This window comes from Marinobacter sp. M-5, from assembly GCF_032911545.1.
In the GTDB taxonomy this organism is placed as follows: domain Bacteria; phylum Pseudomonadota; class Gammaproteobacteria; order Pseudomonadales; family Oleiphilaceae; genus Marinobacter; species Marinobacter goseongensis.
This window is the reverse complement of record NZ_JAWJEK010000001.1, coordinates 1,611,424-1,668,581: the sequence shown is the minus strand read 5'-3', so window position 1 is coordinate 1,668,581 and position 57,158 is coordinate 1,611,424. Positions and strand designations below refer to the sequence as shown.

Annotated in this window: 51 protein-coding genes and 1 tRNA gene (2 of these 52 only partly in view); 28 read left to right on the top strand and 24 right to left on the bottom strand. The window is 57.8% G+C overall.

The genetic code is table 11. From position 1 onward, the window contains the following. The 3 genes in view from R0125_RS07630 to R0125_RS07620 are tightly spaced (each overlapping or abutting the next) and all read left to right on the top strand, a layout consistent with a single transcriptional unit that may run on beyond the window. On the top strand, positions 1-1,108 hold the 3' portion of the coding sequence (locus R0125_RS07630) for a hypothetical protein (RefSeq protein ID WP_317237721.1). Its footprint begins 2,429 nt before the window's first position; only the last 1,108 of its 3,537 coding nucleotides appear in the window; its start codon lies beyond the left edge, outside the window; its stop codon occupies positions 1,106-1,108. Then, the gene (locus R0125_RS07625) at positions 1,092-1,565 is read left to right on the top strand and encodes a response regulator (protein ID WP_317237972.1); all 474 of its coding nucleotides are present in this window, start codon (positions 1,092-1,094) and stop codon (positions 1,563-1,565) included. Before R0125_RS07630 ends, R0125_RS07625 begins: the two co-directional genes overlap by 17 nt. After that, positions 1,558-2,799 carry a hypothetical protein gene (locus tag R0125_RS07620; protein WP_317237719.1) on the top strand — a complete coding sequence of 414 codons (1,242 nt, stop codon included), beginning with the start codon at positions 1,558-1,560 and terminating at the stop codon, positions 2,797-2,799. Before R0125_RS07625 ends, R0125_RS07620 begins: the two co-directional genes overlap by 8 nt. 120 nt (positions 2,800-2,919) lie before the next feature. Here R0125_RS07620 and R0125_RS07615 read toward each other — a convergent pair whose 3' ends face one another. The 5 genes from R0125_RS07615 to R0125_RS07595 all read right to left on the bottom strand — a co-directional run bounded on the left by R0125_RS07615 (position 2,920) and on the right by R0125_RS07595 (position 7,098). Next, positions 2,920-3,717, bottom strand: a complete 798-nt coding sequence (locus tag R0125_RS07615) for a site-specific integrase (protein WP_317237718.1) — start codon at positions 3,715-3,717, stop codon at positions 2,920-2,922. 930 nt (positions 3,718-4,647) lie between these two features. Further along, positions 4,648-5,187 carry a hypothetical protein gene (locus R0125_RS07610; protein ID WP_317237717.1) on the bottom strand — a complete coding sequence of 180 codons (540 nt, stop codon included), beginning with the start codon at positions 5,185-5,187 and terminating at the stop codon, positions 4,648-4,650. 118 nt (positions 5,188-5,305) lie between these two features. Beyond that, positions 5,306-5,911, bottom strand: a complete 606-nt coding sequence (locus R0125_RS07605; protein ID WP_248181238.1) for an ATP-dependent zinc protease — start codon at positions 5,909-5,911, stop codon at positions 5,306-5,308. Beyond that, positions 5,911-6,483 (bottom strand): ACP phosphodiesterase, encoded by a 573-nt coding sequence (locus tag R0125_RS07600; protein WP_317237716.1) that lies wholly within the window; start codon positions 6,481-6,483, stop codon positions 5,911-5,913. The genes R0125_RS07605 and R0125_RS07600 overlap by 1 nt, the downstream gene beginning before the upstream one ends. Before the next feature lie 66 nt (positions 6,484-6,549). Further along, positions 6,550-7,098 carry a porin family protein gene (locus tag R0125_RS07595; RefSeq protein WP_317237715.1) on the bottom strand — a complete coding sequence of 183 codons (549 nt, stop codon included), beginning with the start codon at positions 7,096-7,098 and terminating at the stop codon, positions 6,550-6,552. 254 nt (positions 7,099-7,352) lie between these two features. On the opposite strand from R0125_RS07595, the gene R0125_RS07590 reads away from it, so the two are divergent. After that, positions 7,353-8,768 carry a TrkH family potassium uptake protein gene (locus tag R0125_RS07590; RefSeq protein ID WP_248181302.1) on the top strand — a complete coding sequence of 472 codons (1,416 nt, stop codon included), beginning with the start codon at positions 7,353-7,355 and terminating at the stop codon, positions 8,766-8,768. 5 nt (positions 8,769-8,773) lie between these two features. Here R0125_RS07590 and glgP (R0125_RS07585) read toward each other — a convergent pair whose 3' ends face one another. From glgP (R0125_RS07585) to glgC, 6 genes are all read right to left on the bottom strand, one after another. Beyond that, positions 8,774-11,296, bottom strand: a complete 2,523-nt coding sequence (glgP, locus tag R0125_RS07585) for an alpha-glucan family phosphorylase (protein ID WP_317237714.1) — start codon at positions 11,294-11,296, stop codon at positions 8,774-8,776. A 22-nt stretch (positions 11,297-11,318) separates the two neighbouring features. Continuing rightward, a complete protein-coding gene (locus R0125_RS07580; protein ID WP_317237713.1) occupies positions 11,319-12,089 on the bottom strand; it encodes a glucose 1-dehydrogenase in 771 nt (256 codons plus the stop codon). A 32-nt stretch (positions 12,090-12,121) separates the two neighbouring features. Beyond that, positions 12,122-12,487 carry a PilZ domain-containing protein gene (locus R0125_RS07575; protein ID WP_248181231.1) on the bottom strand — a complete coding sequence of 122 codons (366 nt, stop codon included), beginning with the start codon at positions 12,485-12,487 and terminating at the stop codon, positions 12,122-12,124. A gap of 131 nt (positions 12,488-12,618) precedes the next feature. Further along, positions 12,619-14,112, bottom strand: coding sequence for a 4-alpha-glucanotransferase (gene malQ / locus R0125_RS07570; protein WP_317237712.1), 1,494 nt, complete (start codon positions 14,110-14,112; stop codon positions 12,619-12,621). After that, positions 14,109-15,836, bottom strand: coding sequence for a glycoside hydrolase family 57 protein (locus R0125_RS07565; protein ID WP_317237711.1), 1,728 nt, complete (start codon positions 15,834-15,836; stop codon positions 14,109-14,111). The genes malQ and R0125_RS07565 overlap by 4 nt, the downstream gene beginning before the upstream one ends. Continuing rightward, positions 15,826-17,091 carry a glucose-1-phosphate adenylyltransferase gene (glgC, locus tag R0125_RS07560; protein ID WP_248181228.1) on the bottom strand — a complete coding sequence of 422 codons (1,266 nt, stop codon included), beginning with the start codon at positions 17,089-17,091 and terminating at the stop codon, positions 15,826-15,828. The genes R0125_RS07565 and glgC overlap by 11 nt, the downstream gene beginning before the upstream one ends. A gap of 209 nt (positions 17,092-17,300) precedes the next feature. Between glgC and glgB the strand changes: the two genes are divergently transcribed. The 3 genes from glgB to glgP (R0125_RS07545) are packed head-to-tail and all read left to right on the top strand — an operon-like array spanning position 17,301 to position 23,250. After that, positions 17,301-19,187, top strand: a complete 1,887-nt coding sequence (gene glgB / locus R0125_RS07555) for a 1,4-alpha-glucan branching protein GlgB (RefSeq protein WP_317237710.1) — start codon at positions 17,301-17,303, stop codon at positions 19,185-19,187. Continuing rightward, positions 19,184-20,650 carry a glycogen synthase GlgA gene (glgA, locus tag R0125_RS07550; RefSeq protein WP_317237708.1) on the top strand — a complete coding sequence of 489 codons (1,467 nt, stop codon included), beginning with the start codon at positions 19,184-19,186 and terminating at the stop codon, positions 20,648-20,650. The genes glgB and glgA overlap by 4 nt, the downstream gene beginning before the upstream one ends. 29 nt (positions 20,651-20,679) lie before the next feature. Continuing rightward, a complete protein-coding gene (gene glgP, locus R0125_RS07545) occupies positions 20,680-23,250 on the top strand; it encodes an alpha-glucan family phosphorylase (protein WP_317237707.1) in 2,571 nt (856 codons plus the stop codon). A gap of 17 nt (positions 23,251-23,267) precedes the next feature. On the opposite strand, the gene R0125_RS07540 is transcribed toward glgP (R0125_RS07545), so the two are convergent. Together R0125_RS07540 and R0125_RS07535 are read right to left on the bottom strand one after the other, a co-directional pair. Beyond that, entirely contained in the window at positions 23,268-23,933 is a 666-nt protein-coding gene (locus R0125_RS07540) for an alpha/beta hydrolase (protein WP_282448233.1), read from the bottom strand. Between the two features lie 3 nt (positions 23,934-23,936). Beyond that, positions 23,937-25,139 (bottom strand): 1-acyl-sn-glycerol-3-phosphate acyltransferase, encoded by a 1,203-nt coding sequence (locus R0125_RS07535; protein WP_248181220.1) that lies wholly within the window; start codon positions 25,137-25,139, stop codon positions 23,937-23,939. Positions 25,140-25,320: 181 nt separating this feature from the next. Between R0125_RS07535 and recQ the strand changes: the two genes are divergently transcribed. After that, positions 25,321-27,177: a DNA helicase RecQ gene (gene recQ, locus R0125_RS07530; protein WP_317237971.1), complete on the top strand. Its 1,857-nt coding sequence runs from the start codon at positions 25,321-25,323 to the stop codon at positions 27,175-27,177. Here recQ and R0125_RS07525 read toward each other — a convergent pair. Continuing rightward, the gene (locus tag R0125_RS07525) at positions 27,164-27,715 is read right to left on the bottom strand and encodes a PaaI family thioesterase (RefSeq protein WP_248181217.1); all 552 of its coding nucleotides are present in this window, start codon (positions 27,713-27,715) and stop codon (positions 27,164-27,166) included. The two genes, recQ and R0125_RS07525, sit on opposite strands and share 14 nt — an antisense overlap. A 192-nt stretch (positions 27,716-27,907) precedes the next feature. Here R0125_RS07525 and R0125_RS07520 point away from each other — a divergent pair, with 192 nt between their 5' ends. From R0125_RS07520 to selD, 5 genes are all read left to right on the top strand, one after another. Beyond that, positions 27,908-28,861 carry a hypothetical protein gene (locus R0125_RS07520; protein WP_317237706.1) on the top strand — a complete coding sequence of 318 codons (954 nt, stop codon included), beginning with the start codon at positions 27,908-27,910 and terminating at the stop codon, positions 28,859-28,861. 173 nt (positions 28,862-29,034) lie between these two features. Then, the gene (locus R0125_RS07515; RefSeq protein ID WP_248181214.1) at positions 29,035-30,555 is read left to right on the top strand and encodes a bifunctional GNAT family N-acetyltransferase/carbon-nitrogen hydrolase family protein; all 1,521 of its coding nucleotides are present in this window, start codon (positions 29,035-29,037) and stop codon (positions 30,553-30,555) included. A 191-nt stretch (positions 30,556-30,746) separates the two neighbouring features. Beyond that, complete coding sequence (locus R0125_RS07510; protein ID WP_248181212.1) at positions 30,747-31,145, top strand: hypothetical protein; 399 nt, start codon at positions 30,747-30,749, stop codon at positions 31,143-31,145. A 45-nt stretch (positions 31,146-31,190) separates the two neighbouring features. Further along, entirely contained in the window at positions 31,191-31,850 is a 660-nt protein-coding gene (locus tag R0125_RS07505) for a helix-hairpin-helix domain-containing protein (RefSeq protein WP_317237705.1), read from the top strand. Beyond that, entirely contained in the window at positions 31,850-34,126 is a 2,277-nt protein-coding gene (gene selD, locus R0125_RS07500) for a selenide, water dikinase SelD (protein WP_248181209.1), read from the top strand. Before R0125_RS07505 ends, selD begins: the two co-directional genes overlap by 1 nt. Here selD and senB read toward each other — a convergent pair. Continuing rightward, positions 34,110-35,114, bottom strand: a complete 1,005-nt coding sequence (gene senB, locus R0125_RS07495) for a selenoneine biosynthesis selenosugar synthase SenB (protein WP_317237704.1) — start codon at positions 35,112-35,114, stop codon at positions 34,110-34,112. The two genes, selD and senB, sit on opposite strands and share 17 nt — an antisense overlap. 174 nt (positions 35,115-35,288) lie before the next feature. Here senB and R0125_RS07490 point away from each other — a divergent pair, with 174 nt between their 5' ends. The 4 genes from R0125_RS07490 to R0125_RS07475 all read left to right on the top strand — a co-directional run bounded on the left by R0125_RS07490 (position 35,289) and on the right by R0125_RS07475 (position 39,008). Continuing rightward, a complete protein-coding gene (locus R0125_RS07490) occupies positions 35,289-36,149 on the top strand; it encodes a putative selenate ABC transporter substrate-binding protein (protein ID WP_248181207.1) in 861 nt (286 codons plus the stop codon). Then, the gene (locus tag R0125_RS07485; protein ID WP_317237703.1) at positions 36,149-36,799 is read left to right on the top strand and encodes an ATP-binding cassette domain-containing protein; all 651 of its coding nucleotides are present in this window, start codon (positions 36,149-36,151) and stop codon (positions 36,797-36,799) included. Before R0125_RS07490 ends, R0125_RS07485 begins: the two co-directional genes overlap by 1 nt. 18 nt (positions 36,800-36,817) lie before the next feature. Next, positions 36,818-38,284, top strand: coding sequence for a PhnE/PtxC family ABC transporter permease (locus R0125_RS07480; protein ID WP_248181205.1), 1,467 nt, complete (start codon positions 36,818-36,820; stop codon positions 38,282-38,284). 148 nt (positions 38,285-38,432) lie between these two features. Next, on the top strand, positions 38,433-39,008 hold the full coding sequence (locus R0125_RS07475) for a hypothetical protein (protein WP_248181204.1): 576 nt from the start codon (positions 38,433-38,435) through the stop codon (positions 39,006-39,008). On the opposite strand, the gene R0125_RS07470 is transcribed toward R0125_RS07475, so the two are convergent. After that, the gene (locus R0125_RS07470; RefSeq protein WP_248181203.1) at positions 39,001-39,306 is read right to left on the bottom strand and encodes a hypothetical protein; all 306 of its coding nucleotides are present in this window, start codon (positions 39,304-39,306) and stop codon (positions 39,001-39,003) included. The genes R0125_RS07475 and R0125_RS07470 overlap by 8 nt on opposite strands. Before the next feature lie 61 nt (positions 39,307-39,367). Then, positions 39,368-39,844, bottom strand: a complete 477-nt coding sequence (locus R0125_RS07465) for a hypothetical protein (protein ID WP_317237702.1) — start codon at positions 39,842-39,844, stop codon at positions 39,368-39,370. Between the two features lie 122 nt (positions 39,845-39,966). Between R0125_RS07465 and R0125_RS07460 the strand changes: the two genes are divergently transcribed. Genes R0125_RS07460 through R0125_RS07450 form a run of 3 tightly spaced genes read left to right on the top strand, consistent with a single transcriptional unit; the run spans position 39,967 to position 42,156 of the window. Then, positions 39,967-40,887, top strand: coding sequence for an ABC transporter ATP-binding protein (locus tag R0125_RS07460; protein WP_248181201.1), 921 nt, complete (start codon positions 39,967-39,969; stop codon positions 40,885-40,887). A 25-nt stretch (positions 40,888-40,912) separates the two neighbouring features. Next, positions 40,913-41,674: an ABC transporter permease gene (locus R0125_RS07455; protein ID WP_248181200.1), complete on the top strand. Its 762-nt coding sequence runs from the start codon at positions 40,913-40,915 to the stop codon at positions 41,672-41,674. Positions 41,675-41,697: 23 nt separating this feature from the next. Next, positions 41,698-42,156, top strand: coding sequence for a DUF192 domain-containing protein (locus tag R0125_RS07450; RefSeq protein WP_248181199.1), 459 nt, complete (start codon positions 41,698-41,700; stop codon positions 42,154-42,156). Here R0125_RS07450 and R0125_RS07445 read toward each other — a convergent pair. Beyond that, a complete protein-coding gene (locus R0125_RS07445) occupies positions 42,153-42,938 on the bottom strand; it encodes an enoyl-CoA hydratase (protein ID WP_317237701.1) in 786 nt (261 codons plus the stop codon). The genes R0125_RS07450 and R0125_RS07445 overlap by 4 nt on opposite strands. A gap of 212 nt (positions 42,939-43,150) precedes the next feature. Here R0125_RS07445 and R0125_RS07440 point away from each other — a divergent pair, with 212 nt between their 5' ends. Further along, positions 43,151-45,763 carry a DUF6351 family protein gene (locus R0125_RS07440; RefSeq protein ID WP_317237700.1) on the top strand — a complete coding sequence of 871 codons (2,613 nt, stop codon included), beginning with the start codon at positions 43,151-43,153 and terminating at the stop codon, positions 45,761-45,763. Positions 45,764-45,898: 135 nt separating this feature from the next. Beyond that, complete coding sequence (locus R0125_RS07435) at positions 45,899-46,702, top strand: enoyl-CoA hydratase-related protein (protein WP_317237699.1); 804 nt, start codon at positions 45,899-45,901, stop codon at positions 46,700-46,702. A gap of 9 nt (positions 46,703-46,711) precedes the next feature. Here the strand turns inward: R0125_RS07435 and R0125_RS07430 are convergent. Together R0125_RS07430 and R0125_RS07425 are read right to left on the bottom strand one after the other, a co-directional pair. Continuing rightward, positions 46,712-46,798: transfer RNA gene (locus tag R0125_RS07430), tRNA-Leu, on the bottom strand. A 73-nt stretch (positions 46,799-46,871) separates the two neighbouring features. Further along, the gene (locus R0125_RS07425) at positions 46,872-47,495 is read right to left on the bottom strand and encodes a class I SAM-dependent methyltransferase (protein WP_248181195.1); all 624 of its coding nucleotides are present in this window, start codon (positions 47,493-47,495) and stop codon (positions 46,872-46,874) included. A gap of 186 nt (positions 47,496-47,681) precedes the next feature. On the opposite strand from R0125_RS07425, the gene R0125_RS07420 reads away from it, so the two are divergent. The 4 genes from R0125_RS07420 to cydC are packed head-to-tail and all read left to right on the top strand — an operon-like array spanning position 47,682 to position 53,420. Next, a complete protein-coding gene (locus R0125_RS07420) occupies positions 47,682-49,127 on the top strand; it encodes a cytochrome ubiquinol oxidase subunit I (RefSeq protein WP_317237698.1) in 1,446 nt (481 codons plus the stop codon). A gap of 2 nt (positions 49,128-49,129) precedes the next feature. Then, the gene (cydB, locus tag R0125_RS07415; protein WP_248181193.1) at positions 49,130-50,131 is read left to right on the top strand and encodes a cytochrome d ubiquinol oxidase subunit II; all 1,002 of its coding nucleotides are present in this window, start codon (positions 49,130-49,132) and stop codon (positions 50,129-50,131) included. Beyond that, entirely contained in the window at positions 50,132-51,811 is a 1,680-nt protein-coding gene (cydD, locus tag R0125_RS07410) for a thiol reductant ABC exporter subunit CydD (RefSeq protein ID WP_248181192.1), read from the top strand. Beyond that, positions 51,804-53,420 carry a thiol reductant ABC exporter subunit CydC gene (gene cydC / locus R0125_RS07405; protein WP_317237697.1) on the top strand — a complete coding sequence of 539 codons (1,617 nt, stop codon included), beginning with the start codon at positions 51,804-51,806 and terminating at the stop codon, positions 53,418-53,420. The genes cydD and cydC overlap by 8 nt, the downstream gene beginning before the upstream one ends. Here the strand turns inward: cydC and R0125_RS07400 are convergent. Both R0125_RS07400 and R0125_RS07395 read right to left on the bottom strand, forming a co-directional pair. Further along, on the bottom strand, positions 53,417-54,658 hold the full coding sequence (locus tag R0125_RS07400) for a saccharopine dehydrogenase family protein (protein ID WP_248181190.1): 1,242 nt from the start codon (positions 54,656-54,658) through the stop codon (positions 53,417-53,419). The genes cydC and R0125_RS07400 overlap by 4 nt on opposite strands. Before the next feature lie 3 nt (positions 54,659-54,661). After that, positions 54,662-55,066, bottom strand: coding sequence for a hypothetical protein (locus tag R0125_RS07395; RefSeq protein WP_248181189.1), 405 nt, complete (start codon positions 55,064-55,066; stop codon positions 54,662-54,664). Positions 55,067-55,278: 212 nt separating this feature from the next. Here R0125_RS07395 and R0125_RS07390 point away from each other — a divergent pair, with 212 nt between their 5' ends. Then, on the top strand, positions 55,279-55,608 hold the full coding sequence (locus R0125_RS07390) for a hypothetical protein (protein ID WP_248181188.1): 330 nt from the start codon (positions 55,279-55,281) through the stop codon (positions 55,606-55,608). 12 nt (positions 55,609-55,620) lie between these two features. After that, the gene (locus tag R0125_RS07385) at positions 55,621-56,082 is read left to right on the top strand and encodes a hypothetical protein (RefSeq protein ID WP_248181187.1); all 462 of its coding nucleotides are present in this window, start codon (positions 55,621-55,623) and stop codon (positions 56,080-56,082) included. 26 nt (positions 56,083-56,108) lie between these two features. Here the strand turns inward: R0125_RS07385 and R0125_RS07380 are convergent, their stop codons facing one another. Continuing rightward, positions 56,109-57,050 (bottom strand): electron transfer flavoprotein subunit alpha/FixB family protein, encoded by a 942-nt coding sequence (locus tag R0125_RS07380; RefSeq protein WP_317237695.1) that lies wholly within the window; start codon positions 57,048-57,050, stop codon positions 56,109-56,111. Continuing rightward, positions 57,051-57,158 carry the 3' portion of an electron transfer flavoprotein subunit beta/FixA family protein gene (locus tag R0125_RS07375; RefSeq protein WP_248181185.1) on the bottom strand. Its footprint extends 642 nt past the window's final position, so 108 of the gene's 750 nt are visible here — the last part of the coding sequence; its start codon lies off the right edge, out of view; the stop codon is at positions 57,051-57,053. It lies immediately after the preceding gene.

Genomic DNA, 57,158 nt, shown 5'->3' with positions numbered 1-57,158 from the left:
ACACCAGAGTTTCATTGGCTTTATCCGAGGCCCTCTAGAGTTTTCGAAGTTAATTTCGAACAAAGAAACAAAACACGGCCGATATACTCCAAATTTGGATTGGGTAGAAAGACTTGGAGTCACTGATCAAGAGTCACGTGGATCACTAACTGCGGCATTCTCAAGGTTTTCTGAGAAGTTCGACAACATTCTCCTGGACGCAAAAAACAATAAATTTCAGATTCGCTCTCAAGAAAAACCTGAGGGTCTAATCACCCTTAACTTTTCCGCTCAAACTGTAAGGCTTGCTCAGGTAATCTTTCGAATGGATCTTTCAGTTGAGGAATTTATCTCAACAGCTGTCGCGGTATGCTGGGGCCAACTTGAGGTCTCTCTAACTGAGGCAAGAAGTTACATATCGTCTACCTTAAAATCAGACATTTCAGAATGCTTCGACGAATTACGTCACTCTATCAAGAGAAAACTTGGAACTACTGAAAAAGCTCTTGAGGCCGACATGCAAATTGGCCAAAACTCCAATGAGGTTCAACGAAAACTGGATGAAACGAAAAAATGGTTTTCCCACAAGGACATAGAACAGTATAAGCGTTCATTCAAGCTCGAACACATTGTAAACATAGCGATTGACTCATCACTTAAATGCCATCGTTCGTTTGAGCCAAAGATATCTAAGACGGTACAAAATGGCGAGATGGAGATGACTGCAAGCGCCCTTGTCTTTATTAATGACGCAATTTCTGCAGGGGTAAGCAATTCAGAGAAGCATTCTGGATTAAGACGCCCGCAGATTGACATTGATGTGATTCCATTAGTCGAAGAGCGAAGACTATTGATAAAGGTAGTAACAGACTCGAAACCATCTAACAAAAGCCATAATTTAGAAAGAATCCGCGAGATAGAACAACTTATCGAAGAGGGAAAGTTCCATAGGCGTTCTCGGAAAGAGGGTGGCAGTGGCTTTATCAAACTTGCTGCCGTAGTCAGACAATCTGACAGAGGTGGTATTGATTTTGGTTTTGAAGGCGACGGTCGATTTCACCTGACTGTCTACTATTCTTTGCTCATCAATGAACCCGACCGAGTAAGTGAAAATGAAAGTATCGCCTAAGATACTCGTCGTAGAAGATGAAGACCCCAAAATTGAGCATCTCATGAGGTTCCTCAAAGTCGTTCATGAGGATTTCGAGATTGAAACAGCTCGCTCTGTAATGTCAGCACTCGAAAAGATTCCCCAAGTGAGGCCTAGTTTGCTGCTGCTCGATATGTCATTGCCGACCTTTGACGTTGGCGATCTCGAGTCAGGCGGACGGCCGCAAGGCTACGGTGGTCTAGAGGTCCTTCGTCAAATGGTAATGTTGGACTTGGATTGCCCAACCATCGTAATCACGGGATACGAAGCATTTCCTGGTGACACAGGGGAACCTGTCGATTTGGCAAAACTTAGCAAAAGCCTGAAAGAAGAGTTCCCAGAAATTTTGAAAGAAGTTTTGCATTACAACTCCACCAATGACGAGTGGAAAACAAAACTAAAATTCTATTTATTGGAACTTTTTGACCATGGGTGAGCAGGTAAAAATTCTCATAGTTGATGACGATATTCGCAGGTACGCGAAGCTGACGGATGCTTTTGAAAATGCTGGAATTGAGCGTAGTAGTGTGAAAATTGTGCCATGCGCGAATGACGCCAGGGACGCACTGAGTTTGGAGAATTATGACCTCTTAATTGTCGATCTTCTACTTTCACTGTGGCCAGAGCATGATCCGGACCTCCAGCATTCAATAGACTTATTGTTTGAAATAACTGAAGGTGACTCACTTAAAAAGCCGGCACATATAATTGGTATCACCGGCGACCTTGAATTCTCAAGTGACGCAATCAAGAGTTTTGAGTCTTACACATGGCAGGTAGTTGAGTATTCCGAATCTGAGGATTCTTGGGTAAATCAAATTTTGCTATGTGTTGAATATTTGGTTTCCAAGCAAAAAGAAAGCGGAAAGGGTGACGTGTCGCAGTCAGTAGTGGACATAGCAATAATCTGCGCACTACGTTCACCTGAATATGACCAGGTCATTGCTCTAAATTGGAACTGGGGGCCACCAAAACCGATTGATGAAGTTACCTTCATACAAGAGGGGCACTTTTTCTCTAACTCAAAAAAAATAAAGGTGTGTGCGTCTTACACAAGTCGAATGGGCATGGTTTCCACTGCATTGAAAGCCGCTTCAATAATTAATTTCATGCGCCCCAAAGTAGTGGCAATGTGCGGAATTTGCGCAGGTGTGCGTGGAAAGACAGATATGGGGGACGTTCTATTTGCGGATCCCGTCTGGGATTTCCAAAGCGGTAAGCGAGTCAAAGATTCAGATAATGCTTCCTTCTCGATAGCGCCCCACCAGCTCCAAGCAAACAACAGTATTAGAAGTCATGTGGAGCAACTTCGAGATGACCGAGGTGCATTCACGGAATTGGCGTCAAAATATCAACGTGCTCCCAGAATTCCCAACTTGATCATTGGACCAGTGGCGTCGGGCTCTGCTGTTCTGGCAGACGGCGAAGTAGTAGAGGATATAAAGAAACAACACCGCGAGTTAATTGGAGTTGAGATGGAGGTTTATGGACTGTTTGCAGCCGTAGATAACTCGTCTACTCCCAAGCCTAAAGTGTTTGCTCTGAAGTCAGTTTGTGATTTTGCTGATCCTGATAAATCAGACAATAACCAAATGTTCGCGGCTTACACAAGTGCGCAAACACTGGGGTTGCTGTTGGAGAGATTTGGCGACCGACTTACAAGAGACTAGCTCAACTCCTTTTTTTCCAGCCGTGCGCTCTGAACGCAAAGGACGGAATCGATACTTTATAGCCGGACACATAGTCGTGTTTAGGGGTGTTCTGGGTTAACACCAGCGTCATGTTTTGAGTTATGAAATATAGAGGTAGCCGGCATCTTGCAATGCCTCTTTCAGCGACTCTTCAGGGGGGTCCTCATAAATCAAGGTCGTTGATGCTGAAACATGGCCTGCAATTTTTTGGGCAATCTTTACAGATTTTTTCTGGTCGTGAATGATGTTTGTCATTAGAGTTCGTCGGCCACTGTGTGAACTCGCCCGTTCAATCCCTGCCCATTGCCTCTGCATAAGCGCAAAGTGCTCTTGGAGAGTGTTTGGAGAGTAGGGGCCGCCTTTTTGAGTCAGGAATAGGGCATCGCTTTTTTTTAGCGAAGGGTTGCTGGCGAGGCGGACTGAGAGGTAGTTTTCTAGGGCGGTTCTCAGGGCAGTGTCATTCATCGGAAGATCTCGCGATTTACCTCGATGTTTTTTTAACTCAGGATAGAAATCCTCAGGTTTAATCTCCGCACCGGCCTTTGCCATTGTCTCAATACGCCGCACCAATTGGTCGAAATCGTGCACACTGTAGCTTATCCGGCGACGTTGATACGTTGGTTTAGACCGCTTCAAGGCATCTGCACCCTTGGTGTAAGCGGCCGGCAATGCCAGAAGTTCCTTAAGCTTGAATGAACGCTGGCCAGAGCTTTCAGGGCCGAGCTCGGCCACGTCTTTGATCTGGAGAAGCGCGATCTCTTGAACTCGCAGTCCGAGCTTGAAGCTGATCTGTACGAGGGCTGTGTTCTTTTCCGGGTAGCGGTGTTCTTGAATAACCCTCAAAAGGTGAGCGAATTGATCGGGCGTGAGTACGCGTGCCTGGCCGGTTTTGCTCATCGAATAAGCTCCTAGTAAGCCGCTCGGATGCGAGGAGAGGGGAAAGATAAAATCCGTAATAATGTTATTTTAACGGATTTATTGCTCTCATAGGGGAAATAGGCCGTTTCATGATCATTTTATCTACGCTATCGATAACTAGGCATTTACAGACAGCAAGATGTGGCCTTGATCGAAAGCGCTATTTTCCTTGTCGACGTTCCTATATTTCCATTCAATAACATAAAGTTGCTGCTTTTACTGACTTACTCAAAAAGGCATTAGTAGCGTTTAGTAACTCGAAATACTAAATCGATTTTCCTGCTATTGAGTCGGAATCGATGCCAACCAGATAATCACTGCATACATCAGCGAACTGTATAGGTTAGCGCTAGAGCAATGCTCGTACGTGTGCTGCGTCTCTTTAACGTCATCCACGAACGGCGGCATGGGAGCTCCAGAACCCGTATTGAATCCTGCTTCCAGGCTGAGATCGAAGTCACCTACGAATTGGCGAAGCATTCCAAGCTATAGATTTCCACCATCATAACAGTGGCTAAGGGGAACCACTGCAAGGCAATTCAAAGTACTGCACGCTTTGTGCAAACCCCAGATCATTTATTCTTAACCTTCGGCGGCAACCAAATGACGCAAACCTACGAGAAACAGGGGGTACGCAGTTTTAAGCACTTTGCGTGGAATATAAGTACTTTGTGTTGAAGCTTTAAGTACTTTGTGTGGACGTCTAAAGTCCTCACGCATCGCCTCTAAGGCAGGTTGTGGTTTGCCGTCCAAAACCACATACAATACTGCGCATAATGTATATTATGTTAAATAGGATATTTGGAACTCAAGACATACGACTCGGCAGCTGCCGCAAATGCCACGTTACAGTGGCATCCCCGATAACCCCCACTCTAACTCTTCGATGAAAAAACCGACCCAAGTGGATTAGAGCTGGCTCGACCGCCCGGCAGTCCCGATGAACACATAGTTGGATCGTGCTGCGCGCCCGGTTCCGCTGACGGACACGTTATGAACTGAAATGACAAGATCACCCGCGTCAGGGTTACGGTAGCGTGTCACTACCCCTGCGTCTTCACCGTCACGGGTCCGGTTAGCGATTTCCGGTTGCCAGTTGTCACCCAGGCAGCCGCCAACGTACTCCACGGTTTGCTCGTATCGATGCTCCGCGATCTCGTTGTTCGGTGCGTTCAGTGAACAGACATACGCCGTATCGCCACCGGCCCACTCCCAGATCTCGCAATGCCCTTTCACGATGTCTTTCTTGGCGCGGTATAGTGTTACGGTATTGAAGTCGGAGCGGCTGCCACGAAGGTCGGCGTATCGATTCGGGTAGTCAGCGACGATTGACTGAAGATCGGCACAGGGGTCGTCTGACAGCGCCGGGGTTGATGAGAAACTTGCACAGCCCGTGGTGATCACGGCTGCAATGCTCAGTGGGAGTAAGCGGAAACCTGCGGCGGACATGTTGACCTCTTGAGTTTAGCCTTGGGCGGCTTGGCTACCGCAGTTTAGGAGAGTCCGGAACAAAACCGCAAGGTTTCCTGGCCAGTGCAGCAAGCGACATGAGTCGCCTGGCCTGAATTCACTTGACCGGCGTGGCGTTATTGGCGCTTTCGGCGATTTGGTCAAGGGTCTGATGCTCGCACTCCTTCTCAGCCAGGAAGGCGTCTGCAGACGTAACCAGGATGTTGTCATCGCTCATGAATCGGCGGCCCAGCAACGCCGGATACGAAAACCGGCCCCGGTCCGTCAAAGAAAACTCGGTTTCGTGGGTGCTCCCGGCAATGCAGAATTCCATGCGCACAACGTAGCGTCGCTGGGATTCGGCGCCTTTACGTTTGATAAGGACAGTGCGCTCCACCGGCCGCTCAAACTCAAGCGTTACGTCGTCAGGCTTCACGCCTTTCTCGCCACTCTCCTGGTCGCGGTGATCCGCAAGGGGCACCTGAAAGCTCACCCACTTTTCATCACCTTTTTCAAATGACTCCACATTGACCGCATGCAGTGAAGAGGTTTTGGCGCCGGTGTCCAGGCGTGCTTTCAATCTCAGCCCGGTGTCCTGCAACACAACCCATTCCACAAACCCCAGAGATTCCGGGGGACGTTCGGCTTTCCTGTTCTCTTCGGCCATGATCGGCATTGCTGAGCTCAAGACTGTTGCCAGGGTGAGTCCTGCAATTAACTTCATTAATTCTCTCCTGCGAAGGTGATCAGGTCTGGGAAAAATGACAGGAAGCGTTGTTCCAGCTCCCGGTCGTGCTGTTCGATTTCCTGGATGATGTCGAAAAACCGGTGCCTGAAACGGATACGTCCGGCCACGCGATTCAGCGCATAACCCAGATTATCGAGATCAGCGTAGGCGTTGAACCAGTCGTTTTCGGCCATTCTCCGGGTCACCCGGCGCATGTTGTCAGGCATCAGGTGCTCATGTTCGCGGAACTCGCGATACATGCCAGCGATAAAGATACCGGTGTCCAGATTACTGAACTGTTGCCAGTGTCTTAACAGGTAGTGATCATAGAGCATGTCGAGGGCAACGCCGGCAAAACGGCGACGTTGCGAGGAGAACAGGCGTTTGCTGGCAAGCACCTGAGGGTGGGTGTCGGTGAAGGCGTCTACCGCCCGGTGGTGTCGGATGCCCTGCCTGACTTGGGGCGGCAATCCGTCAACATCGATGCCACGGGCGAAATCCCCCATCAGGCTTCCGATTCGGATCAGCGGAGCGTCTGGTGACAGGAAGAGGTGGGCCAGATGGTTCAAGAGAGTCCCCGAGTGCAATCCGCCACGGCAGGGTCCCTGCCCCGCCGTGGCCGACGGTTTCTCCGGTCAGAAGTGGAAGGTTGCGCCGAGGCCGAGGCCGTCTATGGTGGTGCCGTCCTTGTCATAATAACGCATGTATTCGAGGTTGCCGGATAACTGAGGTGCCATCTCAATATTCACACCCAGGCCGTACGACAGATCGGAGTCATCATCGGTCACACTGCCGAAGGGACCTTCAGCCTCAAGTTCAATACGGGTAAACCCGAGAATAACGTACGGCGTTGCCGGAGACTCGTTGGCAAGGTTCAGGGTGGCGTAGCCCCCGAAAAAGTTATCAACCGAGAAGTCGATACCCCCAACGGTGTCATCGTCTACGCCAAACCCGGCACGGGCCTCAAGTCCGAAATATGGCGAGACCAGGCCACCAATCTTCCCTGACAGAGCGCCGAAGTCGGCGTCTGCGGAGCCTTCGTCGAGGTTGAAGAAGGTGTAGTTAAGACCGCCGTAAAGACCGGCGCCGCCTGACTTGTACATGTCCTGCGCCATTGTCGGAGTGGTTGCGACAGCGCCGGCGAGGGAAACAAGACCAAAGACCAGTGAACGTGAGGTTGTCATCGCTATCTTTACTCCTTTCTGATCATCAATGATGGGTTGCGTTGAAATTGCACCACCACAACGATTTAATCCAGCGCAGAGTTCCTCATTTACCCGATATTTACATCGATTTAATGTCCCGGCAACCCGCGGCAAGCTGTGGTTCGGCGTCTTGCGTAAGCTCCGGGCCGCATGTATTCTGACGCCGACTCTCTTATCAGCCGGTTCGAGCTCCCTTGAGAAATCTGAATCCTGTCATTTTTATCATCAGCGTGATGTTTGTGCTCCTGAGCATATTCATGACGTTACCGGTGTTTCTTCTCGCAGGTTCTGTGGCTCCCAACGCGGAGGCATTCACAGAATCGGCTGCTATTGTGTGTGCACTCGGAATCCTCGGTATTCTGGCGACTTACCGCCAACCGCGAGATCTGAAGCCGCGTTTCATGTTTGTGCTGACGGTTTCCAGCTGGTTCGTCATCGCCCTGCTCGGTGCTCTTCCCTTTTATCTGAGTGACACCGGCATATCGCTGGTTGACGCCGTGTTCGAGGGCACTTCTGGCATCACAACCACCGGTGCGACGGTGCTGACAGGGTTGGATTCCATGGATCGGGACTTGCTGCTGTGGCGCTCAATTCTGCAGTGGATTGGCGGTATCGGCATTATCGGCATGTTCGTAGCGGTGCTTCCGTTTCTGCGCGTCGGTGGCATGCGACTTTTCGCAACGGAGTCCTCAGAATGGACAGACAAGGCTCTGCCGCGTATGAAAACCCTGAGTCGCGGGCTGCTGGTGGTCTATATCGTTTTTTCCATCGTTGCTGTGGTGACTTATTGGCTTTCGGGAATGACGCTGTTTGATGCCTTCAACCACGGCCTTACGAGTATTGCGACTGGCGGCTTCTCCACATCGGACGCCTCAATGGGCAAGTTTGACTCTGATCTGATCCTGCTTCAGGGCAGTCTATTCATGATGATTGGCAGCCTGCCGTTTTTCCTTTTTGTGCGGGAAATGCATGGCCAGCATGGTGTGTTGTTCCGGGACCAGCAGGTCCGGTTGTTCCTGACCATTCTGCTGGTGATTCCGGCCATGCTGACACTGTATCGCTGGTACGTGTCCACCGGCGATTTCGACCCCTTTCACGGATACGTGTCCACCCTGTTCAACGTGACTTCGGTGGTCACCACCACAGGGTATGCCTCTGAAGATTATTCTGCCTGGGGACCCTTGGCCTTCGTGCTGTTTTTCTTCCTGATGTTCGTAGGCGGTTGTTCCGGCTCCACCGCCGGTGGCATGAAGATTTTCCGATTCCAGCTCTCGCTCATTGTGCTTCGGGAGCAATTAATGCGCCTGCTGCACCCACGTGCGGTGCTGACCCGTAATTACAACGGGCGTGCGGTCAGTGATGAGATCATTTCCTCGATGATCGCCTATACCTTCATTTTCCTGCTGTGTCTGCTGGTCATTACCGTAGCTCTGGCCGCACTTCAGCTGGACTTCATCACCAGCCTGTCGGGCGCACTGACGGCGCTGACCAATGTAGGCCCGGGTCTGGGAGCCATTATCGGGCCTGCGGGGACCTTCCAGTCGTTGCCGGATGCCGCCAAATGGATTCTTGCTGTGGGTATGCTGATGGGGCGTCTGGAGATACTCAGCGTGGTCATCGTGCTGTCCCCGGCGTTCTGGCGCAGCTGAACCGTTTACGAGCGCCACAGAATGTGGGGGTCTTCCAGCGGCAGGTTGAGCCGCCGCTCTGCCATCACCAGTCGCGGGGTGTAATGCTCAAGGGGGCGAGCGGGCGCTCGGCAGCGAAACACATAGCTTCGCGTTGAGCCACTCAAAGCGGCTTCCCGGCGCATCCCGATCACCGCACGGCCGCCCTTCTCCCAGGCTTCCGCCACCAGCTCCACCTTCACCAGGGCCGGATCAAGCCCATTCAGGTAAACGTTCAGGCTAACGTCCATGCCATCAGCCTGCTCGCTGACCTCCAGGGTCCCGAACCGTAGTAACGGCCAGTGTTCCTGTAGCAATCTCTGTTGTTGCACCAGTTCCTCGGCAATCTCAGGAAGGCGTTCGTGGCTTTTTGCTGCCATCGGGAGGTAGAAGCGCTCGGTGTACTCCCGCAACATGCGGTTTGCTGAGTACAGGGGCGTCAGTGTCTCCATGCTCGCACGAATCATCGCCAACCAATGTTTGGGCAGTCCACTGGGATCGCAATCGTAAAAACGGGGCACAACTTCCTGCTCCAGCAGGGTGAACAGCTCTGCGGCGTCTTCCCCGTCGTGTTCGGCAGAGCTGCTCAGTTGGCTGAAAGTGGCGTCCTCGCGAATGGCCCAGCCCACCTCCGGTCGCCAGGCTTCCGCCCACCAGCCGTCAAACTGCGACAGATTCAGCCCACCATTGACCAGCACTTTCATACCGCTGGTGCCGCAGGCTTCCCAGGGATGCCTCGGGGTGTTCAGCCACACGTCCACGCCCTGTATGAGCTCAGTGGCCACGCCAATGTCGTAGTCGTCGATGAACACCACGCGGCCCTGCACATCATGACGTTTAATGAACTGTTTCCAGCGTTTGATGATGGCTTTGCCACGGGTGTCGTTGGGGTGAGCCTTGCCGGCCAGCGCGATCTGCAGCGGCCGGTCGCGGTCGTGCAGCAGTTTCAGCAGGCGTGGCTCGTCAGTCAGCAACAGGTCTGGTCGTTTGTAGTCGGTGAAGCGGCGGGCAAAGCCCAGTGTCAGGGCGTCGGTATCCAGCAGGAGACCGCAGGCAGCTTCCACATTCGAGCCGTTCCCATGCTCACAATGCTGGCTGTGCAGCCGTGCCCTCAGGAACCGGATCAACCGGTGACGCTGGTGAGTGCGCATCGCCCAGAGACTGTCATCGGAAATAGTGCCAAACGGCACCCGGGTCTGCTCCAGATTCCCGCACCAGCGGTTTTTACCGCAGGCGGTCGTCCAGAGGGCATCGGCTTCCGGCGAATCCCAACTGGGGGTATGCACACCGTTGGTCACGTACTCCACCGGGATGTCTTTCAGCGGCCAGCGGGGAAACAGGTCGCTGAATATATGGCGGGACACCTCTCGGTGGATGCGGCTCACGCCGTTGATGCGGCCGCTCAGGCGAACGGCCAGGTAACTCATGTTGAACTCGTCATCGTGGCGCCCTTCCCTCTGGCCCAATAGCAGAAAGGTGGTGACGTCCAGCCCCATGTCTTGCAGATAATCGGTCAGATACTGACGAATCAATCTGACGGGAAACAGATCGAAGCCGGAGGCAACAGAGGTGTGGGTGGTAAACAGATTACTGGCGCGGCTTGCCGCGCGCGCGGCGTCGAAACTCAGGTTGGTCCTGCTGCTCAGGGCCCGGATTCGCTCCACCAACGCGAACGCACAGTGCCCCTCGTTGATGTGAACCACCGACGGTTGAATGCCCATGTGTTGCAACAGTCGCCAGCCGCCGATACCTAGCACCAGTTCCTGTTGCAATCGTTTTTCCGGATCACCGCTGTAGAGTTCGCTGGTAATGCCGCGGTCTTTCGGTTCGTTGCGGGGGTCGTTGCTGTCGAGGAGCAAAAGACGGCAGCGACCGATACGGCCAATCCACACCCTCAGGCGTACCGACCGGCCGGGTAAATCCACCGCAATGCGCACCCACTCTTCCTGATCGTCTCTCAGCGGCATCAATGGCAGCATGGTGGGATCGTTGTAGGGGTAGAACTCCAGTTGCTCGCCGTCGGCGCTCACTTCCTGGCGAAAGTACCCCTGCTGATACAGCAGGCCCACGGCAATCACCGGAATGCCCAGATCACTGGCTGCTTTCAGTGTATCTCCTGCCAGTATTCCAAGCCCACCGGAATACAGTGGCAAACACTCGGCCAGTCCGTATTCCATACAGAAATAGGCTACCTGCCCGGTCAGCGCATCCGGCCAGGTGTCTCCGAACCAGGTGGGGGACTGGCAGAACGCATCGTAGGCTGCAAGCTGGTGAGACAGCAGTTCGCTGAACGTGGGGTCTTCAGCCAGGTGGTCAAGCTGCCTGCCAGACACGCTGTTGAGAACCAGCCAGGCGTTATGGGTGGCGTCCCAGCATTCCTGATCGATGGAACGCCAGAGCACGTCGCTGCCGTGGTGCCAGGTCCAGCGCAGATCCAGCGCGAGCTCGGCAAGCCCGGTCAGTTCACCCGGCAGTTTGCGGTGAAGGTAAAGCCCGGCGGAGGCTGGCATGGGCGCGTTATCCGTCTGTCAATCAGTGCGCGGTGTAACCACCATCAACCACCAGCTCGGATCCGGTGACAAATTTCGACTCATCCGACGCGAGATACACAATGGCCCAGGCAATGTCGTCAGGCTCACCCATGTGACCAATGGGGTGCAATGCGGCTGTCGCTTTGCGGGCTTCCTCGGGATCGGCACCTGTGGTTTTCAGATGCTCCTCCACCAACGGCGTCCAGATGAAACCGGGATGAATTGAATTCACGCGGATCTGATCCGGGGCATAGATCAACGCATCGGTTTTGGTCATCAGGCGCACCGCGCCTTTGGAAGCGTGATAGGGGGGTATGTCCGGCGCGCTGACCAGGCCATAAATGGATGACAGGTTGATGATACTGCCCTTACCCGCGGTTTTCAGATAAGGAATCACGTGCTTGGTGCAGAAGAACACGCCTTTCACGTTCACCCGCTGCACCTCGTCCCATTCCTGTTCCGTCAACTCATGGGTTGGCTTGTTTGCGCCGGCAATTCCGGCGTTATTGACCAGCACGTCAATTCGACCGAAGTGCCCTTTTACGCTGCCGATAGCGCTTTGCACCGAGGCTTCGAATCCCACGTCACAGTGCCAGTAATGGGCTTTCAGGCCACGTTCGACCAGATCCACTGCCAACGCTTCGCCTTCCGTATCTTTGCAGTCAAAAATGGCCACAGCGGCGCCCTCCTCCGCCATTCTCGTCACCGCTGCTTTGCCAATGCCCAGTGCGCCACCGGTTACGATGGCCACCTTGTCCTTGAGTCGTTCCATGATGATCTTCCCTGTTGCAGAAATTGCAGTGCTCAGTGATAGGAGTTGTGCCGTATTGGTGGAAAGTGGCTGACGATGTGATTGTGCTTGTGGAGCCAGGACAACAAGGCGGTGATGGTGAACCCATCGTTATCCATTCCCTCGAAATCCACCCCGAGCCCGTTGTCGCATTTGCGGACCACGTGCGCCTTTATGCGACGGAAAGCATTTTCTTTCCGGTCCGGAAATCTGAATTCCAGCTCAACTGTCTGATTCAGTTGAACATCGGTGTAATCGGTGGCAATGAATAGCCCGCGTTTGCTGGCGTCGCGGATCTGTCCCGTCGCGACCGGCAAGCCGCGCTTGTAAACCAGAAGCCCGAGCTTTCCCAATATGCGCTTGCTGAGCCTGTGTTCCATGGGGCCTCCCCTATTCGCTGATCGAACACCCGAGTTGGGTCATTATTGATCAAATAATAGACCCTATACGGGAAAACCGCTGTTGATTCAGATCAACTATTAACCACCTGCAATTCGTCTCCCATGCAAGCCTAGGGAAGACGCCCGTAAAGTCTTGCCAATTCGTGAATACGGTCAGCTAACCCGTCTGCACAAAGACTCCAATCCAGTGTCCAGATCCAGTTTCCTGAGGTCGTGCCCGGCGTATTGAAGCGGCTGCTTCCGTCCAGACCCAGCAAGTCTTGCATCGGAAACATGGCCAGTTGGCAGACTGACTGGAAGCCCGCCCGGATTACCGGCCATGGCATCGGGTCCGCAGAGTTTCCGAGGTAATGATCAACATATCCGCGGGTGTGGTTGTCGAGGCTCAGGTACCAACCCAGGGTGGTGTCGTTGTCGTGGGTGCCGGAATACACCAGATCCCGTCGCCGCTGGTTGTGGGTCAGGTGGGGATTGCCGGCGCTGCCGTCAAATCCGAACTGAATCACGGTCATGCCTGGCAAGCGAAAGGAATGACGCAGTGCCTCCACCTCGTCGCTGATGATGCCCAGATTTTCGGCCACCAGGGGTAAATCGGGAAAACGCCCGAAGCAGGCCTCAAGGAATCGTGTGCCCGGGCCCTCCACCCAATAACCGTTCTTCGGTGCCGGCTGGTCGGCCGGGATTTCCCAATACGCGTGCAGTCCCCGGAAATGGTCGATGCGGATCAGATCGAAGAAACGCCTCTGGGTGTCCAGACGCGACAACCACCATGCATAGTCGTTCTTTGCCATCGCGTCCCAGTCATAGACCGGGTTGCCCCAGTGCTGGCCTTCCGGCGAGAAATAATCCGGTGGCACGCCGGCCACACATTGTGGCTGGCCATTCTTGTCCAGCTTGAACAGGTATGGTTCGGCCCACACATCGGCGCTATCGTGTGCCACGAAGATGGGGATGTCTCCGAACAGCAGAATGCACCGCTCGCTGGCATAATCCCGAAGCCGATGCCATTGAGTGTCGAACAGGAACTGCTCGAATCGCAGTCGTCGCAGTGATTCCCAGTGAGTTTCCGTAAAACGGGCCAATGCCCCGGGCTCCCGGTTTCTCAGCTCACTGGGCCAGCCCAGCCAGCTCTGGTCGGGATAGACCTCACGAATGGCGCAGAACAGACAGTAGTCATCCAGCCACTGCGCGTTAGCAGCGCAGAACGCGGTAAATTCATCCCTGCCCGATGCCTCGGGTCGCGCCTCTGAATCGTTGAAGAAGCGGTCACTTGCCAGCGCCAGAACAGATTTTCGCTGCGCGCTGTTGTTTTCCGAACCCAGCTCATCCTGGCGGACCAGGCCCGCCGCTACCAGTTCCTCAAGATCAATGAACTCCTGATTGCCGGCGTGGGCGGATAACGACTGATAGGGCGACAGATCCGCGTGAGTCGGTCCCAGAGGCAGGGTTTGCCAAACGGTCAGGCCGGCCTCTGCCATGAAGTCCAGAAATCGGCGCGCGCTCTGGCCGAGCAGTCCGTGCCGGGAGGGCAAACAGGTTGGATGAAGCAACACGCCTGCGCGCCGGTGGTTCAGAACCTCCGATAATTGGCGGCCGGAGGTCATGCGCCGGTGTCCGCATCATGGCCCGGGCGCATCGCGCCGCCGCGGGCGGGAGCGCCACTGCCCTGGCTCAGTTTCTGGAACACCGAAGGGGGTGCCGGGTAGCCAATCAGTTCGTACAGGTTCACGAGGTGCCGCCGGTACAGGTGTTCGAAATCACTGACCACCTGGGCCGGGTTGTAATCACCAAACCACCAGAACCAGTCTGAGCCTTCGCAAATTGCCAGCTGTTGCGTGGCGGCCGCTTTTTGTTCCGTCGTCAGCGCGCCGTTATCCACGGCGCGATCAAAATGCTGCTTGGCCTCACAAAGCAGATCCCAGGCGCGGTTCTTGTCCGGGTCTCCCATCCAGGTTGAGAAGGTGCCGTAAATCCAGCTGCCGGCGACGACCGTGGGTAGGCTGACCGGCGATAGATCGCCCTGCTCAAGCAGCTCCCGGTAGGTCGTCAGCTGCAAGCGGGGATGGCTCTCGAGAACCTCGTACAGTTCATCGAGAAAGTGAAAGGCATTCTCCGGATAGTATTCCCACGCATTTTCCCCATCCATAATTACCGAAATCACCTGAGGCCCGTGATCAGTGCCGTGGGACGCAATGGTTTCCATATGAGAGGTGAGATCCGCGACAGCATCCGAGGCGTGCCAGTCTGCGTAGGTAAACCCGATCAGGTCAGACAGGCCGTCATCCCGGAAAAAAACGGTGATGTCCGCATCGCCGAACCGGTAGGCCTGATGAATGGACGGGTTCTTGATTCCCTGCCCGGCCGCTCCCGCCGAACGCAGGCTGTTGTGGAGTACGGAATCACCGCTTGCCGTCCACCGGAAGCCAGCTTGCGCGAGTTGCTGGAGTGTCTGCTGGCTGAGGCCCCCTTCCGACGACCAGCATCCGGTCGGCTCCATTCCGAAAAAGCGTCGGAACACCTCCCGTGCTTGCTGAAATTGCCACCGGGCGCGGGCCATACCTTCCGGATAACCGCTGTGGGCGGGCAGCGGGATCTCCGGCATGGCTTCCCGGGCGCTACCAAGATCAATCAGTAACGGCACCATGGTGTGACTGTAGGGGCTGACGGACAGCTCCACCTGGCCGGTCTGGGCCAGGTGGCGGTAGCGAGGACCAATGCCGGCGAGGGTGTCGAAGATCACGTTCAGCAGAGCGATGCGGTCATCGGCACTGAAACCCTGAGCCTTCTCCTGCAGCGACTGCACGCAGGCATTGCGGCGGCGGATGATCTCGCCCATCCAGCCCAGGTGATACCATACCAGCAGATCGGACAGGAACGCCGGGGCGATGTATCGCTGCATTTCCGGCCGGGAACGGTAGAAGTCGGCGAGCTGTGACAGGCGGGCAAAGGCTGGAAAGCGTTGAATGATGCGCTCAGAGTTGGCCCGCAAACATTTTTCCATGATGTCGAGGAACCCCGGCGCGCCGGGTTCCGGCAGTTCGCCAGCTACCAGTGCCGCCAACAGCGGATCACCGATCTCGCCGGCACCGTGGCGCCAGCGTTCAATATCCACCAGGTAGATTTCAATCTGCTCCAGCAGGATCGGGGCAAAGTTCACCACAGCTCGGGCACCCGGGTGCCCCTCCAGGTGGGCGGCCATATCGCTGTAGTCTTTCAGGGCATGCAGGTACACCCAGGGAAACAGGAAGGTACCGGTTTTCTGATCCCGGTAGCCCGGCTGATGCATGTGCCAGCAAAAGACCACGGGCGTGCGGCGGTCAGAGGCCATGGGGGTAATCCTGCCCGAGCATCTCGGGGGTGACGAGCACCACGCCCTTGGGTGACACGTAGAACCGTTCCCGGTCCTTGTCGGGATCGACGCCGATGGTGGTGCCCTCCGTAATACGACATCCACGGTCAATAATGGCGCGGTGGATTTCGCAGTGGCGGCCGATATCCACATCGGGAAAAATCACCGCATCCGATACCGTGGTGAACGAATGTACCCGCACCTGCGAGAACAGCAGGGAATGCCGGACTAACGCGCCGGAGACGATGCAGCCTCCGGCCAACATGGAATCTACTGCCATGCCCCGGCGGTTGTCATCGTCAAAAATGAACTTTGCCGGCGGCAGCTGTTCCTGGTAGGTCCAGATGGGCCAGTCCGGATCATAGAGGTTCAGCTCCGGGCTGATACCGATCAGTTCCAGGTTGGCCTGCCACAGGGAATCGATGGTGCCCACGTCTCGCCAATAGGCCGGCTTGTCTTGTACCGGGTTGCGGAAAGGAAATGCCATCACCCGCAGGCGGGCAATGATGGAGGGAATGATGTCTTTGCCGAAATCATGTGAAGAGTCCGTGGCAAGCTGATGATCCCTGAGCAATTCATCAAACAGAACCCGTGTGCTGAACACATAGATACCCATGGATGCCAATGCCCTCTCCGGCTGGTTCGGCATCGGTTTGGGTTGCTCTGGCTTCTCGACAAACTCGGTGATCCGCAGCTCATCATTCACCGACATCACACCGAATGCCGACGCGTCCTCCAGCGGCACTTCGATACAGCCCACGGTGACGTCTGCGTCGTTCTCCACGTGATAGGCCAGCATGGTGCCGTAGTCCATCTTGTAGACGTGGTCCCCGGCGAGGATCAGTACATACTCGGGCGCGTGGCTGCGAATGATGTCCAGATTCTGCAACACGGCGTCCGCTGTGCCCTCGTACCAGGAGGTCTCGATGCGCTGCTGCGCCGGCAGCAGTTCCACAAACTCGCCAAGTTCTCCGCGCAGAAAGCCCCAGCCGCGTTGGATGTGGCGCATCAGGGAGTGGGATTTGTACTGGGTAATCACCCCGACCTGACCGATACCGGAGTTGATACAGTTAGATAATGGAAAATCGATGATCCGGAACTTGCCACCGAATGGGACGGCGGGTTTCGCGCGCCACTTGGTGAGGTCGTACAGACGTGATCCCCGACCTCCAGCCAGCACCAGTGCGAGGGTCTGGCGTGTGAGTCGGCTGACAAAACGTTTGGCGGTTTGCATGGCGGCTTCCCTGACTACCCTGTCGGTCTTCGGCTTCCCTCGTCTGCCCCTGAAGGAATAATAGACTATATTTTGACGTATCAATCATGGCTGAAAGGTTAGCATCGACAACATGACGAAAACTTGTCGCGGATCATTATTTGATCAGCCTGATTGGCGTCCAATGGATCGGAACCAGAAACAGAACACGTCGGGAAGCTCTTCGGACTATGGAAAGCCCAAGCCTCAGCGAATTCGACCTGCACCTTTTCGGACAGGGAAAGCATTGGCACATCTATAACGTGCTGGGCGCTCACCTTTGCCGCTACGGTGGTGACGAAGGCGTGCGGTTTGCAGTCTGGGCGCCCGCTGCGCAAGCCGTCAGTGTGATCGGTGATTTTAACGGCTGGCAGCCAGGCGCTGACCCGTTGCATAAGCGCCAGGACAGTGGTGTCTGGGAGTGTTTCCGGCCGCAGCTGGCTGCAGGTGCCCTCTACAAATACGCCATTACCATCGGCGACGGTGAACAACTGATCAAGACCGACCCCTACGGTCAAGCCTTCGAACCCCGGCCGGCGACGGCAGCGGTGGTGACTCAGCGTAGTCGTTTCAGCTGGGGCGATGGTGATTGGCTGGCCCATCGCAACTGCTGGAACTGGCGGGATCAGCCACTCTCGATCTACGAAGTACACGCCGGCTCCTGGCGGCTTCACGGCTCAGGGCGCTGGCTGAATTACCGCGAACTGGCCGACCAGCTGGTGCCCTACGTGCGGGACATGGGCTTCACCCACATCGAGTTGTTGCCGATTACCGAGCACCCCCTTGATGAATCCTGGGGCTATCAGACAACCGGGTACTATGCGCCCACAAGCCGGTTCGGCACACCGGACGATTTTCGCTATTTCGTGGACTGCTGCCACCGCAACCACCTCGGGGTGTTGCTCGATTGGGTGCCCGGCCATTTTCCCAAGGATACCCACGCCCTGGCGCGGTTTGACGGTTCCGCTCTGTACGAACATGAGGACCCCCGCCAGGGCGAGCACCAGGACTGGGGCACCCTGATCTACAACTACGCCCGCCATGAAGTGCGCAACTTTCTGATTGGCAGTGCGCTGTTCTGGCTGGACACCTTTCACATTGACGGTCTGCGGGTGGATGCGGTGGCGTCGATGTTATATCTGAACTACTCCCGCGACGAGGGCGACTGGCTGCCGAACATCCACGGTGGCCACGAAAATCTCGAGGCGATCGAATTCCTGCGGGAACTGAACCAGATCTGCCGCGAGCGCTACCCCGGCACCATGATCATGGCTGAGGAGTCCACCTCGTGGCCCCAGGTCACGCGACCGGAATCGGTGGGTGGGCTGGGATTTTGCCTGAAATGGAACATGGGATGGATGCACGACACCCTGGATTATCTCAGCCAGGATCCGGTATTCCGGCAATACCACCACGACAAGCTCACGTTCGGCGTGTTGTACGCGTTCAGTGAGAGCTTTCTGCTGCCCCTGTCGCACGATGAGGTCGTGCACGAGAAAGCCAGCCTGCTGAACAAGATGCCCGGAGATGACTGGCAGCAAAGGGCCAACCTGCGACTGTTGCTCACTTATCTGTTTACCTACCCTGGCGCGAAGTTGCTGTTCATGGGCGGTGAGTTCGGCCAGCGCCGGGAATGGAGCGAAAAACGGGAGCTGGACTGGTCACTGCTTGAGCAGGAAGAGCACCTGGGCCTGCAACAGCTGGTGCGGGATCTTAACTACCTGCTGAAAGAACAGCCGGCCCTGCACCGGGCCAATTACCGACCCGATGGCTTTGCCTGGATCGACTGTCACGATTCCACCCAGTCAGTGATCAGCTTTCTCAGGCAGGCAGAGGCACAACGGGTCATCGTCATCATTAATTTTACACCGTTGCCCCGATACCATTACCGGGTTGGCGTGCCCAGCTCCGGTGTCTGGACTGAGCGACTGAACTCTGATTCCGTATACTACGGCGGCAGCAATCTGGGGAATTCGTTGCCGCTCACCGCGGACTCACAGCCCTGGATGGGACAGGCCCAGTCCATCGCGCTCACCCTGCCCCCGCTGGGTGCGGTGGTGTTGGAGCAGCCATTGTGACCCGGGTGCTTTTTGTGACCAGTGAGGTGCACCCGGTGATCAAGACCGGCGGGCTCGCGGACGTGTCTGCTAGTTTGCCGGAAGCCCTGTGCACGATGGATCACGACGTGCAGATAGTTCTCCCCGGCTACCCCGAAGCAATGGCGGCGGCCGTTGCCAGCGGTGCTTGCCGGAGGGCGCAGCTGAATGTCGAGAGCTACGATGTGACACTCTGGCAGACACGGTTACCCGGCACCGCTGTCGTGTTGTGGCTGGTGGATTGCCAGCCTCTGTTTAACCGCCCGGGTAGCCCCTACCAGAACGCCGAAGGCCAGGATTGGGCGGATAACGCCCAGCGTTACTGTCTGTTCGCCCGGGTCTCAGCGCGGATGGCGCTTGGCCAGGCTGGCCTTGACTGGGTGCCGGACCTGGTGCACTGCAACGACTGGCAGAGCGGGCTGGTCCCCGTGTTTCTGAGTAACACTCGCCAGCGACCGGCAACGGTGTTCACCATCCACAACCTGGCGTACCAGGGGCTCTTCTCCCACGGCGTCTTCCGGGCCCTGGAGTTACCAGACGCGCTCTGGCGTTTCGATCGGCTGGAATTTCACGACCAACTGTCCTTTCTCAAGGGCGGGCTGGTGTTCAGCGACCTCCTGACCACGGTCAGCCCCGGATACGCCCGGGAAATCTGCCAACCGGAGCTGGGCTGCGGCCTGGATGGGCTGCTCCGCTTCCGGCATCCGGCCCTCACCGGCATTCTCAACGGGATCGATACCCGCCACTGGGATCCGCAAACCGACCCGCTCCTGGACCATCATTACAGTGCCCGGTCTCTGGGAAACAAGCGGCTATGCCGACGGGATCTGCAGCGGCAGGTCGGTCTCGACACCAACTTCGAGGGCCCGATACTGGGTTTTATCGGGCGGATGGTGGAGCAAAAAGGCATCGATCTGTTGCTGGCCGTTCTGCCGGAGTTACTGCACAGCGGTTGCCAGTGCGTGATTCTGGGCTCGGGTATGCGTGACTACGAACAGGCTGCGCTCGATCTGGCCGAACACCATCCCGGACAGCTGTCGGTGACACTCGGCTTTGACGAAACCCTGGCCCACCGCATCACTGCCGGCATCGACCTTTTCATCATGCCGTCACGGTTCGAGCCTTGCGGGCTCAACCAGATGTACAGCATGCGCTACGGCACCGTACCTGTGGTACACCGGGTGGGCGGATTGGCTGATACGGTGTTCGACCCGCAAACCGCGAGCGCCGATCAGGCGAACGGATTTACCTTCAGCAAACCGGAACCCCCGGCCCTGTGTGCGGCAATCGACCGGGCGCTGGACGCTTTCCGGGATCCGAAAACCTGGCGCAAGCTGCAACGCAACGGTATGGCCGGTGACTATTCCTGGCAGACCCGCGCCTGGGAATACACCAACATCTACCGCCAGGCTCTGGCCGCCCGCCAGAGCACGGATGATGACTAACGGGGCAGCCCCTGTGGGAGGCGACAATCATGCACAACGCCACTGAATTCAAACTGGAAGCCCGGCCTACCATCCCTGAGGCACTCACCCGCCTGGACGAGCTGGCCAACGATCTTTTCTACAGCTGGGATCACGGTGTTCGAAGCCTGTTTGCGCGGATTGACCTGCGGTTGTGGCAGAAAGTGGCGCACAACCCGAAGCTGTTTCTGCGGCGGGTTGCGCAGAACCGCCTGGAAGAAGCGGCCGAAGATCGCGCCTTTCTCTCCGAGTATCGCCGCATACTGAGCAGTTACGATGCTTATCTGGACGCCGAACCCGGGCCGGAGGTAACCACCCGCCTGGATCCTGACACCGCGCTGGTGGCGTATTTCTGCGCTGAATTCGGCTTTCACGAGAGCTTTCCGATCTACTCCGGAGGGTTGGGGATTCTCGCCGGTGACCATTGCAAGGCCGCCAGTGACCTGGGGCTGCCGTTCGTGGCGGTAGGCCTGTTGTATCAGCAAGGCTATTTTATCCAGACCATCGATGCCCAAGGGCAGCAGATTGCTCGCTACCAGTCCCATTACAGCCACGAACTGCCCATATCACTGGTCGAACAGGAAGGTGAGCCGCTGCGGGTATCCGTGCCCTTCCCCGGCCGCCTTGTTCACGCCAGGGTCTGGGAAGCCCGGGTCGGCCATATCCGGCTATATCTGCTGGACACCCACGTTGAGGAAAATACGGTTGGTGACCGGGAACTGACCCTGCAGCTGTACGGTGGTGATGAAACCACCCGCATCAGCCAGGAGATGGTGCTGGGTATTGGCGGAGCTCGGGTGCTGAGCGCTCTCGGCCTCTGCCCCACGGTCTGGCACATTAACGAGGGGCACGCCGCTTTTCTGATCCTCGAGCGTTGCCGCCAGGCCATGGCTGACGGCCTGTCCTTTGAAGCGGCGCTGGAGCTCAATGCCGGCGCCACACTGTTTACGACTCACACGCCGGTGCCGGCGGGCCACGATATTTTTCCCCGCGCACTGGTTCAGCATCATCTCGCTGCTTACCTCGCCGAGACGGGCCTGGAGTTCGAGTCGGTTTTCCAGTTGGGCTCCAAATCCTCCGGCGACTCCTTCAACATGACCAGTCTGGGCTTACGTGGGTCCCGGTTTCATAACGGGGTCAGCCGGATTCATGGCGGGGTTGCGTCTGGCATGGAGGGTGACATCTGGCCCCAGGTGCCGGCTAGAGAGAACCCCATGGGCTTCATCACCAACGGTGTGCATGTGCCGACGTTCCTGGCACCGGAATGGTCCAGCCTGTTCGATATCCAGGCCCCGACCTGGAAAAGCGAGTTGCGGAATACGGAGTTCTGGGAGTTCATCGACCGGATCCCCGATTACCATTACTGGAGTGTGCACAAGGCGCTCAAGCAGCAGATGGGTGATTACATTGTTCGCTGTCTCAAGCGCCAGCATCGGCGCAACGGCACTGGTCACTCGGTAACCGAACGCATGACGCGTCAATTGGTGTCGCCGGAAAAAGACACCATGGTGATCGGGTTCGCCCGCCGCTTTGCCACGTACAAGCGCGCCACGCTGATTTTTTCGGATCTCGACCGTCTGGAACGTCTGCTTACTGACCCTGAACGCCCGGTGGTGCTGGTGTTCGCCGGCAAGGCGCATCCCAAGGACAAACCCGGGCAACAGCTGATTCGTGTGATCCACGACCTGTCGATGCAACCGGCGCTGATGGGGCACGTCATCCTGCTGGAAGATTACGACCAGGCGATGGCCCGACGACTGCTCAGTGGCGTGGATGTGTGGCTGAATACGCCGGAATACCCCAAGGAAGCGAGCGGCACCTCCGGTGAGAAAGCCGCGCTGAACGGCGCCCTCAACCTGAGTGTGCTGGATGGCTGGTGGGGCGAGGGCTATAACGGCAAGAATGGTTGGGCAATCAACCCCCGCAGCACGGAACTTGACCTGGAATTTCGCAATCAGGAGGAAGCCCGTGACCTGCTGGATCTGATTGAGTTCGAGATTGTGCCGCTCTATTACAACCGCGCCTCCCAGGGCTATTCCAAAGGCTGGGTCCAGCGATCAAAAGCGTCTATGAAGACCATTACGCCAAGGTTCAACAGCCAGCGAATGGTGATGGACTACGTCGAGCGGTATTACCGGCCTGCCACAATGCAAGGCATAAAGCTGGCCGCAGACAGCAGCCGGTTGGCCATCGAACTGGCGGAATGGAAACAGCGGGTCCGACAGGACTGGGCCGGGGTGTCCCTGTCGGTCAACCAGTGTGTCGCCGCAACCTGTCTCCACGATGAAGAAATCTCGCTGTCGGTCAATGTTCAGCTCAATGGTCTGTGGCCGGAGGATGTGCGGGTAGAGTGTCTGGTGACGGCGGAATGCACCGGCACCCACGACTGCCCGGGCCCGGATCGGTTCCTGCTTCAGCACAACACAGCGACTAATACCGACGCGGACACCGGAGGGACAACGGTATTCTCAACGCGGATTCTGCCCCCCTATCCTGGACTGCAATCACTGCGCATCCGCGTGTACCCCTACCACCAGGGGTTGACCCACCCGCTGGAGATGGGGGCCATGGTCTGGTTGTGAGCCCGAGGTGCGTGTCGTCAGAGTGCGTGCTGCTCGATAAAGCGGCCGATGTCCTGGATCTCTTCAAGGCAGACACTGTGCTCCATCGGGAAGGTTTCGTAGCGTGGCTGGAATCCCATTGCTTCCAGTTGCTGCACACTTCGGCGCCCCAGGGATTCCGGAACAACCGGATCAAACGTACCATGGTAAACATTGATGGGCAGGCCGGCGTTCGCCTTTGATGGCTCCACCGTTTTTGCGGTTGCAAAATAGGTAGACAGAGCGAGGATTCCGGCCAGACGCTGGGGATAACTCAGGCCCAGTTCGTAGGCCACGGCGCCACCCTGGGAGAACCCGGCAATCACAATGTTCGCCGCCGGGATACCCCGTTCGATCTCACGGTCGATCATCCGGGCGACGGCGGCGGCAGACACTTTCAGCTGTGCTGTATCCACTACCCGGTCAATGTTCATGCCCTTGATGTCATACCAGCCGGGCATGATCATGCCGCCGTTGATGGTAATCGGCAGCTCCGGGGCATGGGGGAACAGGAACCGGACAGCCGCGTCGGCGGGCAGGCCCAGTTCGGGAACCACCGGCTCGAAATCATGACCGCTGGCGCCCAGCCCGTGCAGCCAGATCACGGCAGCGGTGGGGTTCGGATTGGTTTCCAGTTCGATGTACTTCAGTTCCGGCACAAACATACCTCAATCGTCAGTTTGGTGATCGGCTGCTGGCTCACTGGCCTGCAGCGCAGTGACCACCGGGTTGGCATACATGTCCAGCAGATACGGCCGGATGGTCGGTTCGCAGTGCTCGAGCCGGCGCTCCATCTCGGACTCCGCGGCCTCAAATTCCGCCGGTGACCAGGCTTCCGCGGTAACCACCGCATCGGTCACGGTATCCGGCGTGGTGTGGGCCTGGGGATGAATGCCCCGTTGCCGGTGAGCCACCAGATTGGACGCATGCAGGTGGTAGTTGGCGTGCATTTCCCGGTCTATGCGGGCAGCCAGATCCCTGGCGTTACCCGGCGAATCGGCGATCGGGGCACCGAAGTGCACGTGCACGTGGCCCTTGAATCCTGTCAGCCCCTTCATGATCTGTTTAGTGTCCTCTCCCGGCGCCTTGGTGTAGCTGCCGGTGCGGGCGCGGGTTTCCAGCTCCTTCGCCTTGTCGACGTCACAGGGGTCGTACTCGTAAGCGATGGAGACCGGCACAATGTGGAGGCGATTCATGGCTTCCGCGAAATCCAGGCCGCTTTTCTTCTTACTCATGTAGAACATCTTGATGATAGCCGGATCGGTAACGTCGAGGCCGTCTTTGGCGCGCCCCTCCCGCTGGGCTATCCAGATGCTGTGATTGGTATCAATGCTGTGATTGATGAATCCGGACAGCATGATGTAAGCGTCACGCATTTCCCGTGGGCTGGTCATGTTGCGGCGCACCACGAAACTCTTGTTCAGCCGCATCATCTCGGCAAACACCCGATTCGCCAACAGGTTGTCGCCAATCGCAATGCGGGTGGTGTTGAACCCATTGGCATAAAGCAGGTAGTTCACCACCATGGGATCGAACACGATGTCGCGGTGATTGGAGATGAACAGGTGGGCACTGTGCTTGTCGAGATTTTCCAGTCCGCTTTGAGTCACCCGGGTGGTGGTATGATCCACCAGTTCGCTGACGTGACCGGATACCTTGGACTGCAGATCATCCACCCGCTGCAGATGCCCGAAATTGCTGACCAGCCAACGCTTGATCCAGACCCTCACCAGCGCCGGCGCCCAACGGGCCAAAGCGGGGGATTTGAAACGGGCAATCATGTCGAGAAATTCCGGATCATTCACCAGGCGCTGGATGGCAGAGCCGGTTTCTTCGTCCGAATAGGGACGGATGGCGTCAAATTCCTGCATGGAGTTCCTGTTGTTTTCGGTGTCAGTCAAGGGCTGAACTTCGGGGGCGATGACCCTGAAAATCGCGATATTGTAGCGTTTATCCACGGCATTTGCCTCAACTGAGCTGGCGAATCTGGTATCATTTCGCACTTCGCATTGTATGGCAGCGACCCTTTCCGCATCCCGGCACTGGCAATCCATGGACTTCGATCAGCTCAGCACAGAACGCCCGACCCTCTCCCTCAAAGACCCCGAGCAGGTTCTGCACGAGGTGTTCGGCTATGAAACGTTCCGCCCGCTGCAGGGCGACATCATTCGTGAAGTGGTCAGTGGCGGCGATGCCCTGGTACTGATGCCCACTGGCGGTGGTAAATCCCTTTGCTATCAGGTGCCCGCGCTGGTCCGTCCGGGTACGGCGGTGGTGATATCCCCGTTGATCGCGCTGATGCAGGATCAGGTTGCCGCCCTGAACGAGCTCGGCGTTCGCGCCGCGTTTCTGAACTCCACCATGGATTACGCCCAGGCCCGCGACACCGAAAACGCGCTGATGACCGGCGAGCTCGACCTGCTGTACTGCGCGCCGGAACGTCTTATCCAGCCGCGCACCCGGGATCTGTTGCACGATGCGTCCATTTCCCTGTTTGCCATTGACGAAGCCCACTGTGTCTCTCAGTGGGGCCACGATTTCCGCTCAGATTATCTGGAGCTGAGCCTGTTGGCGCGGGAGTTCCCCACGGTGCCGCGGATTGCCTTGACCGCAACCGCCGATGAACGCACCCGACAGGAGATTGCCGAGCGTTTATCACTCACCGAGGCCCGCCACTTTGTCAGCGGGTTCGATCGCCCGAACATTCAATATCGGATATCCCCGAAAACAAATGCAAACAAGCAGTTGCTGGACTTTATTAAAGCAGAACATGATGATGACTGTGGCATTGTGTACTGTATGTCCCGGAACAAGGTAGACGCAACCGCGCGCATGTTGTCGGACAAAGGCTACACCGCTCTGCCCTACCACGCCGGCCTGAATGCGCCTGAGCGGGCGCGGAATCAGGAACGTTTTCTGCGGGAAGACGGAGTCATCGTAGTGGCCACCATTGCCTTCGGCATGGGTATCGACAAGCCCGACGTGCGGTTCGTGGCGCACCTGGACCTGCCGAAAAGCCTTGAGGCCTATTACCAGGAGACCGGCCGGGCCGGTCGGGACGGCAAGCCCTCCACAGCCTGGATGGTCTACGGGCTGCAGGATGTTATCAAGCTGCGCCAGATGCTCGAAGGGTCCATGGGGAACGATCAGTTCAAACGGGTTGAACGCCAGAAGCTGGATGCCATGCTCGGATTGTGTGAAGTGACCAGCTGTCGGCGGCAGGTGCTGCTCCGGTACTTTGGCGACACTCTGGATGAGCCCTGCGGCAACTGCGACACCTGTCTCGTGCCGCCGGATACCTGGGATGGCACTGTGGCGGTGCAGAAGGCCCTGTCTTGCGTATTCAGAACCGGGCAACGCTATGGCGTGACCTACCTGATCGATGTCCTGCGAGGCTCCGACAACGAGCGCGTACGCCAGTTCGGCCACGACAAGGTGTCCACCTTTGGTATCGGCACGGAACTGTCCGCCAATGACTGGAAATCGGTCTTTCGCCAACTGGTGGCCAACGGCTACTTGCGGGCGGACCCAGAGGGCTACGGCTCTTTGCAACTCACCGAGCAGTGCCGCCCCCTGCTCAAGGGTGAGCAACCCATCCAGCTTCGTAAGGACCCGGCACCGGTGAAGTCCTCAGGGCGCTCGGGCTCCGGCAGTGCGAAGGCGAAGATCAGTGACCAGATTACCGACCAGGCCGGATGGGAAGCCCTGCGAGCCTGTCGCAAGGCACTGGCGGACAAACAGGGCGTGCCGCCCTACGTGATTTTCCACGACACCACCCTGTTTGACATGCTCGAACGGCGGCCCACTTCGCTCTCAGAACTGGCTGAAGTGAACGGCGTGGGCACCGCAAAACTGGAAAAATACGGCGAGATTTTTCTGCAGACGCTGGGCGATCTCAGCGAGGCGTGAAGCCCTTCTTGCGAACCCGATACTGGGCAATGGACGTGGCCACGTGATTGCCTTCGTTGTCATACAGCATGCCCTCGAGGGCAAATGCGGCACGGCCGGTTTCATCGGCCTCGGCCTTGATCGCCCTCACGGTGTCTGAATCCAGCTCGAAGGTCACGGTGACATCCGAGTTTGCAGGATGCAGGAATTGCAGGGTCATCTCTTTCAGAATCGGCGTGTATGCCGGCCCAAGATCGAATAACGTCAGCACGCCTCCGGGAATTTCCGCCACCAGGAAATAGGCGCCCGCGTACAGGCTACCAAAGTGGTTTTTGTTTCCCTTTAGCCGAATTCGTGCCTTGACGAACCCGGGGCGAACCTCCTCAACACTGAACCCGTTTCGCGGCGCAAATGGGATGGCCAGACCAATAATCCGGTTTACCGCCGCGTAGCCGCTGGTTTTCTTCAGCCATGCAACGGGATTGGTGATCGGTGCCCTGGGATCACTGCTGGATACCCACTGTCCGGTAGCGCCTATAAGGCTGTCAATGAATGCCATGATGCTGTATTCCGTTAAGTGCGGGGATAGAGGCCATTGCGGCGAGTGATGGAATGATTGCAGGCCGGTTCCGGGTTTCGCAAGCGTCTTTTACAGTTTTTTAGAATTAGGCACAGTTACATCTGCGAATTATGTTCTAAACTGCGTGAAAACGACGATCCCGCAATCCGGAAGCAGGGAGAAAAGCCAAGCATGGCCAGCTATTCCGACAGTCCTCGGTGCTGGAGACAACCCGCCGTGCGCGTTGCACTGGTGCTGGCGTTGTCTTTTTTTCTGTTGGAGCCCGTCGCCGCGGCTGTGCCTGCTGCAGACAAGTACCAGCCCCCACCGGTGCGGGAATACAAACTCTGGTACCGAAACTTTGACAGCCCGGCCATTCTGGCACTGCTTCAGCTTGCGCTTGCCAAGACACCGGAATACGGCGACTTCCGCGTCGTACGTAGTGTTGAGATGGGTCAGGGGCGCGTGCTGCGCGAGATGGCAGAATCCCGCAGCAAGCTGATCGACATTGCCAACGTGGCCAGCAGTCGGGAGCGGGAGTCGGCGTTACTGGCAATCCCGATCCCCATTGATGGCGGCCTCCTGGGATTCCGGGTATGCGTTGTACGCCCTCATTCCCTACCCCTGTTCGATGGTGTGAAATCCGTGGAGGACATACGGGACCGGGGCATCCGCATTGGGCAGGGTCTGCACTGGCCGGACACCGACATTCTGGAAGTCAATGACATTCCGGTCGTTACACATACCCGCTATGAGATTCTGTTCCGGATGTTACGGAATGATCGCTTCGACTGCTTTGCCCGCGGCGTCAGTGAGGTCACGTTCGATCTCGCGATCGAGGACGACCCCGATCTGGTGATCGAGCCTACCCTCCTGCTCGCCTACCCTATGCCTTCCTATTTCTTTACCGCACCGGACGACTACCTGACAGCTCACCGGGTTCAGCTTGGCATGGAGCGGGCCATTGTGGACGGCAGCTTCGGCCACTTCCTGAAAACGTACTACGGTAAGCCACTTGAGGAACTCGCCCTGGACCAGCGCAACGTTGTGGTGCTGCGCAACCCCTTCCTGAGCGAGGAATCCCGCGCCATCGGCCGCCAGACCCTCAGCAACCTCCGCCGGCGGCTGCAAGTATTCAGCCGCTGATGCCGCGTGACAGGCTCTGGTGCATGAGCAGGATAATCAAGGAAGTTAGGTAAGTCTTTCCGTCCTTTATGCGAAGTCTTTAGTGCCATCTGTTAAAGTCGGACAGATCGCTGACCCTGATACCTCTGTATCGGGCGTGAACTTCTCATTCTTTTGCCGGGAGCCTCCCTGTTATGGCCCATGAAGAGCTGCACCTTAATCTCCGCAATCTTACCCTGGATGATTACGACCAGCTTCAACAGCTGATGGATCGCATTTACGACGATATCGGTGGTGCCTGGCCGAGAGACACCATCAAAGCGCTGGTGGAGCAGTTTCCCGACGGCCAGATCTGCATCGAGGATTCCGGTGAACTGATCGCTGTGGCGCTGACCGTTTGCGTCAAGTACGAGCGCTTCAGCAACCCCCACACCTACGACGATCTGATTCTGCGCAACGAGAAAATCTGGCACAACGCGAAGGGAGATTCTCTGTACGGTCTTGATGTATTCATTCACCCGGAGTACCGGGGCTACCGTCTGGGCCGGCGGCTTTACGAGGCCCGCAAGGAACTGTGCCGTTCCATGAACCTGCGCGCGATCCTTGCCGGCGGCCGCATTCCCAATTTCCACAAGTATTCCGAGCAGTACTCGCCGGCTGAGTACATCCAGCGTGTCGACCGCAAGGAAATCTACGACCCAATCCTGACGTTTCAGCTCTCCAACGACTTCCAGGTCACCCGCCTGATGCACAAGTATTTGCCGGAAGATGAGAAGTCGCTGGGCTACGCTACCCTGCTGGAATGGCGAAACATTCTCTACACTCCGCCTACGTCGGTGCTGAGTACCAAGAAAACCCAGGTGCGCCTGGGCGCGGTGCAGTGGCAGATGCGGGAATTCACCTCTGTGGACGAAGTGTTGAAGCAGGTGGAATACTTTGTCGACGCCCTCTCTGACTACAAGAGCGACTTTGCGCTGTTCCCGGAATTTTTCAATGCGCCGCTGATGGGCCTGACCGACCAGATGGACCAGACCCGGGCCATCCGGTTCCTGGCCGGCTTTACCGAGCAGTTCCGCAACGAGATGTCGGAGATGGCGGTGAGCTACAACATCAACATCATTACCGGCTCTATGCCGCTGCTGGAGAATGACCGGGTCTACAACGTGTCATACCTCTGCCATCGGGACGGCCGGGTGGATGAACAACGGAAAATCCACATCACCCCCCACGAGCGCAGAGACTGGGTCATAGAAGGGGGTGACAAGTTCCAGGTGTTTGATACCGACGCCGGTCGGGTGGCTATCATGATCTGTTACGACATCGAATTCCCGGAGCTTGGGCGCATTGCGGCAAGCCAGGAAGTTGACATCATCTGCGTGCCATTCTGGACCGACACCAAGAACGGGTATCTGCGGGTTCGCCATTGTGGTCAGGCCCGTGCCATCGAGAACGAGTGCTATGTGGTGATCACCGGCAGTGTCGGCAACCTGCCAAAGGTAGAAAATCTGGACGTCCAGTATGCCCAGTCTTCCGTATTTTCACCCTCGGACTTCGCCTTCCCCCACGATGCGGTGATGGCAGAGACCACCCCGAACACAGAAATGATCATGTTTTCCGACATGGATCTGGAGAAGTTGAAGCTGGTACGCAACGAGGGGTCCGTGACCAACCTGAAGGATCGGCGTACCGACATGTATGAGATCAAAACCCGGTAAGTTGGCCTGGCATGAGGCCTGTGGCAGTTGATGAGTTGCCTGAGCGTTTCATTGTATGGCGCTGACCTTGTTGTAAAATCGAGTCTGCGTCGTTGCCAAAGTCAGGAAGTGTGGCTATTGTTTAATCAATCATTCGCGGTTTCACTGCCACCCGGGTCTTCCGGGATCACAGAAGAGCTCGAGATTTTTTCATGAACGAAGCATTACCAGACCTGATCGCACGCTTTCGCATCAAACGGGGACTCTTTCGCAGGGAAACCGTGGAAGCCAGGCTGTTCGAGTTCGACAACTTCGGCTGTGTGATGAAAACCGACAAGGTGTTCAATCCCGGCGACACCGTCATCATTGATCTGATCATGGACATGCCCTTCGAGAACATTCAGGCAGAAGGTGTGTCCGGATTGGTCACAGAGCGCAGAAAACACTGCAGCAACTTCTTTTACTCCATTGATTTCTTTGAATTCACTGATGCGGGGAACTCTCCCCTGGCGGAGAAGCTGCGTCGCATTCGCGAGGTGGTCAATAAAAAGAAATCTCTGAAATCACGGCGTTCCCCCGGTTCGGCCTCCGGCTTACAGCAAACGGCCTGATCCAGCACTCCCTTACTCTGAACAAACCGCAAGGAGATACTCTTCATGGGCAAGAAAGCCAAGCCAAGCGTGGATAAAATTGTTAAAAAAGTGAACAAGGAATTCGAGAAGACGTCCTCACAGATTGAAAGCCTGATCAACGACGCTCTGAAGCAATTCGACAACCTGCAGAACCAGGTTCAGGAACCGGTTCGCAAGCTTCTCAAGGAAGTGGATGAGCTGCGCGACCGTGAAATGAAGCGGTTTAACGATGAGTTCGAGCGCCGCATGAGCGAGTTTCAGGAACTGCAGAACAACGTTCTGGAGCGTCTGGGCATTGCCGGTAAAGACGCGAAAAAAGAACTGAAAGCGGCCAGCGATGCCGCCTCTGCGAAACTGGCCGAGACGAAACCCAAGGCCAAAGCGGCGGCCAAGACTGCAGCGGCCAAGAGTCCGGCAAAAACCGGCACAAAGACGGCCAAAAAGGCGCCTGCGAGGAAAACTCCGGCCAAGCCGGCAGCCAAAGCGGCCAAGCCAGCAAACAAGAGTGACCTGACCCGGGTGAAAGGTATCGGGCCGGCCACTGCCACTAAAATGCAGGAAGCCGGAATCACGTCGATTGATCAGATTGCCAACCCATCCGCTGCCGACAAGGAAAAGCTGCAGGCCTTCGCAAAAATGAAGGGTTTTGCAACGCTGTCTGACGAAGCCAAGAAAGCACTTTAATGCGAACGCCTGAGCAGCCTGTACTACGGGACATCGTCCTGATTGGCGGCGGGCATAGCCACGTTGGGGTTCTGAAACGGTTCGCCATGAACCCTGTTCCGGGTGTGCGGCTGACGCTGATCTGCCGCGACACTCACACCCCCTACTCCGGCATGTTGCCGGGGTACGTGGCTGGCCACTACTCCTACGATGACGTGCACATTGATCTCAGTCGCCTGGCAGAATACGCCGGTGCACGTTTCTACCGTGATGAAGCGGTCGGAATTGATCGGAACCGCAAACGGGTTCTGTGCCGTAATCGGCCCGACGTGCCTTACGATCTGCTGTCGGTGAACATCGGCTCATCTCCGCGGGTTGCGGACGTCACCGGAGCCGCAGAGCACGCCGTACCCGTGAAACCCATTACCGGTTTCAACAACCGCTGGCTTGCACTGCTGACGCGGATCGAAAACCACCAGGGCCCGATGACGGTGGCCGTGGTAGGTGCCGGTGCTGGTGGTGTCGAGCTCACCCTCGCCATGCAGTTCCGTCTGCGGAATGAACTCAAGCAGCGGGGCATGGATCCCGATCACTTGCACTTCCACCTGTTTGACGCGGCGTCGCAGATTCTGCCGACGCACAATGACAAGGTTCGTGCGGTGTTCCAGGAAACACTCAGCAGCCGAGGCGTAAAACTTCATCTCGGTTCGGCGGTTGCCGAGGTGGAAGCCGGTCGGCTCCGAACTGAAGCCGGCGAACGCTTTGATGTGGATGAGGTGCTTTGGGTAACCCGTGCGGGCGGTCCGGCATGGCTGGCTGACACCGGGCTTGCGTTGGATGACGGCGGGTTTATCCGTGTGAGGGACACACTGCAGGCGGAAAACGACGATGCCATCTTCGCCGCCGGTGATATTGCCAACGTTATCAACCATCCCCGGGAGAAGGCTGGCGTATTTGCCGTGCGTCAGGGACCGCCGCTGGCGGACAACCTGAAACGGATGGCCACCGGCCGCTCCGCCAAGGCGTTCAATCCCCAGAAAAAATGGCTTGCCCTGATCAGTACCGGCGATCAGTTTGCGGTGGCCTCCCGTGGCGACTTCTCAGTTGCCGGCACCTGGGTGTGGCGCTGGAAAAACTGGATCGACCAACGGTTCATGGCAAAATTCAGCGATCTGCCCCCGATGGAGGAAAACACGGCGCTACCGGATACCGCCGCCGCACAAAGCCCTGAAGAGGCCTCTCAGGCGATTTCGGCGGTGGCCATGCGGTGTGGCGGATGCGGCGCTAAAGTAGGCAGTACGGTGTTGTCGCGAGCGCTGAGTGAACTGCGGCCGATCGAGCGGGATGACATACTCGTTGGCCTGCACGCACCGGACGACGCCGCTGTGTTGCGAGTGCCGCCGGGCAAGGCGGTGGTGCACACCGTGGACTTTTTCCGCGCCTTCATTGATGACCCCTATGTGTTTGGTCAGGTGGCTGCCAACCACAGCCTCGGTGACGTCTTTGCCATGGGTGCAGAAGCACAGAGCGCAACCGCCGTTGCCACGGTGCCTTATGGCATAGAATCCAAAGTTGAGGACGTGGTTTTCCAGATGATGTCTGGTGCCGTACAGGTACTCAACGAGGCCGGTTGCGCGTTGGTGGGCGGGCATACCGGTGAAGGCAAGGAACTGGCCCTCGGTTTTGCTGTGAATGGCCTGATCAATCCTGACGATGTCATGAGCAAAGGCGGGCTTAAGGCCGGTGACGTACTGATTCTCACCAAGCCTATCGGAACCGGAACGCTGTTTGCGGCTCACGCCCGACTGGCCGCCAAAGGCCGCTGGATCGATGCGGCACTGGCGTCCATGATTCAGTCCAACCTGCGCGCAGCGCAATGCCTGCACAGGCATGGATCAAAGGCATGCACCGACGTTACCGGGTTCGGGTTGCTGGGTCACCTGGTGGAGATGACCCGCCCGTCGGGTGTTGACGCAGAACTTGACCTTTCTGCCATTCCGGTTCTGCCGGGCGCGGAGGAGACCGCAACTGCGGGAATACTCAGCTCGCTGCAGCCGGCTAACATCCGTCTTCGTCGGGGTATTCGAGATCAGGAGCGCTGGGTTAAACACCCCCGTTATCCACTGATCTTTGATCCCCAGACCGCAGGTGGTCTGCTGGCCAGTGTTCCGGCGAACGCTGCGGAAGATTGCGTGCGCGAGCTCAAGGCATTGGGCTACCCGCACACAGCGATCATCGGTCGCGTTCTGCCTCAGGACGAAAGCGGGCCCATCGAGCCCATCACCCTTCGGGATTGAGCCTTGCTTTGCTGTTGGCGGTGGCCTGTTCTATCGCCAGCAGCAAGGCGCCCTGCTCCGCTTCTGGAACAAATTGGGACGCCTTGTCCGATACCAGCGCCTGCAAGCTTGCCAGGTAGCCCGCATCGGTGTCCGCTCGCATCAGGCGTTCGGCGAGGTGTCGCTCATCCCCGACCCGGAAATACCCCGGGTAGTCGTCACCCAGTATGCCCCGATTACCGGAAATGTCGGATGCCAGAATCGGCAGCCCGGCCCGGCAGGCTTCCGAAACCACATTGGCACCACCTTCCATAACAGAGCTGATGACCATCACGCGGGAGCGTGCCATCAACGCCTGGGTGTCTGCCTTATTGAGCTCACCGACCCATTGAAAGCGGGGGTTATGGGCCTGCTCCAGTTCCGCTTTAACGCGCCATTCCTGGTTGTGGGCTTTGCCCGCGTTGGTGACGCGTATGCGTGATTCGGCGGGCAGATGATGGCATGCCAGCGCCGCTCTGAGTGGGTCTTTCTCGTCCCGCAGATGTCCGATCACACACACCTCGAACGCGTCGGTACCTGTGGCGGCCCGGCTTTGCTCCGGTTCCGCGGCTGGAATCCGATCCGCTGACTGCAAGACGGTCACCAACTTGCTCCGGAACGCCTCCGGAATGTCCTCAGCCACACGGTGATGCAGTCCGACCAGAGCGTCTGCCAGCGCCATTGAGCGAAGAGTGTCATCGGGGTATTGATGTTGGTGGTAGTAGATGTCGGTCCCTGTCAGTACGGCAATCAACGGTACCTGAGGACGGGCCTGGTGGAAAACCTCGATGGCTTCATGGCTGCGCCAGGCGTGCAGCGCAATAAAGCAGTCGCACGGCTGGGATGACAACTCGGTGTGCACCCGAACCCGATGACCGGCCTGCTCGAGCAATCGTTGCCAACGCTCTGCCGTCGCACGGTTCCCCGCCCTCGACCCTGGCGGTGCTGGTGTCAGTATCTGGATGTCCATAACAAGCCTTTTGGTTCATGCCAATTGCATGATTAACGTTTTCCACTCTCACGGGCTGAGCTGATTCCAGCTGGAAATCGTATAGCTGTTCATGCCTGGGGTAAATCAAGGTATCCTCATTCACTCGAGTAATATCCTGAAAAATCCACCGTTCGTAAGGAAATAAAAATGGCCATGAGCTTTATACGGAAATTGATGCTTTCCAGCCTGATCGTGTTAATTCCCTTTGCAGCTTCCGCCCAAACGTTCGTATTCACCGCCATCCCTGATGAGGATGAAAGTAAACTGGTTGAGCGCTTCCGCGGTATTGCCGATTACCTGCAGCAGGAACTGGATGTCGAGGTCAAGTACATCCCGGTGAAGTCCTACGCCGCGGCGATATCCGCGTTTCGCAATAACCAGGTCCAACTGGCATGGTTCGGCGGCCTTTCCGGCGTCCAGGCACGGGAGCTGGTACCTGGATCTCAGGCTATCGCCCAGGGCGTGGAAGACCAGGCCTTCTTCAACTACTTCATTGCCCACAAGAGCACCGGTCTTGAACGATCCGAAACCCTGCCAGAAGAAGTTCGCGGCAAGACCTTCACCTTCGGCTCCAAGGGCTCCACGTCCGGCCGCCTGATTCCGGAATATCACATCCGCACCATCTTTAACGAAGCGCCGGAAGATGTGTTTTCCCGCGTGGGCTTCAGCGGCAACCACACCCGCACCTTGCGGCTGGTGGAAGCCGGTACCTATGAAGTGGGTGCGATCAACTACGCCGTTTGGGAGAAAGAACTGGAAGACGGCAACATCAATACCGACGATGTGAAAGTCATCTGGAAAACACCGGCCTACCCCAACTACCAATGGACCATCCGTGGCGATATCGACGAGCGCTACGGTGACGGCTTCATGGACAAAGTGCGCGAAGCGTTACTGGCCATGGACGACCCTGCATTGCTGGAAAGCTTCCCGCGCAGCGGCTTCATCCCGACCTCTAACGAGAACTACGAGCCCATCCGTACCGTTGCGGAGCAAATCGGAATCCTCGATTGATGTCAGGATTTGAGTTTGCGGGGCTCACGGCCTCCTTTGGTGGAGAGCGGGTCATTGGCCCGCTCTCTCTCCATGTGAAGGACGGCGAACGCGTTGCGCTGGTGGGCAGAAGCGGCGCCGGTAAGTCGACCTTGATCAAGCTGATCCACCAGCGAGTCGACGGACACGCGTCGCTGGTGCCCCAGGATCTCGGGCTGGTGAACGCATTGCCCGTGTTCCATAACGTGTTCATGGGCCAACTGGACTCACACTCCGCCTGGTACAACACGGTGACCCTGGTCAGACCGTTTCGCAAAGACAGAGACGGCGTGCGTCAGCTGCTGACGGAACTGGCCATGGCCGACAAGTTCTGGACCCCGACGGCGTCGTTGTCCGGCGGCCAGCGCCAGCGCGTGGCGATTGCCCGGGCGATCTACCGGCAGTCGAACTTGTTGTTGGCCGATGAGCCCATATCTGCCCTCGATGCTCCCATGGCGCACCTGGTCATGAAAGCACTGAGCCGACGGTTCACCACCAGCGTCATCGCGATGCACGATGTGGATATGGCGCTGACCTATTCCACCCGCGTTGTCGGCATTCAGGACGGCCAGATTGCCCTTGACGAAGCCAGCGACAGGCTGACCGTCGCCGACATTATGCCGCTCTACTGACAGGCGACGCGCGACCCTATGTATCTCTCACCCACTGCAAAAATCAGCCTGCTCTTTCTGGCCATCGCCGTTGCCGCGCTGTTTTTCGCTGACATTGCCATCACCACCGTCAACCCATGGCGGGATCTGGGGCAATTTTTTCTGGGCGTGGCCACCCCCGACTTTTTCAGTACCGAGGGCCTGGCCACTGCGCTGCTCAGAACCGTCGCGTTTGCATTTGTGGGTGTGGCACTGGGTGCCGCCTGTGGCTTTCTGTTGTCGCTGGTCTATCGGTTTTACCCGGTGCGCGTGTTCTGCGCCTTTATACGTGCCATTCATGAATTGTTCTGGGCGCTGATTTTCCTGCAGTTCTTTGGTTTTCATCCGCTGACCGGGGTGCTGGCCATTGCCATTCCCTACGCGGGCATTTTTGCCAAGGTTTACTCTGAAATACTGGAAGAGTCCGATCCCGTTCCCGGCCGGCTACTACCACCCGGAACCGGTGTAGTGTCTGCGTTCCTGTACGCCCGCATTCCCGACTGCTGGGTACAGATGCGTACCTACACCGCCTATCGCCTGGAGTGCGGATTGCGCTCAAGTGCCATCCTCGGATTCGTGGGTCTGCCCACGCTGGGCTTCTATCTGGAGACGTCCTTCTCACAGGGGCTCTACTCCGAAGCCGGGGCCATGCTCATTATGTTCTATGTGCTGATCGCCACCATTCCACTGTGGGTGAAACCGAAGCTGCTGCCGGTGTACGTGCTCAGCGCGCCGTTCTTTCTGGGTGAAGGGATGCCGATTGTCTGGGGTAACGTGGAACGATTCTTTACCGAGGACATCATTCCGGCACCGATACGCAACGGCGAAGGGCTGGCTGATCTCGGTGCCTGGTTCAACGACCTGATGCTGAACGAGGCCCTGCCCGGGATCTGGAATACTCTGTTGCTTACACAGATTGCGCTGGTGGCTACCGGCATTCTGGCGTTGCTTGCCTTCCCGCTGATATCGAATCACTTCGGCGGCCCTGTGAGGCGCACCTCCGGGCATGTGTTTCTGGTGATCGCACGCTCCACTCCCGAATACATTCTTGCGTACATACTGTTGCAACTCTGGGGGCCGTCGATGCTGCCAGCCGCCGTTGCCCTCGCCCTCCATAACGGGGGCATTATCGGCCATCTGATTGGCCGGCAGACCAACACCCTGCAGCTGCGACCGGATGCACCCAACGGCTTCAACCGGTACAGCTGGGAACTGGTGCCCCGGGTTTACCGGTCATTCCTCGCGTTCCTGTTCTATCGCTGGGAAATCATCATGCGGGAGACCGCGATTCTAGGGATTCTGGGGATATACACCCTGGGCTTTTACGTAGACAGCGCGATCCAGCAGATCCGATTTGATCGCGCCATGGTGCTGATCCTGATCACCGCCCTGCTCAATATCGGCATTGATATCCTCGGGCGATATATTCGCCGCAAACTCGCCCTGCAAACCATGCCCACCTGCTGAACGGCCACCTCAACGCCGCTGCTTGTTAAGTCACAGTTCCGGTGTTCGGTTCAGCGCTATTCGCCGTTTTGGGACGGAAGTAGCTTCACCGCTGGTTACAGTCCGTTACACTTGGATAACGAAATCAACATTCAGGGCATCGCATTTCATGATTGACGGGCTGGTATTGCTAACGGAACTGAGTCTGGGGGCGCTGGTGATCGTGCTTGCCTTTAGGGTGGCCACGTTGGCGCGTCACGAGCCGTTATCGTTGTCAGCAACCTGCGACGTGCCGACCGCCGCGACGGCCACCATGCCCTTCGCGGCCCCGAGGCCTACGCCCATGCGGGCAGCCATAGACCGCACCGACTTGCTCACGCAGCTGCATATTCTCATCGGCTTACAGGAGCGGGATTGTCGGGAGCAGGGACTGGACTGGCAGACGGCACCGCCGGAAGTCAGCCAGTTTGCCGTGGCCTGGCTGAATGGTGCGGCCTGTGCCTTGTGCGAAAGGTCATTGAGGCACACGGACACCCTGTACAGTCTGGTGGCACAGATTGCCAGCCGCAAGACCCCGGTTCTGCAGCCCGAGGCGTTGCAAACACTGGCCACCCTCACCCGTAACAACGCCTGGCTGGCATGTTTCCGCCACGGTATGGACGCAGCAGAGCACTGGCGATCCCATCGCTTCGTGCCACCACCCAGCAGCGTCTACAACGCCATCGTTCAAAACGCGTTTATTTGACCGCTGGGCTCTGGGCCAGCGTCCAGTCGGCGCCGAGATTAATCGGTTCCGAGGTGTTCTCGGCCTCTGCTGGCACACCCGCGACCGCAGGTTTACCAAAGCCGCCATCCTCCAACGTGACCATGCTGTCGACGTCGACGGAGCGCACCAGGTAGCGTTGACCATCAACCAGCACCGTGGCCCGGTGAGTCAACCCGAAGATGAATCGGCAATAATCCAGCTTCAACTGAAGCAGATCCTGCTCGGTTTTACGGATTTTTCTCAGAAGTACTTTCTGAACGCTGTCGCCATAGTCCATCGGTTCGTCCCTGGAAGTTTGTTGTTTCTTTTTCTCGGTGTCGGTCAGGCAGGCCGCCGACTCAGTTCGTGCGGCCTTCTGCCCGAAACACCATTTTTACCGGCAGATCCGACATTGGCTGATTGCCCTGTTGCAGATCGATGCGCCAGGTCATCTCAGGCTCGGTGGTGCAGAACGGCGCGGTGAACGTTGCTTCCCAAGCGTCAATGCCGCCGTCAACGCCGGTGTTGTCCAGCGGCACCGGATACTCACCCAGATACATGGATTCGCCCCTCAGCACTGCCAGCAAGCGGTCAGGGTTGGCGATGGTGTGCACCTGCAGGCGGTACTCCTGCCCCTGGTCGCCGACGCGGCCGCGCTCGAGCTCTGCTACCCACAAGCTGCCATTCATCTTCCACTGGCAGGGGCCGGTATCCAGATCGCACATCAGGGTGGACAAGGCATCTTCATGTTCTGTCGACATCAGCCAATTAGGGCCCAATACCGCAAGTGCGATCAATCCGCTGATCAGCACAACCACTGCGATTGCTCTCAACAAGTCCTTTCTCCGTATGTAAAGCTGGCATTATCGACATTCACGACAGGAAGGCAAAGGTTTCTAAACCACTGCGCATCGTGAGAAAATACCGCCCCTCGATTCACCACCCACAGGATACGCCAGTGCAGCCGGACATTTCCGTTAAGCACCTCAATAAAGTGTACGCCGATGGTTTTCAGGCCCTTAAAGATATCAACCTGGACATCACCCGGGGTGAAATTTTTGCGCTTCTGGGCCCCAATGGCGCGGGTAAAACCACGCTGATCAGCATCATTTGCGGCATCGTCAACAAATCCAGCGGTGAAGTGAAAGCCGCCGGCCACGATATCGTGAAGGAGTATCGCAAGGCCCGGGAAACCATCGGGCTGGTGCCGCAGGAGCTGAACACCGACTCGTTCGAGACCGTGTGGAATGCGGTGTCTTTCAGCCGCGGCCTGTTCGGCAAGCCGGCCAACCCCGCTCATATCGAAAAAGTGCTCAAAGATCTCTCGCTGTGGGATAAACGCAACAACCGCATCATGGCTCTTTCCGGTGGCATGAAACGCCGGGTGATGATCGCCAAGGCGCTGTCTCACGAGCCGCGCATCCTGTTTCTCGACGAACCGACCGCCGGCGTTGACGTTGAACTGCGCCGCGACATGTGGGAGATGGTACGAAAGCTGCGGGAAGACGGCGTGACGATCATTCTCACCACACACTACATTGAAGAGGCCGAGGAAATGGCCGATCGCATCGGAGTCATTCGCCAGGGTGAGATCATCCTGGTGGAAGACAAAGACCGGCTGATGAGCAAGCTTGGCAAGAAGGAGCTGCGGCTGCAGTTACAACAGCCACTGAGCAAGGTGCCCGGTGAACTGGTTCTGGAACCAGTAGAGCTGTCTGACGACGGCTATGAGCTCATCTACACGTTCGATTCCCAGCAGGAGCAGGCCGGTGTTGCGCGCCTGCTGCGAACCCTGGGCGACATTGGAATCGAATACCGCGATCTGAGAACACGGGAAAGTTCGCTCGAAGAGATCTTCGTCGGCCTGGTCCACGAATAAACCGCCGACTTACGGGAGCACATGCATGAACTACTACGGTATCCGCGCGATCTACCGTTTCGAAATGGCCCGCATGGGCCGCACGCTGATGCAGAGCGTGGCATCGCCGGTGATTTCTACCTGCCTCTACTTTGTGGTGTTCGGGTCGGCGATTGGCAGCCGCATGGGCGATATTGACAACATCAGTTACGGGGCATACATCATCCCGGGTCTGGTCATGCTGTCACTGCTGATGCAGAGCATCTCCAACGCCTCTTTCGGTATTTACATGCCAAAGTTTTCCGGCACCATCTACGAGGTGCTGTCTGCCCCGGTGTCTTACGTGGAGGTAGTGATTGGCTATGTCGGTGCGGCCGCCACGAAATCCGTCATCCTCGGGCTGATTATCCTGGCAACGGCGAGGTTGTTCGTGGACTACGACGTGCTCCACCCGTTCTGGATGTTTTCGTTCCTGGTGCTCACGTCCGTGACGTTCAGTCTGTTCGGTTTCATCATCGGGATCTGGGCCGACGGCTTCGAAAAACTCCAGATCGTTCCGATGATGATCGTCACGCCGCTGGTATTCCTCGGTGGCACTTTTTATTCCATCGACATGCTGCCCGAGGTCTGGCAGACCATCAGCCTGTTCAACCCGGTGGTGTATCTGATCAGTGGTTTCCGCTGGGCGTTCTACGGCGTGGCCGACGTGCATGTAGGCATCAGTGCCGGCATGACGTTGATGTTCCTCACCGCCTGTATGGTCACCATCTGGTGGATCTTCCGCACCGGGTACCGGTTGAGGTCATGATTCGATCGCTAACGGCTGTCGGAATGCTGGTTCTGATAGCCGGTTGCGCCACGGCGGAGCCGGAACGCCTGCCAATGGCCGACGCCTGCCTGATCACCGGCGATTGGCGAATTCCCGTGTCGGTGGAGCTGGCGAGAACCCCGAAGCAGCGCAGCAAAGGGCTGATGGGCCGGACGTCATTGCCGCCCGACAGCGGCATGCTGTTCATTTACCAACGCCCGCGTGATCCCGACTATGGCTTCTGGATGCACCAAACACTGATCCCGCTGGACATCGCCTACCTCAATGAGGAAGGTGTGATAGGCGCTATCCGGCGCATGACACCCTGCCCGTCCAAACGCGGCAGCGAGTGCCCGTCATACCCTGCCGGAGTGTCATTTTCACTGGCTCTGGAGATGAACGAAGGCTTCTTCGAACGCCATGACATCGGCGTCGGCGATCGCCTGGAGCTGAACGCTGCCCGGTGTCAGGCAGCGGGCTAACAGTCGCTCCATTCCGGGTTCCGTTTGTCCAGAAACGCACGGATCCCCTCCTGTGCGTCCGCTGCAGCGAGGTTATCGGTCATTACCTGAGCGGTATAGTCATAGGCGTCGGTCAGGTTCAGTTCCAGTTGTTGGTAAAACGCGGCTTTACCCACTTTCAGAGTGTGGCTCGACTTGCCTGCAATCACCCCGGCCATACGGTAAACCGTGTCATCCAGCGCCTGCTCATCCACCACCTTGTTGATCAGGCCGATCTGCTCAGCCCTTAAGGCGCCAATCATCTCTCCGGTCAGCAGCATTTCCATGGCGTGTTTGCGATTCACGTTGCGCGACAACGCCACCATCGGTGTTGAGCAGAACAGCCCGATGTTGACCCCCGGCGTGGCAAAGCGTGCGGTGTCTGCCGCCACCGCAAGATCGCAACTGGCCACCAGTTGACACCCTGCCGCCGTCGCCACCCCCGCCACCCTGGCAATGACGGGCTTGGGCAGGTTGACCAACTGCTGCATGACTCGACTGCACAGATCGAATAAACATTTCTGCCGGTTCTGGTCGCCAAACTGGTCGCGAACTTCGTTCAGATCGTGGCCGGCACAAAATACCTGTCCGCTCGCCGCCAGAACCACCACCCGGGTGTCGTTATCCCCGGCAAGCTTGGTCAGTACATCAGACAACGCCTGCAACATCGCCAATGACAAGCTGTTGCGCTTGTCTGGCTGGTCCAGTGTGACTGTGGTTATTCCATTCTCTGTTACGACTTTGACCAGCTTTTCTGCTGTCATCCTGACCTCGCCACCGGTGACTTTCCGACAGTATTCACAGGGCTCTGAGGCAAGTCGAGACGACTTTCGTCGGCCACACCGGTGTGACCCGGTTCACAAAATTGACGGGACCCGATGTCCGGCTGGCCAAAGCGCGCGCCGTCATACCTGTGGTGTTATGAACGCAATCAGTTACAAAGCGTCACATAAAAAATAACAATACCGAGGTAACGATGAGCTCATCACCCATTTTCATCAAATCAGCATTCTCCCTGGCACTGGCGGTCACTCTTGTTGGCTGCGGCTCGAGCGGCGGTTCATCCGACTCACCCGGCAACGGCAATAACGGCGCGGTGGAATCCGAGCAGGAGGAACGTGCAGGCGAAGGCGCCATTCGTGTGCTTTCGAACCGTGCGGACCTGATCAGCGGCGGCGATGCTCTGGTTGAGGTGGTGTCGCCGGATCTTGAGAATGCCAGAGTGCTGTTGAATGAGCGCGACGTCAGCGGTGCCATGGTGACCATGGAAAACGGCGCCCTTCGCGGACTGATCACCGGCCTCGAGCTCGGGGAGAACGAACTCAAGGTGATCCTCGGAGCCGGCGAGGTGCTGCGTGAAACCCTTATCAATCACCCTAAGGGTGGCCCGGTTTTCTCTGGCCCACAGGTTCAGCCCTGGACCTGTACCAATGCGCAAGCTGTAGACGATAAATGCAACCAGCCGGCGGAATTCGAGTTCAGGTATGTGCCGCAATCGCAGTTCGATCTGTTCGCGCAAAGCTTCGATCCGGAATCTCCGGGTTTGCCGGGCGCCTTCCTGCCCTTCGATCCGGAAAACCCGCCGCCGACTGAGGACATTGCTCAGGTCACCACCGACGACGGTGTGTCTGTTCCCTACATCGTGCGGGTAGAAACCGGGGTGATGAACCGCGATCGCTATCAAATCATGTCACTGTTCCAACCAGATCAGGAGTGGACCGCACTGGCGCCTCAGGCGCAGTGGAATGGCAAGATCCTGATCCACCACGGTGGCAACGTCGGTGTCAGTTACGGCATGGGCCAGCCACCCAATGGCGACATTGCCGGCACAGCGCCGGAAGGCGCAGAAACCCTGCTGGGTGACAGCATTTCCGTCGCGCTCGCCCGCGGATTCGTGACCCTGTCTACCGCTCAGGCCAACCTCGGCCATAACGTGAACCTGGTGACCGCCGCAGAATCTCTGGTGATGGCAAAAGAGCACATCGTCGAGCAGTACGGGCCGGTGCGTTACACCATCGGAACCGGCTGTTCCGGCGGTGCGATTGCGCAACAACACATCGCCAACGCCTACCCCGGCGTCTATCAGGGGCTGATTGTTCAGTGCTCCTACCCGGATGTGTGGACCACTGCGACCCAGTTTGCCGATTACAACCTGCTGAATGAGTACCTGGGTAACCAGGTTTCCGAAGACCCCGCCGACCTCCTCGGTCTCGTGCAGAGCCTGCTTACGTCGCCGGTTCTGGCGGTTCAGTGGCCAGCCCTTTACGGCCATTTGCCGGTGAACCCGATTGTCTCCGACCTGGCGTTTTTCCCCGCCGCCAATCCGGACCAGCAGAACTGCCCGGGACTCGCTGGCAAAGCCGATGTGTACGACCCGGACACCCGCCCGGACGGCCTGCGTTGTGGCCTGATTGACTACATGGTGAATCAGTTCGGTACGCGCCAGCCTGCTGTGTGGTCAACCAACGAGCAGATGCTGTCTCAGGGATTCGCCGGAATCCCGCTGGACAATGTCGGGGTCCAGTATGGTCTCCAGGCACTGCAGGCCGGGGTTATCACCGGCAACCAGTTCCTGGCGGTCAATCGCGACATTGGCGGTCTGAACGTGGACATCAACTACCAGACCGACCGCATCGCAGCTGATGCTGAGGCGCTGGAGAATTCTTACCGTACCGGCGCCGTGAACACGGCGGAGAACCTGGCCAACGTGCCGATCATCGACCTGCGCGGCCCGGATCCCGGCATCGCCCATGACGCCTTCCACTCCTGGCAGGTACGGGCACGATTGCAGGAAACCCAGGGTCACGCCGAGAATCATGTGATCTGGTACGGCGCCTTCCCGCTGGCCGGCGACACCATCTTCACCACGGAAGCCCTGCTGGTGATGGACCAGTGGCTGGCCGGTATGGAGGCCGATGGGGAACCAACGCCGGTGTCGGACAAGGTTCTTGCCAACAAACCGGTTACGGCGAGAGACCGCTGCCTGTCTCTGTCGGCGCCGTTCTCCGCCGAAGGCCCGAAGGCGCCCTATACCGGCAACCTGCTCTACCCGGAGCCCCAGATCGAAGGCCTGAGTTCCGAGCAGATTCCCACCTTCCCGGCAGAACTTGGGCAGATACTGGACGCCGCCACCGGTCAGGTCTGCGGCCTCGATCTTGGGGTGCTGGGACTGCCTGAGACCATCACCGATCCGCTGCAGCCGATTACCGATGCGGTGGTAGCCGCGCAGGAGCTGGTGGTTCAGACCCGTTTCGGAACACCGCGCACGGTCGCCGGTGACGCAATCACCACGCTGACCAACAAATGCCAGTTGAAGCCTGTGGACCCGGCTGACTACCCGATCAACTTTCTGGGCGGTGAATTTTCGTCCGAAGGGTTTGCCGAACAGGTCGCGGAAATCTTCCCGGAAGGCGTCTGTGATTACAGCAAACCCCCGGTGGGCGCGGTGCCGACACTGACCTGGCTGCAGTATGGAGATGAGAGCGCTGTAACGACGGGCGGTGAACCATTGCCCGCCCGCAGCGGCACTGTCGCAGGCTGGGCGTCGCCGGCCTTTGCGGTGGATCTGAATCCCCGAGCCGATCTTTGATCCAAAGGCAGGTGGCTGGCCTTAGGCTAGCCACCTGCCCCGGTATTTCACCAAGCCTTACCTCTAACCGGGTCTTGATCCATGGGCTTCCGGCACGCGAAGATAAGCGATGACCGAAACCAAGGAACCCCGCCCATGCTCTCCAAGCCAAAACTGACGGATGCATTGCTCACGCTCGAAGACCGCGTCGCCACCCTCACCTTTAACCGTCATGATCTGCGTAACGCGCTCACCGGCTCACAACTGATTAACGACATTGTCTCTACCGCGAACTGGGTAAACCACTGTGATGACGTCTCGGTGCTGGTGATGACCGGCGCGGGCTCCGCGTTCAGTGCCGGCGGCAATATCCGCGACATGGCCAATCGCGGTGGCGATTTCGCAGGCGGTGTCGCCGAATGCGCCGATCGTTATCGCAAAGGCATTCAGCGCATTCCCCTGGCGCTGCAAGAGGTTGAGGTTCCGATCATCGCCGCGGTCAACGGCCCGGCCATCGGCGCAGGCTTTGATCTGGCCAACATGGCCGATATCCGCATTGCCTCGGAACACGCGAAGTTCGGCGAAACGTTCCTCAACCTCGGCATTATCCCCGGCGACGGCGGTGCCTGGTTCATGCAACGTCTTATCGGGTATCAGCGCGCCTTCGAACTCACACTTACCGGGCGCATCATCGATGCCGCAGAAGCCAAGGAACTGGGCATCGTTCTTGAGGTGGTGCCGGCAGCGGAGCTGATGAGTACCGCCAATACCATGGCCGGCCGCATCGCCAGCCAGCCGCCAAAAGCCACGCGGCTGACCAAACGGCTGATGAAAATGGCACCCCGTATGGAGCTGAAAGATTTTCTGGATGTGTGCGCGAACTTTCAGGGCATGTGCCACAACGAGCCGGAGCATCTGGAGGCGGTGAACCGAATGTTGGAGGCAATGGCGAAGAAGTAGTGTCTGAAATGGTGCTCCGGGCCGGAATCGAACCGGCACGACCTAACGGTCGAGAGATTTTAAGTCTCTTGTGTCTACCAATTTCACCACCGGAGCATCGGGGGCAGGTTTTAAGGGGCAGAATTGTATAAGGCCGTGTTGGCTAACGCAATTCCAAATCCCGTTAAGATCAGGCGGGTTTCACCGCCCTGCCCTTGTAGATGTAGCCGGCGATCTTCGGCGTCTGGGGAACGTAGAGATTTTCCAGTTCCACGATGTCAAAACCGGCTTCCCGGATCAGGTCCGCAATGTGTCGGTTGAGATGACAGCCGCCGGCGAGCTTTTTCCAGCCGGGGGTAATGCGGTGCTGCCATTTTCTGACGCCGTGATCGTGGGATTCTCCGTGTTCCAGAAACAGCAGTACGCCGCCCGGCTTCAGTACCCGCTTCATCTGGTGCAGGGCTGCATGCCAGTCCGGGATAGTGCACAGGGTGAACGTCAGCAACACTGTATCGACGGTTTCATCGCCCAGAGGGATTTTCTCGCCGGGCAGGTCCAGCCACTCCACCTTGACCGGTGACCGCCGAAGATTCGCCTGGGCTTTGCGGCGCATGCCGTCTGAAGGTTCCAGCCCGTACACCAGATCGACCGCGCCCGGGTTGTAGAATTCCAGATTGATTGCCGAACCCATGCCCACTTCCAGCACGGTGCCCCGCGCCTCGGGAACCACCTGGCTGCGCAGCTTCATGACCTGGCCCATGGAGCAAGCACGATCTATTATGTGTGGCAGTATTCGATCTTCGTAAAAGCTCATTGGATTCGCCATAATTGTTATAAATCAATGGGTGCGACAATCTGTCCTGTCGGTTCAGGTCGTGTTTCCAGTAGCATGACCTGCATCTGCCGGTAAAAACAACTCTACAAGATGCGCCAAAGGCAGCGGCCAAGCGGGCTTAACTGGTCCGCTTACGTAACGTGTGAGTAGTTACCGGAGGTTCTTATGGAGCTCGACCCTCTTATCTTATCGCGAATCCAGTTCGCGTTCGTGGTGTCATTTCATGCCATCTTCCCGGTGTTTACCATCGGGCTGGCGTCCTACATTGCGGTGCTTGAGGGCCTGGCCTTCAAAACCGGGAATCCGGTCTGGGTAAAATTGTCTGCCTTCTGGACCAAGGTCTTCGCCGTTGTGTTCGGTATGGGGGTGGTGTCCGGCATCGTGATGTCGTTCCAGTTTGGCACCAACTGGAGCAACTTCGCCCAGGCCTCGGCGAACTTCCTCGGGCCCATGTTGAGCTACGAGGTGGTAACCGCCTTCTTCCTCGAAGCGGCCTTTCTCGGTGTGTTGTTGTTCGGGCGCGACAAGGTGCCCCCGGGCGTCCATTTGCTTGCCGCCATCATGGTGGCGGTCGGCACGTTTATTTCCTCGTTCTGGATTCTGTCGGCCAACAGCTGGTTGCATACACCCGCTGGCGTTGAGCTCCGTGATGGCGCCTTCTTCATTACCTCCTGGCGTGAGGCGATCTTCAACCCATCGTTCCCCTACCGGTTTATGCACATGGGCCTGGCATCGTTCCTGACGGGCGGCTTTGTAGTAGCCGGAGTAAGCGCCTGGTATCTGCTGCGCGGTCGCGAGGTGGAGGCCAACAAGAAAGCGCTGTCCATGTGCCTGTGGCTGCTGCTGATCATCGCTCCGACGCAGGCGGTGGTGGGGGATTTCCACGGTCTCAATACCCTGGAGCATCAACCGGCCAAAGTGGCTGCCATGGAAGGTAACTGGGAAACCTCCCGCAATGTGCCATTGTTGCTGTTCGCGATCCCGGATCAGGCCAACCAGACCAACCATTTCGAGATCGGGATCCCAGGGTTGGCCAGCCTGATCCTGACCCACGAGTGGGACGGTGAAGTACCCGGCCTGAATGAGGTAGCAGTGGAAGAACAGCCACCGGTCGCTCTGGTGTTCTGGTCGTTCCGCGTAATGGTGGGCCTGGGGCTGCTGATGATCGCGTTCAGTGCGGCCGGGCTGATCCTGCGCAAAGGCGGCCGTTACTGGCGCTCTCCCTGGTTCCTCCAGGGCCTGCGTTTCATGAGTATCACCCCGTTCATTGCGGTACTGGCCGGCTGGATTGTCACCGAGTCAGGTCGCTCGCCATGGCTGGTGTACGGCATGATGACTCATGCAGAAGGGCTCACGCCGTCCCTGACAGGCGGCATGGCGCTGTTCTCACTGATTGGCTATATCGTGGTGTACGGGCTGGTGTTTTCTGCCGGGGTGTATTACCTGATGCGGGTGCTCTATGTGGGGCTTGAAGACACCCACGATGACGACGAGCATGAAGTGGAACGGCCCAAGCGCCCTCTGTCGGCCACTCACGTGCCCTTCGAGATTCAACACGCCGATGACGACATGGTCGGCACTGCCAAGCCCGTGAACCAGGGAGGTCACTGATTATGGAACTGTTCGATCTGCCCCTGATCTGGGCCTTCATCATCGGTTTCGGCATCATCATGTATGTGCTGATGGACGGATTCGATCTGGGTGTGGGTATCCTGTTCCCGTTCGCTCCGTCTGAGGAAGACCGCGACACCATGATGAACACGGTCGCACCGGTGTGGGACGGCAACGAAACCTGGCTGGTGCTCAGTGGCGCCGGCCTGCTGGCCGCCTTCCCGCTGGTGTACTCCATCTTTCTCCCTGCGCTGTACATCGGGGTCTTCCTGCTGCTTGCTGGGCTGATCTTCCGCGGCGTGGCCTTCGAGTTCCGCTTCAAGGCCAACACCTCCCGATACCTGTGGAACTGGGCGTTTGCCGGGGGCTCAACCGTTGCCGCATTTGCCCAGGGCGCAGTGGTGGGCGCGTACATTCAGGGCATGGAAACCGCCAATCGCGTGTATGTGGGGGGGCCGCTGGACTGGCTGACGCCGTTCACGGTGTTGACCGGTTTCGGCATGCTCGCCGGCTATTCCCTGCTCGGCACCACCTGGCTGATCATGAAAACCGAAGGACGCCTGCAGGACTGGGCCTACAAACTGGCGCTGCCCTTGCTGGCAGCCGTGCTGGTGGTGTTCAGCATCATCAGCGTATGGACGCCGTTCGTGGATGACATGGTCAGGGAGCGCTGGTTCTCCAATCTGACGGTAATCTGGATACTGCCCGCGCTGACACTGCTGTGTGCCTTCCAGATTTACCGCTCTGTGCGCAACCGCTTCGAAGGCATGCCGTTCGTGGCGACCATGGGCCTGTTCATTTTCACCTACTTCGGTCTTGTGGTCAGCCGCTGGCCTTACGTGGTACCGCCGGATTACACCTTGTGGGATGCCGCTTCCGCCTATGAATCGCAGTTGTTCCTGCTGCTGGGGCTGTTGTTTGTCATTCCCATCGTGCTGGCATATACCGCATGGACCTACTGGGTATTCCGCGGCAAGGTGCGCGCCGGCGAGGGTTACCACTAAGTGGCGGAGCCGCAGGCGGTTCGGGCATGGCTCTCCGGGCTGGCCCGCGGCAACCGGCGCTGGATTCAAGGCACCGTTGCCGCGGGTACCGTTGCTGGTATCGCCACCATTGTGCAAATGGTGCTGCTGGCGAGGATTGTCCATCAGGGTGTGGTCGAAGGCGTCACCGTGGGCGACCTCACCGGGCTGTTTGTGGGGCTGGTGGGTGTCCTGGCCCTTCGGGCACTGGCACAGGGATTCCAGACCCGCCTCGCGGCTCGCTGCAGTGAACGAGTGCAGCAGGACGCCCGCCGCACCCTGAATCGGCATTGGCGGGCGACCGGACCGGTGGCGCTGGGGCAGTCATCGGCTGGGACCCTGGCCCGGGAATGGATCGATCACGTCGAAGCCCTCCACGGATATTTTGCCCGCTTTCTTCCGCAGATGGCGTTATCGGTGATCGTTCCGTTGCTGATTCTGGCAATCGTGTTCTGGCTGGACTGGCTGGCCGGCGCCTTCCTGCTGTTGTCCGCCCCCCTGATCCCTCTGTTCATGGCGCTGGTGGGTATGGGAGCGGAAAAGCTCAACCAACAGCACTTTGAAACCATCAGCCGGCTTTCGGGGCAGTTTCTCGACAAGGTGCGCGGCCTTACCACCCTGCAACTTTTCGGCCAGACTGCCGGGGCGGCAGAACTGATTCAGCAGCGCTCGGACCACTACCGCAGAATCACCCTGAAGACATTGCGGGTGGCTTTTCTTTCCTCGGCGGTACTGGAGTTTTTTGCCTCGGTGGCTATTGCTGTGATCGCCATCTACATCGGATTCGGCCTGCTGGGCTACATCTCATTCGGACCCGCTCCGGAGCTGACATTGTTTTCCGGGCTGCTGATCCTGCTGCTGGCACCGGAGTTCTTTCAGCCTTTACGCACCCTGTCCCAGCATTATCACGACCGGGCAGCGGCGCTGGGCGCCGGCGCCGAAATACTGCAGCGCCTGGAATCGCCAGTGGATAACCACTGCGTGCCGCGGGCGGTTGAGACCGGGGGCGATCAGGCAGATCCCGCCACTGTCTCACTAGCGTCTGTGTCCGTGGTTTTTGGTGATCAACCGTATGTGCTGCGAAATCTCTCGTTGCAGATTCGCAAAGGTGACGTGGTTGCCCTCACCGGCCCATCCGGCGGGGGCAAATCGACGCTGCTTCATCTACTGGCCGGCTTTATGGCGCCTGACCACGGCACAGTTCGGGTATTCGGCGAAATGCCCGGCAGTTTTCGTTTTGGCTGGCTTGGCCAGAAGGGTTTCCTGGTGCAAGGAACCTGGGCCGATAACCTGAGGCTGACGACACCGGAGGCCTCTGACGTGGCCATTGCCACTGCACTTCGCAACGTCGGGCTTGGGCCCTTGCTGGACAGCCGCCCCGAGGGCATTTATAGCCAGGTATCGGAAGACGGCCAGGGACTGTCCGGTGGGCAGGCACGGCGGCTGAGCCTGGCGCGGCTATTTCTGGCGGATTATGGCCTGTTGCTGCTGGATGAGCCCACCGCCGGTCTTGACAGCGACAGCGAGATCTTTGTTCTGGAAGCACTCCACAAACTGGCTATAGCCGGTAAAACCCTGATATTTGCCACTCACCATCAGGCCTTGCTCACCCTGGCGGATCGCGTCTTGGTAGTATCCGGCGGAGGGGTTCGCGATGCGTGAGCTGAGACCCTGGCTGAGGCTCATCCTCAAACGTCCGTGGCGCCTGTTGCTGGGTGGGATGCTGATTCTGGCCACTCTGCTTTCCGGTATCGCGTTACTGGCGGTTTCCGGCTGGTTCATCACCGAAACCGCATTAACCGGACTGCTGCTCGCGGCGGGCATGGCGGCGAGCATCAATCTGTACGTGCCAGGCGGTGCGATCCGCTTTTTTGCCGTGTCGCGTGCCGTGTCCCGTTACCTTGAGCGGGTGTACAACCACGATACCGTGCTGCGGTTGCTGACCGATATCCGCGTGGCCCTGTTCCGCAGGCTCGCTGCATCCAGCCGTCGGCTTCGCAATGAGCTGACCGGGGCTCAGTGGTTGTCCAGATTGACCAACGACGTTGACGCCCTGGACACACTCTACCTGCGCCTGATTGCCCCAACGGCACTTGCCGGCCTGGTCACGGTGCTGATGTTGGTATTAACAGCAATTCTTTTCGACCTCGCCACCGCCTTCATCGTGGCCGGGCTTCTGGTCGCCGCGTTTGTCGTTTCCTCCGGCGGCGTGTATCTCCGCACCAGAGAACTTGCATACCGCCAGAGCGATCGGCAGGAATCCCTGCGCACGGCTGTCATTGAGCATCTGGAGGGTTTTGCCGAACTGACTGCCGCAGGGCGAACCGGAAAGCATGGCGCCTGGCTGATGCGACAGGCGTACCAGGTGACCTCCGCGCAAACGCGAACAGACACCCGCACAGGCTGGCATCTGGCAGGCACCCATTTTCTGGTCAACCTGACCGCAGTGATCAGCCTCTGGCTGGGCCTCGGGCTGTACCACGCTGATGAGGTGTCCGGCCCTGTGTTGGTGTTATTGCCCATCGCGCTGCTGGGACTCTGTGAAGTCTATGCCATGTTACCCGACGCATTCGGCCGATTGGGGGCGACTGAAGCCTCTGCCAACCGGCTGAACCGGGATTGCGCTGGCAGCGCCGACGGCGATCCGCCCGCGCAGCCGCCCTCCCGCACCGGTGTCGCGCTTCACGCAAAGAATCTGGCGGTGAAACATCCCGGACACGCGATGCTACTGACGCATTTTGAGCTGGAGCTCAAAGCCGGTGAACGCCTCGGTATCCTTGGGCATTCCGGCAGCGGCAAATCCTCACTGGCAGACACCATCGCGGGCCTTCTGGCGCCCGCACAAGGATCGCTGTCTTGCCTGCCCGGAGTGTACCTGACCCAGAGAACTGTGCTGTTTGAGGACACCCTTAGGGCCAACCTGCTCTTGGGTGCGCCTGAGGCCAGCGACACGGAACTCTGGCGTATGCTGGAGATGGTGGAGTTGGCGGATCGATTTGCCGCGGAGCCGGATCAACTGGATACCTGGCTGGGTAGCGATGGCAACCGCCTGTCGGGCGGCGAAGCGAGGCGTGTAGCCCTGGCGCGCGTGTTGTTGAACCGGGCGGCGATGGTGATACTGGATGAGCCGTTCACCGGACTGGATTCGGAGACGCGCAGCAGGATTTCGAAGCGAATGGATGTCTATCTGGAAGGTCGAACGGTGATCAGTCTCGCTCACGGGCCGGATGCCCTGCCGGGCACCGACCGCGTGATTTACCTGACCGGTTAGCGTGTTTCCACGACCTCGAAGGTCAGGCCGGCTTTGCTGGTCAGCCGCTCCATCAACTTGCCATCGAGCAACGAGGCCGGGGTCCAGAAACCACCGGGCTGGTCTGCCGGGATATCGAACGCCAGGCACATACCCGCTTCGCCCAGCATTTTGCCGGTAGAGCCGTACCCCGGGTCCTGATCCCCCGTCACTTTGGTGATGATAGTTTTGCCGTCTTCAGTGCGGCCTACGAAACGCAGGTCATAGAAGCCGTTTTTCTGCGCTTCCGGACTTGGCCCCTCACCCGGCTTGGGCACGAATTTTTCCACCAGCCAGCGGGTGGGCTTCAGCGCCGACGCGGTAAAGAACGCCGCTAGCGCACCGGTGATGCCATAAGCGGTCAGGCGTCCTTTCGCGCCCTGCCCGGTCATCATTGCTTCGTCGTAGGTGAATTCGCTGCCGTAGCGGGCGTTCTGCAAGGCGTTGGAGCGGTGCACCACACGGGTGTTGATGGCACCCATCACAAACGGCGCCAGCCAGGCGTTGAAGGTCGTGTCGAACTCCGCACCTTTCAGGCTGGGCTGGCGGGTTTTGGAACGGTGCTCCGGTGGGCAGATGGAGAACGGGTTCGCCAGTTCCTTGCGCAGCTTCGGGTCAGCCGCGGCTTCCTTGGCGACGTTCATCATCGAGGCCACAGTACCACCGGAGAATTCGCCCTTGGCTACTTTCACCCGCATGCGAACGTCCCGGCAGGGTGCCCCGAAGGTTTCCTCCGCCTTGTTCTGCAGGAACCACACGCCCATGTCGGAGGGAATGGAGTCAAAACCGCAGCAGTGCACAATGCGAGCTCCGGAGGCCTTCGCTTCCTCCTCATAACGCTCAACCATTTTTCGGATCCACTGCACTTCGCCGGTCAGGTCGCAGTAATCAGTGCCCGCGCGCACGCATGCCTGGACCAATGGCTCGCCATACAGCGCGTAAGGGCCGACAGTGGAAATAATCACACGAGTCTGCTCACACATGGTCTGCAACGCAGAAAGATCCGACGCATCGGCCAGGATCACGGGCAGGTTTTTGCCGCCGTCACCCAGTTCGGATTTGAGTGTGCTCAGTTTGCTCTCGGAGCGGCCGGCAATGGCCCACTTGACCGATTTCCCGACCCCGTAGGTCTCAACCAGATAACGGGTGAGAATCTGGCCAACGAAGCTTGTGGCGCCGAACACCACGACATCGTAGGCGGTTTCCTTGGATTCAGTCATTGATCATCCCTTCTTTCGTTGGAGAAACAGCATGAAAAGCGCAACACCCAGGCCCCAGAACCCGTTAAGGATCAGCCCGCCAACCCAGGTCTGGGCGGAGACATCAAGATCCTTGGCTGGAAAAACCACCAGCATCGCAACCGCAGTCGGGCCGACCGCGCCAACAATCACGTGCCCCAGCCAGTAGCTCACACCCCTGAGCCGGCCAAGAATGGCCCACAGTAAGATTCCCCAGAGTCCGCCGAAAAACGCCAGTGACAGAACCGCCGGAACCCCAAGAGGCGGAACAGGGGCCATATTGAACGGCGCCGCGGGTACCACGCCAGCAAGATAGAATAGACCAAAGAGGCCCTGGTGAAAGATCAGTGTCGCTAGAAAACCGCTGACAAACGCTTTTAACCAAACCATGTATTATCCTCTGTTGTGTTTGTACTATCTTTTAACTTGTTGATAATGCTTGCACTCACTGGAAACCGCAACCGTGGCTCAGCGTTTTGAGGGCCCGATCTGATTTCCTGCATACCTGGACAATACCGTCGACACGGCCAATCGTTTGTCACACAGGTTCCGGCACACTGCTGCCAGAGTAGCAAAAGAAACATGCTTCCCGGAGGTTAACCTTGGCGACATTACTCTTTCTAGTGAGCCTGATACTGGCTGCATTCAGCGCCTTCCTTGCCTGGCAGGTTCTAGAGCAACGAAAACTCATCGCCCAGATGATGGAAACGGATGACATTACCGACCCCGACCGGGAACCGGAGCTCGTTCTTACGCTCAAGGTGACCGATCCGATTGCTCTTGCCAAGCGCGAGTCCCGCTCCGCCCGGGTTCTGGCCGATCACCTGCCGGTGATGGTCCGGAAAATGGTATACCAGGAGGTGATGAAAGAGCTTGAGCAGGAACTGGATGACCGGGACATTGACGTGCAAATGCACATTGAATACCGCTAAACGAGGCCGCCCATGATTCTTCTGATGACCTCTGCCACCCTGCTCGCCGCCTCGGCAGGCGGAATGGCCTTCACCTATTGGCAGCTGCTGGACAGCCGTCGCGGTGTACGAGTGGTGAATGCCCATCGTATGGCCGCAAACAGCGCCATCCAGAAAAGCCGCATGGACCTGCTGGAAGTCAGGAACCGGGCGAAACTGCTGGAAGAGACGGTCACCAGTGGCGCGTCCGCGGTGGAGCGGGTACACAAAGCGATTTCCGCCACGACATTCGGCCTGATCGATCACTTTTCCCGCGACGATGAATTCCGCAAAAGTGCCCTGAAGGCCCGAGAAACCCACGACCAGACCAGCCGGCAGATCTATCGCGGGGTACGCACAACCAACCGCGCGCTGCATATTCTTGCGGACACGCTGATCATCAGCAAAGCCGAGAAACGCATTGTGTCAAAGAGCCACAAAAAAAGGCACCCGTAGGTGCCTTTTTCAAGGGTTTCCGAAAGTTAGATAACCTTCTTCAACTCTTCCTCGAACTGCGGAACCGCCTCGAACAGGTCGGCTACCAGGCCGTAATCTGAAACCTGGAAGATCGGTGCTTCTTCGTCCTTGTTGATCGCAACAATCACTTTGGAGTCAGACATGCCCGCCAAGTGCTGGATGGCACCGGAGATACCAACCGCCACGTACAGCTGAGGCGCAACGATTTTACCCGTCTGTCCCACCTGCATGTCGTTCGGCACGAAGCCGGCGTCAACCGCTGCACGGGATGCACCAACAGCGGCACCCAGCAGATCAGCCACCTGCTCCAGCATCTTGAAGTTTTCACCGTTCTGCATACCACGGCCACCGGAGATAACGATACCGGCGCTGGCCAGGTCAGGACGATCAGACACGGCCTTCTGCTCACCAACAAAGCTGGACAGGCCGGCGTCTTTTACTACGTCAACCTGCTCTACAGAAGCAGAACCGCCTTCAGCAGCAACCGGATCAAAGCCTGTCGGGCGAACCGTAATAACCTTGATGGCGTCGTTCGCTTTCACAGTGGCGATCGCATTACCTGCGTAGATCGGACGCACGAAGGTGTCTTCGGATTCCACACGCATGATGTCAGAAACCTGGGCCACGTCCAGCAGGGCCGCAACGCGGGGCATGAAGTCCTTACCCGTGGTACCGGCGGCTGCCAGGATGTGGCTGTAGCCTTTGCCCAGCTCGGCGACCAGCTCACCCAGGTTTTCACCCAGGAAATGACCGTAAACGGCGTTGTCGGCAACCAGAACCTTGCTCACACCTTCAGCTTTCGCCGCAGCTTCAGCAACCGCACCACAGTTCTCGCCGGCAACCAGTACGTCGATGTCGCCGCCGATGGCCTTGGCAGCCGCTACAACGTTCAGGGTAGCCTGCTTCAGGCTGCTGTTGTCATGTTCAGCAATTACAAGGATGCTCATTTAGATCACCTTCGCTTCGTTCTTCAGTTTATCGACCAGCTCAGCTACGTCAGCTACCTTAACACCAGCCTGACGGGAAGCCGGGGCTTCTACTTTCAGGGTGGTCAG

What these genes read in the sequence shown, in the direction of transcription:
- glgP (WP_317237714.1), bottom strand. Translation starts at nt 11,296, where the DNA reads ATGCCAGCCTCCGCCGGGCTTTACCTTCACCGCAAACTGCCGGGTGAA.
- R0125_RS07435 (WP_317237699.1), top strand. Translation starts at nt 45,899, where the DNA reads ATGCTCTCCAAGCCAAAACTGACGGATGCATTGCTCACGCTCGAAGAC.
- R0125_RS07490 (WP_248181207.1), top strand. Translation starts at nt 35,289, where the DNA reads ATGAGCTTTATACGGAAATTGATGCTTTCCAGCCTGATCGTGTTAATT.
- R0125_RS07605 (WP_248181238.1), bottom strand. Translation starts at nt 5,911, where the DNA reads ATGAAGTTAATTGCAGGACTCACCCTGGCAACAGTCTTGAGCTCAGCA.
- R0125_RS07485 (WP_317237703.1), top strand. Translation starts at nt 36,149, where the DNA reads ATGTCAGGATTTGAGTTTGCGGGGCTCACGGCCTCCTTTGGTGGAGAG.
- R0125_RS07395 (WP_248181189.1), bottom strand. Translation starts at nt 55,066, where the DNA reads ATGGTTTGGTTAAAAGCGTTTGTCAGCGGTTTTCTAGCGACACTGATC.
- R0125_RS07525 (WP_248181217.1), bottom strand. Translation starts at nt 27,715, where the DNA reads ATGGCATTCATTGACAGCCTTATAGGCGCTACCGGACAGTGGGTATCC.
- R0125_RS07575 (WP_248181231.1), bottom strand. Translation starts at nt 12,487, where the DNA reads ATGGAACACAGGCTCAGCAAGCGCATATTGGGAAAGCTCGGGCTTCTG.
- R0125_RS07425 (WP_248181195.1), bottom strand. Translation starts at nt 47,495, where the DNA reads ATGAGCTTTTACGAAGATCGAATACTGCCACACATAATAGATCGTGCT.
- cydC (WP_317237697.1), top strand. Translation starts at nt 51,804, where the DNA reads ATGCGTGAGCTGAGACCCTGGCTGAGGCTCATCCTCAAACGTCCGTGG.
- R0125_RS07535 (WP_248181220.1), bottom strand. Translation starts at nt 25,139, where the DNA reads ATGCAGGAATTTGACGCCATCCGTCCCTATTCGGACGAAGAAACCGGC.
- R0125_RS07580 (WP_317237713.1), bottom strand. Translation starts at nt 12,089, where the DNA reads ATGGAACGACTCAAGGACAAGGTGGCCATCGTAACCGGTGGCGCACTG.
- R0125_RS07400 (WP_248181190.1), bottom strand. Translation starts at nt 54,658, where the DNA reads ATGACTGAATCCAAGGAAACCGCCTACGATGTCGTGGTGTTCGGCGCC.
- R0125_RS07620 (WP_317237719.1), top strand. Translation starts at nt 1,558, where the DNA reads ATGGGTGAGCAGGTAAAAATTCTCATAGTTGATGACGATATTCGCAGG.
- selD (WP_248181209.1), top strand. Translation starts at nt 31,850, where the DNA reads ATGCGAACGCCTGAGCAGCCTGTACTACGGGACATCGTCCTGATTGGC.
- malQ (WP_317237712.1), bottom strand. Translation starts at nt 14,112, where the DNA reads ATGACCTCCGGCCGCCAATTATCGGAGGTTCTGAACCACCGGCGCGCA.
- R0125_RS07380 (WP_317237695.1), bottom strand. Translation starts at nt 57,050, where the DNA reads ATGAGCATCCTTGTAATTGCTGAACATGACAACAGCAGCCTGAAGCAG.
- R0125_RS07450 (WP_248181199.1), top strand. Translation starts at nt 41,698, where the DNA reads ATGCTGGTTCTGATAGCCGGTTGCGCCACGGCGGAGCCGGAACGCCTG.
- R0125_RS07520 (WP_317237706.1), top strand. Translation starts at nt 27,908, where the DNA reads ATGGCCAGCTATTCCGACAGTCCTCGGTGCTGGAGACAACCCGCCGTG.
- cydB (WP_248181193.1), top strand. Translation starts at nt 49,130, where the DNA reads ATGGAACTGTTCGATCTGCCCCTGATCTGGGCCTTCATCATCGGTTTC.
- R0125_RS07595 (WP_317237715.1), bottom strand. Translation starts at nt 7,098, where the DNA reads ATGACAACCTCACGTTCACTGGTCTTTGGTCTTGTTTCCCTCGCCGGC.
- recQ (WP_317237971.1), top strand. Translation starts at nt 25,321, where the DNA reads ATGGACTTCGATCAGCTCAGCACAGAACGCCCGACCCTCTCCCTCAAA.
- R0125_RS07470 (WP_248181203.1), bottom strand. Translation starts at nt 39,306, where the DNA reads ATGGACTATGGCGACAGCGTTCAGAAAGTACTTCTGAGAAAAATCCGT.
- R0125_RS07385 (WP_248181187.1), top strand. Translation starts at nt 55,621, where the DNA reads ATGATTCTTCTGATGACCTCTGCCACCCTGCTCGCCGCCTCGGCAGGC.
- glgC (WP_248181228.1), bottom strand. Translation starts at nt 17,091, where the DNA reads ATGCAAACCGCCAAACGTTTTGTCAGCCGACTCACACGCCAGACCCTC.
- glgP (WP_317237707.1), top strand. Translation starts at nt 20,680, where the DNA reads ATGCACAACGCCACTGAATTCAAACTGGAAGCCCGGCCTACCATCCCT.
- R0125_RS07510 (WP_248181212.1), top strand. Translation starts at nt 30,747, where the DNA reads ATGAACGAAGCATTACCAGACCTGATCGCACGCTTTCGCATCAAACGG.
- R0125_RS07480 (WP_248181205.1), top strand. Translation starts at nt 36,818, where the DNA reads ATGTATCTCTCACCCACTGCAAAAATCAGCCTGCTCTTTCTGGCCATC.
- R0125_RS07565 (WP_317237711.1), bottom strand. Translation starts at nt 15,836, where the DNA reads ATGGCCTCTGACCGCCGCACGCCCGTGGTCTTTTGCTGGCACATGCAT.
- R0125_RS07505 (WP_317237705.1), top strand. Translation starts at nt 31,191, where the DNA reads ATGGGCAAGAAAGCCAAGCCAAGCGTGGATAAAATTGTTAAAAAAGTG.
- R0125_RS07440 (WP_317237700.1), top strand. Translation starts at nt 43,151, where the DNA reads ATGAGCTCATCACCCATTTTCATCAAATCAGCATTCTCCCTGGCACTG.
- R0125_RS07455 (WP_248181200.1), top strand. Translation starts at nt 40,913, where the DNA reads ATGAACTACTACGGTATCCGCGCGATCTACCGTTTCGAAATGGCCCGC.
- glgB (WP_317237710.1), top strand. Translation starts at nt 17,301, where the DNA reads ATGGAAAGCCCAAGCCTCAGCGAATTCGACCTGCACCTTTTCGGACAG.
- R0125_RS07610 (WP_317237717.1), bottom strand. Translation starts at nt 5,187, where the DNA reads ATGTCCGCCGCAGGTTTCCGCTTACTCCCACTGAGCATTGCAGCCGTG.
- R0125_RS07615 (WP_317237718.1), bottom strand. Translation starts at nt 3,717, where the DNA reads ATGAGCAAAACCGGCCAGGCACGCGTACTCACGCCCGATCAATTCGCT.
- R0125_RS07590 (WP_248181302.1), top strand. Translation starts at nt 7,353, where the DNA reads ATGTTTGTGCTCCTGAGCATATTCATGACGTTACCGGTGTTTCTTCTC.
- senB (WP_317237704.1), bottom strand. Translation starts at nt 35,114, where the DNA reads ATGGACATCCAGATACTGACACCAGCACCGCCAGGGTCGAGGGCGGGG.
- R0125_RS07625 (WP_317237972.1), top strand. Translation starts at nt 1,092, where the DNA reads ATGAAAGTATCGCCTAAGATACTCGTCGTAGAAGATGAAGACCCCAAA.
- R0125_RS07475 (WP_248181204.1), top strand. Translation starts at nt 38,433, where the DNA reads ATGATTGACGGGCTGGTATTGCTAACGGAACTGAGTCTGGGGGCGCTG.
- R0125_RS07445 (WP_317237701.1), bottom strand. Translation starts at nt 42,938, where the DNA reads ATGACAGCAGAAAAGCTGGTCAAAGTCGTAACAGAGAATGGAATAACC.
- R0125_RS07540 (WP_282448233.1), bottom strand. Translation starts at nt 23,933, where the DNA reads ATGTTTGTGCCGGAACTGAAGTACATCGAACTGGAAACCAATCCGAAC.
- R0125_RS07515 (WP_248181214.1), top strand. Translation starts at nt 29,035, where the DNA reads ATGGCCCATGAAGAGCTGCACCTTAATCTCCGCAATCTTACCCTGGAT.
- R0125_RS07420 (WP_317237698.1), top strand. Translation starts at nt 47,682, where the DNA reads ATGGAGCTCGACCCTCTTATCTTATCGCGAATCCAGTTCGCGTTCGTG.